General features: G+C 43.9%; 44 protein-coding genes, 6 tRNA genes and 1 other RNA gene. 5 read left to right on the top strand and 46 right to left on the bottom strand.

Annotation, left to right across the window (positions count from 1 at the left end; all coding sequences use genetic code 11):
- Positions 1 to 183, top strand: a 183-nt coding sequence (locus tag H9647_RS25905) for a hypothetical protein (RefSeq protein WP_225229548.1), incomplete at its 5' end; no start/stop codon positions are given.
- 253 nt (positions 184 to 436) lie between these two features.
- On the opposite strand, the gene ssrA is transcribed toward H9647_RS25905, so the two are convergent.
- The 8 genes from ssrA to H9647_RS24210 all read right to left on the bottom strand — a co-directional run bounded on the left by ssrA (position 437) and on the right by H9647_RS24210 (position 8,269).
- Positions 437 to 800, bottom strand: a transfer-messenger RNA (tmRNA) gene (gene ssrA / locus H9647_RS24245).
- 257 nt (positions 801 to 1,057) lie between these two features.
- A complete protein-coding gene (gene smpB / locus H9647_RS24240) occupies positions 1,058 to 1,537 on the bottom strand; it encodes an SsrA-binding protein SmpB (protein WP_191804844.1) in 480 nt (159 codons plus the stop codon).
- A 287-nt stretch (positions 1,538 to 1,824) separates the two neighbouring features.
- Complete coding sequence (locus tag H9647_RS24235; protein ID WP_191804843.1) at positions 1,825 to 2,853, bottom strand: Gfo/Idh/MocA family protein; 1,029 nt, start codon at positions 2,851 to 2,853, stop codon at positions 1,825 to 1,827.
- Positions 2,854 to 2,929: 76 nt separating this feature from the next.
- A complete protein-coding gene (locus H9647_RS24230; protein ID WP_191804842.1) occupies positions 2,930 to 3,982 on the bottom strand; it encodes a Gfo/Idh/MocA family protein in 1,053 nt (350 codons plus the stop codon).
- Positions 3,983 to 4,039: 57 nt separating this feature from the next.
- Entirely contained in the window at positions 4,040 to 4,951 is a 912-nt protein-coding gene (locus tag H9647_RS24225) for a sugar phosphate isomerase/epimerase family protein (RefSeq protein WP_225229547.1), read from the bottom strand.
- 85 nt (positions 4,952 to 5,036) lie between these two features.
- The gene (locus tag H9647_RS24220; RefSeq protein WP_191804841.1) at positions 5,037 to 5,861 is read right to left on the bottom strand and encodes a carbohydrate ABC transporter permease; all 825 of its coding nucleotides are present in this window, start codon (positions 5,859 to 5,861) and stop codon (positions 5,037 to 5,039) included.
- A 44-nt stretch (positions 5,862 to 5,905) separates the two neighbouring features.
- Complete coding sequence (locus H9647_RS24215) at positions 5,906 to 6,868, bottom strand: carbohydrate ABC transporter permease (RefSeq protein ID WP_191804840.1); 963 nt, start codon at positions 6,866 to 6,868, stop codon at positions 5,906 to 5,908.
- 24 nt (positions 6,869 to 6,892) lie between these two features.
- Positions 6,893 to 8,269: an ABC transporter substrate-binding protein gene (locus H9647_RS24210; protein WP_191804839.1), complete on the bottom strand. Its 1,377-nt coding sequence runs from the start codon at positions 8,267 to 8,269 to the stop codon at positions 6,893 to 6,895.
- Between the two features lie 63 nt (positions 8,270 to 8,332).
- Between H9647_RS24210 and H9647_RS26255 the strand changes: the two genes are divergently transcribed.
- Positions 8,333 to 10,207, top strand: a complete 1,875-nt coding sequence (locus tag H9647_RS26255) for a histidine kinase (RefSeq protein WP_191804838.1) — start codon at positions 8,333 to 8,335, stop codon at positions 10,205 to 10,207.
- An 80-nt stretch (positions 10,208 to 10,287) separates the two neighbouring features.
- Complete coding sequence (locus H9647_RS24200; protein ID WP_191804837.1) at positions 10,288 to 11,355, top strand: response regulator transcription factor; 1,068 nt, start codon at positions 10,288 to 10,290, stop codon at positions 11,353 to 11,355.
- Positions 11,356 to 11,501: 146 nt separating this feature from the next.
- Here H9647_RS24200 and rnr read toward each other — a convergent pair whose 3' ends face one another.
- The 9 genes from rnr to H9647_RS24155 form a co-directional block, all read right to left on the bottom strand.
- Entirely contained in the window at positions 11,502 to 14,189 is a 2,688-nt protein-coding gene (gene rnr / locus H9647_RS24195) for a ribonuclease R (RefSeq protein ID WP_191804836.1), read from the bottom strand.
- A 282-nt stretch (positions 14,190 to 14,471) separates the two neighbouring features.
- Positions 14,472 to 14,702, bottom strand: a complete 231-nt coding sequence (secG, locus tag H9647_RS24190; RefSeq protein WP_191804835.1) for a preprotein translocase subunit SecG — start codon at positions 14,700 to 14,702, stop codon at positions 14,472 to 14,474.
- A 92-nt stretch (positions 14,703 to 14,794) separates the two neighbouring features.
- Complete coding sequence (locus H9647_RS24185; RefSeq protein ID WP_191804834.1) at positions 14,795 to 14,980, bottom strand: YjfB family protein; 186 nt, start codon at positions 14,978 to 14,980, stop codon at positions 14,795 to 14,797.
- Positions 14,981 to 15,085: 105 nt separating this feature from the next.
- Positions 15,086 to 16,372 carry a phosphopyruvate hydratase gene (gene eno, locus H9647_RS24180; protein WP_160036728.1) on the bottom strand — a complete coding sequence of 429 codons (1,287 nt, stop codon included), beginning with the start codon at positions 16,370 to 16,372 and terminating at the stop codon, positions 15,086 to 15,088.
- A gap of 108 nt (positions 16,373 to 16,480) precedes the next feature.
- Positions 16,481 to 18,025, bottom strand: a complete 1,545-nt coding sequence (gpmI, locus tag H9647_RS24175) for a 2,3-bisphosphoglycerate-independent phosphoglycerate mutase (protein WP_191804833.1) — start codon at positions 18,023 to 18,025, stop codon at positions 16,481 to 16,483.
- Position 18,026: 1 nt separating this feature from the next.
- Positions 18,027 to 18,782 (bottom strand): triose-phosphate isomerase, encoded by a 756-nt coding sequence (gene tpiA / locus H9647_RS24170; RefSeq protein ID WP_191804832.1) that lies wholly within the window; start codon positions 18,780 to 18,782, stop codon positions 18,027 to 18,029.
- 34 nt (positions 18,783 to 18,816) lie between these two features.
- Positions 18,817 to 19,998, bottom strand: a complete 1,182-nt coding sequence (locus H9647_RS24165) for a phosphoglycerate kinase (protein WP_191804831.1) — start codon at positions 19,996 to 19,998, stop codon at positions 18,817 to 18,819.
- A gap of 247 nt (positions 19,999 to 20,245) precedes the next feature.
- Positions 20,246 to 21,250 (bottom strand): type I glyceraldehyde-3-phosphate dehydrogenase, encoded by a 1,005-nt coding sequence (gene gap, locus H9647_RS24160; protein ID WP_191804830.1) that lies wholly within the window; start codon positions 21,248 to 21,250, stop codon positions 20,246 to 20,248.
- Positions 21,251 to 21,348: 98 nt separating this feature from the next.
- Positions 21,349 to 22,371, bottom strand: coding sequence for a sugar-binding transcriptional regulator (locus H9647_RS24155; RefSeq protein WP_191804851.1), 1,023 nt, complete (start codon positions 22,369 to 22,371; stop codon positions 21,349 to 21,351).
- A gap of 301 nt (positions 22,372 to 22,672) precedes the next feature.
- Here H9647_RS24155 and H9647_RS24150 point away from each other — a divergent pair.
- Together H9647_RS24150 and clpP are read left to right on the top strand one after the other, a co-directional pair.
- A tRNA-Arg gene (locus H9647_RS24150) sits at positions 22,673 to 22,747 on the top strand.
- 194 nt (positions 22,748 to 22,941) lie between these two features.
- Positions 22,942 to 23,538 (top strand): ATP-dependent Clp endopeptidase proteolytic subunit ClpP, encoded by a 597-nt coding sequence (gene clpP, locus H9647_RS24145; RefSeq protein ID WP_191804829.1) that lies wholly within the window; start codon positions 22,942 to 22,944, stop codon positions 23,536 to 23,538.
- A gap of 85 nt (positions 23,539 to 23,623) precedes the next feature.
- Here clpP and H9647_RS24140 read toward each other — a convergent pair whose 3' ends face one another.
- The 29 genes from H9647_RS24140 to H9647_RS24000 all read right to left on the bottom strand — a co-directional run bounded on the left by H9647_RS24140 (position 23,624) and on the right by H9647_RS24000 (position 48,116).
- Positions 23,624 to 24,394 (bottom strand): SIMPL domain-containing protein, encoded by a 771-nt coding sequence (locus tag H9647_RS24140; protein WP_191804828.1) that lies wholly within the window; start codon positions 24,392 to 24,394, stop codon positions 23,624 to 23,626.
- Between the two features lie 170 nt (positions 24,395 to 24,564).
- Positions 24,565 to 24,834 carry an HPr family phosphocarrier protein gene (locus tag H9647_RS24135; protein WP_160036722.1) on the bottom strand — a complete coding sequence of 90 codons (270 nt, stop codon included), beginning with the start codon at positions 24,832 to 24,834 and terminating at the stop codon, positions 24,565 to 24,567.
- A 118-nt stretch (positions 24,835 to 24,952) separates the two neighbouring features.
- A complete protein-coding gene (gene whiA, locus H9647_RS24130; RefSeq protein ID WP_191804827.1) occupies positions 24,953 to 25,897 on the bottom strand; it encodes a DNA-binding protein WhiA in 945 nt (314 codons plus the stop codon).
- 6 nt (positions 25,898 to 25,903) lie between these two features.
- On the bottom strand, positions 25,904 to 26,869 hold the full coding sequence (locus tag H9647_RS24125; RefSeq protein WP_191804848.1) for a gluconeogenesis factor YvcK family protein: 966 nt from the start codon (positions 26,867 to 26,869) through the stop codon (positions 25,904 to 25,906).
- Between the two features lie 201 nt (positions 26,870 to 27,070).
- Complete coding sequence (rapZ, locus tag H9647_RS24120; RefSeq protein ID WP_191804826.1) at positions 27,071 to 27,976, bottom strand: RNase adapter RapZ; 906 nt, start codon at positions 27,974 to 27,976, stop codon at positions 27,071 to 27,073.
- Between the two features lie 73 nt (positions 27,977 to 28,049).
- Positions 28,050 to 29,000, bottom strand: a complete 951-nt coding sequence (locus tag H9647_RS24115; protein WP_191804824.1) for an ROK family glucokinase — start codon at positions 28,998 to 29,000, stop codon at positions 28,050 to 28,052.
- A 172-nt stretch (positions 29,001 to 29,172) separates the two neighbouring features.
- A complete protein-coding gene (trxB, locus tag H9647_RS24110; RefSeq protein WP_191804822.1) occupies positions 29,173 to 30,138 on the bottom strand; it encodes a thioredoxin-disulfide reductase in 966 nt (321 codons plus the stop codon).
- A gap of 37 nt (positions 30,139 to 30,175) precedes the next feature.
- Positions 30,176 to 31,966, bottom strand: a complete 1,791-nt coding sequence (locus H9647_RS24105; RefSeq protein WP_191804847.1) for a tetratricopeptide repeat protein — start codon at positions 31,964 to 31,966, stop codon at positions 30,176 to 30,178.
- Positions 31,967 to 32,242: 276 nt separating this feature from the next.
- A complete protein-coding gene (locus H9647_RS24100) occupies positions 32,243 to 33,190 on the bottom strand; it encodes a ribose-phosphate diphosphokinase (protein ID WP_191804820.1) in 948 nt (315 codons plus the stop codon).
- A 128-nt stretch (positions 33,191 to 33,318) separates the two neighbouring features.
- Positions 33,319 to 34,137, bottom strand: coding sequence for a histidinol-phosphatase HisJ (gene hisJ / locus H9647_RS24095; protein ID WP_191804818.1), 819 nt, complete (start codon positions 34,135 to 34,137; stop codon positions 33,319 to 33,321).
- A gap of 18 nt (positions 34,138 to 34,155) precedes the next feature.
- Positions 34,156 to 34,854 (bottom strand): bifunctional phosphoribosyl-AMP cyclohydrolase/phosphoribosyl-ATP diphosphatase HisIE, encoded by a 699-nt coding sequence (hisIE, locus tag H9647_RS24090; protein ID WP_191804816.1) that lies wholly within the window; start codon positions 34,852 to 34,854, stop codon positions 34,156 to 34,158.
- On the bottom strand, positions 34,851 to 35,609 hold the full coding sequence (gene hisF / locus H9647_RS24085) for an imidazole glycerol phosphate synthase subunit HisF (protein WP_191804845.1): 759 nt from the start codon (positions 35,607 to 35,609) through the stop codon (positions 34,851 to 34,853). The genes hisIE and hisF overlap by 4 nt, the downstream gene beginning before the upstream one ends.
- 68 nt (positions 35,610 to 35,677) lie before the next feature.
- A complete protein-coding gene (hisA, locus tag H9647_RS24080; protein ID WP_191804814.1) occupies positions 35,678 to 36,433 on the bottom strand; it encodes a 1-(5-phosphoribosyl)-5-[(5-phosphoribosylamino)methylideneamino]imidazole-4-carboxamide isomerase in 756 nt (251 codons plus the stop codon).
- Positions 36,434 to 36,462: 29 nt separating this feature from the next.
- Positions 36,463 to 37,086, bottom strand: a complete 624-nt coding sequence (hisH, locus tag H9647_RS24075; RefSeq protein WP_191804812.1) for an imidazole glycerol phosphate synthase subunit HisH — start codon at positions 37,084 to 37,086, stop codon at positions 36,463 to 36,465.
- Positions 37,087 to 37,089: 3 nt separating this feature from the next.
- A complete protein-coding gene (gene hisB / locus H9647_RS24070; protein ID WP_191804810.1) occupies positions 37,090 to 37,707 on the bottom strand; it encodes an imidazoleglycerol-phosphate dehydratase HisB in 618 nt (205 codons plus the stop codon).
- Positions 37,708 to 37,833: 126 nt separating this feature from the next.
- On the bottom strand, positions 37,834 to 39,123 hold the full coding sequence (hisD, locus tag H9647_RS24065; protein WP_191804808.1) for a histidinol dehydrogenase: 1,290 nt from the start codon (positions 39,121 to 39,123) through the stop codon (positions 37,834 to 37,836).
- 200 nt (positions 39,124 to 39,323) lie between these two features.
- Positions 39,324 to 39,959 (bottom strand): ATP phosphoribosyltransferase, encoded by a 636-nt coding sequence (gene hisG / locus H9647_RS24060; RefSeq protein WP_160036709.1) that lies wholly within the window; start codon positions 39,957 to 39,959, stop codon positions 39,324 to 39,326.
- A gap of 35 nt (positions 39,960 to 39,994) precedes the next feature.
- Complete coding sequence (locus tag H9647_RS24055; protein ID WP_191804806.1) at positions 39,995 to 41,215, bottom strand: ATP phosphoribosyltransferase regulatory subunit; 1,221 nt, start codon at positions 41,213 to 41,215, stop codon at positions 39,995 to 39,997.
- A gap of 271 nt (positions 41,216 to 41,486) precedes the next feature.
- On the bottom strand, positions 41,487 to 41,996 hold the full coding sequence (locus H9647_RS24050) for an acyltransferase (RefSeq protein WP_191804804.1): 510 nt from the start codon (positions 41,994 to 41,996) through the stop codon (positions 41,487 to 41,489).
- 8 nt (positions 41,997 to 42,004) lie between these two features.
- On the bottom strand, positions 42,005 to 42,646 hold the full coding sequence (gene ppaX / locus H9647_RS24045; protein WP_191804803.1) for a pyrophosphatase PpaX: 642 nt from the start codon (positions 42,644 to 42,646) through the stop codon (positions 42,005 to 42,007).
- Positions 42,647 to 42,664: 18 nt separating this feature from the next.
- Positions 42,665 to 43,687, bottom strand: a complete 1,023-nt coding sequence (lgt, locus tag H9647_RS24040; RefSeq protein WP_191804801.1) for a prolipoprotein diacylglyceryl transferase — start codon at positions 43,685 to 43,687, stop codon at positions 42,665 to 42,667.
- A gap of 103 nt (positions 43,688 to 43,790) precedes the next feature.
- Positions 43,791 to 44,729 (bottom strand): HPr(Ser) kinase/phosphatase, encoded by a 939-nt coding sequence (gene hprK / locus H9647_RS24035; RefSeq protein ID WP_191804799.1) that lies wholly within the window; start codon positions 44,727 to 44,729, stop codon positions 43,791 to 43,793.
- A 241-nt stretch (positions 44,730 to 44,970) separates the two neighbouring features.
- The gene (locus tag H9647_RS24030) at positions 44,971 to 46,095 is read right to left on the bottom strand and encodes an ABC transporter ATP-binding protein (RefSeq protein WP_191804797.1); all 1,125 of its coding nucleotides are present in this window, start codon (positions 46,093 to 46,095) and stop codon (positions 44,971 to 44,973) included.
- A gap of 144 nt (positions 46,096 to 46,239) precedes the next feature.
- Positions 46,240 to 47,358, bottom strand: coding sequence for a PucR family transcriptional regulator (locus tag H9647_RS26250; protein WP_191804795.1), 1,119 nt, complete (start codon positions 47,356 to 47,358; stop codon positions 46,240 to 46,242).
- 259 nt (positions 47,359 to 47,617) lie between these two features.
- Positions 47,618 to 47,690, bottom strand: a tRNA-Lys gene (locus tag H9647_RS24020).
- Between the two features lie 7 nt (positions 47,691 to 47,697).
- Positions 47,698 to 47,783, bottom strand: a tRNA-Tyr gene (locus H9647_RS24015).
- An 11-nt stretch (positions 47,784 to 47,794) separates the two neighbouring features.
- Positions 47,795 to 47,867, bottom strand: a tRNA-Phe gene (locus H9647_RS24010).
- An 87-nt stretch (positions 47,868 to 47,954) separates the two neighbouring features.
- A tRNA-Asp gene (locus H9647_RS24005) sits at positions 47,955 to 48,031 on the bottom strand.
- An 11-nt stretch (positions 48,032 to 48,042) separates the two neighbouring features.
- Positions 48,043 to 48,116 (bottom strand) — tRNA-Met (locus H9647_RS24000).
- Between the last annotated feature and the right edge of the window lie 81 nt (positions 48,117 to 48,197).

The following is a 48,197-nucleotide window of genomic DNA, read 5'->3' as shown; positions in this document are numbered from 1 at the left end:
TCAACTTCATTTACGAAGCTTGTTATTCAGTGTGTTGCTTACTGGCTAACTTCTTGGCCGGAATTAGAATATACCATATTTAATAAAAAATATGCAAGTACTTTTTTTAAAAAAATCAAAACGACTTCTACTCTAGTAATCCAATATGGGTCAGCAGACAATGACACTCCATTCTTGAGATAGATCGACTTTTTCCCAGTTCGTTATTCCCATACTATTAGTATGACGTCAATATTGGGATTTGGGCTGGGATTCTCTCCTCTTAACACATTTGTTAATTAGAATGCCGAAAATCAAACCTTTCGAAATTCAATAGAGAGAGATCTTTGCAAATTGGGATGCAGAGGTAAGAGGTAACTATGCGTTTCGGAGTGAGCCTCTGATCAATAATCAATAATTAATTAAAAAACCCAGCCCTCATTAGGGCTGGGTTTATGTATGGAGGCGAGGGGAGTCGAACCCCTGTCCGAAGATAACGCCACATAGGCTTCTACGGGTGTAGTAACAGATTTAATGTCACCCTAGAGACTCCCCGTTACCGGATTCTCTTCAGGTCAGCCTGGTTGTCTTCTTCAGCTAGCCGCAGGCGGAGACTAGACAGCGTATCCCACTAAAGTTGAGCCCTTATCTCGGTACATGGGCGATACAGAGTAAGAGCACGCTCACAGGTTATTAAGCTGCGAAAGCGTAGTTGTTTTGTTGTTTGCCGTTTAATAGGCTTTAGCGTTGATGAAGCGGACGCGTCCCCACTACCCGCTACCCATGCTCGAACTATCCCCGTCGAATCCATAAACGCCCCCTTAATAAAAAGGGCTTCCTTGGATAGATCGGATCATGATCCTGAGCAAAAGTAGATCTATTCCGCATCCTTTTCCTCCATGGTAAAAGGATGATCAGAAGCAGTAAAAACTTGTCTTCACGAGATCGTATGTTCCTCTCTCGTACGAAACTTAGTATATCACAAAAATATATATAATGCGACAGATGGCAGCCTACATCTTGCAGGTAAACAAGGAGACAGTTACCATATGAAGCTTCATACCATAAACCTTAAATCTTAACGGGCAATCTTCTGCTTCTCGCGCAGTGCACGTTGAATGTCACGCTGTGCATCCCGCTTCGCAGCAGTATCCCGCTTATCATATTGCTTCTTACCTTTACCAAGTCCAAGAAGCAGCTTCGCGTACCCATTCTTGATATAAATCTTGAGTGGTACGATCGAGTATCCATCCTGCTTGGATAATCCAAGGAGTTTATGGATCTGCGCTTTATGCATAAGCAGCTTACGCGTTCTTGTCGGGTCATCCGGATTATTACGGTTCCCTTGCTCAAATGGACTAATGTGCATGTTGTGAATATGAATCTCACCATTACGAATCGTCGCAAAGGCATCTCCTATATTCGCACGACCATTCCGCAGAGATTTAATCTCCGTACCGGTCAACACCATCCCTGCTTCATACGTATCCTCGATAAAGTAGTCATGGGAAGCTTTTTTATTCTGCGCAAGCACTTTACTGTCCGTATTCTTCGCCATGTTCTCACCTCTTCTCAGGATCATTTATTCACTGGACGGTATTGCTAGCTAACTCTATTCCGGTCTTCATTGTAACAAATATACAGACCCAAAATCAAGGTAACAAACCTCTATATGCATTGTACCCCAAACAAGCTTTTTTGAAGCATCGAAATCCTATTATGCAACCTCTACATTCGTCTTCATTCCTCCTCCCTGCTAATTCCTCGTAAAAATAAACCAAGGACCGCAGAGAATTCATTCTGCCGGCCCATCTTTTCTCTTAAAGTCGCTCCTGCTTGTCACACCTATCTCACAGCGAAATACTCTTTCAGCCGAATTTCTTCCTGCTGACGTGAAGAAGCATACGTTCCAAGAATAATCTCCAGCGAATGTCTTCCTTCTTCTCCGGTAATAATCGGCTCTCTCTGCTCACGCACCGCATAACAGAGATCACGGATCTGCTCCCGGTGTCCGTCAGGAATTACTTGAAATAGAGGGAATACAGGAAGCTGAACCTGCTGCCCTTCGATCTCCAGCTGTACAATATCTTCTTCTTCGATGATCAGCGAACCTTTCTCACCGTAGATTTCAATTCGCATTCCTTTGCCTTTGAAGGCAGTTGTAGTAATCTCTAGCACACCCATAGCTCCACTCTCATACTCAAGCATTGTAATAGCCGTATCCTCTACCTCGATGTTCCTAAGTACATTCCGAGCTTTCCCCTGCAATGAGACGACACTCCCAGCAAGCCACTGCAACATATCGACCGTATGAATCCCCTGATTCATCATGGCTCCCCCGCCATCCATTTCCCAGGTTCCCCGCCAGCCGGCGCTGTCGTAATAATCTTGACTGCGATAAATTTTAACGTAAGCAGAACATAAGCTAAGCCTGCCCAGAGCACCCTGTTCAATGAGCTGCTTCGCATATTGTGCTTGGGGAGACATTCTTCTTGGGAAAATAGTGGCCAGCTTCACACCCGCCTCACGGCAAGTCTGAATCATCCGGTCCATTCCTTTTATTTCAATGGCCATCGGCTTCTCACAAAGTACATGCTTCCCTGCCTTCGCGGCACGAATCACTTGCTCGACATGCAGTCCGCTAGGGGTACAGATACATACCGCTTCAATATCCTTCCTTGCAAGCAACTGATCGAGATCGCTGTACGCTGCCGCTCCATATTGTGCTGAGAACCTAGCTGCATGATCGGGCTTGCTATCACATACGGCGATTAGCTCCGCTTCTGGTATTTTGACCATCTCGGCTGCGTGAACTTCTGCAATAATCCCGCAGCCAACAATTCCATACCTTAGTGGTTCCACCTTAGATACCATCTTTATTTTCCCCCTGTCCCATTCATTGTGATCTCACCTTTAGCTAGATCGGGTTTTAAGATTATGATTGCGAGATTCATCTTGAGAACTTCACTCGTTTGGCCTGCTCATCAGCAAGCAAAGTTGCTTTCGTTGCTTTGAGCAAATCTTGATGGGTGAAATCATGCGATTCTCCTCGGACACGTCTCAAAAAATCCTCCGTCAACGTCGCTACGGGTGCTCTTAGTGGAACTTCCACAAGCGCTTGTTCATGGGTCATCATAAGCAGCAATTCTTCCTCAGCCGAAACGACAGGGTCCCCGGCAAGCCGAATCTCTGCACTTCCTTTTGTTCCTGTTACAAAAATGCGGCCGTCGCCCCATGTCCAGCATTTCTCAGGTGCATGCCAGTCAGCATACAGCTGTGCTATCGTTCCTTGATCCATTTCTACTTGTACCGCTGCCGTATCGTAGAACTCGGGGTACTCCGGCAAGATCTGTTTCCCCATCCTACCGCTCACTTCACTTACTTCCTGTCCTGTCAGCCATCTTAGGAGATCAAAATCATGTATGAGCAGGTCAACCATAATCCCGCCGGACTGTTCCTTGCTAAAATGCCAATCGGGCCTGGTATCAGGCCGTAATCGATGTGGTTTTCGCATCGTAATACTGACCACTTGTCCTAGCTCATCCTTACGAATGAGATCATATAGCGTATATAATGCCGGCCGGTATCGCTCAGTTAACAGCATGCCGATCTGAATCTTCCCCCTGCGAGTGATCTGTTCCAGCTGATCTAGCCCTGCCTGGTCTACCACAGCAGGCTTATCCAGCATCAGATGTTTTCCATACCGCTCACAGGCAGCAGCAATTTGAATCTTCTCGTTATTGATAGCAGAACTACCGATATACTTTACGTCTTCATTCGCCAGCAGTTCTTCCACACTATCCGCAAAAGGAAGCTGATACTGCTCCGCTATCTTCCTTGCCAGCGTTTGATCACCTTCATCATATATCCCAGCACAGTGATGCCCGAGTGCCTGCATTTCCTCTATAAAGATAGAAATATGGGGATGCTGACATCCGGCTATAGCAAAGGAACCATGATCACCCTTTCCATCTGTTTCTGTTCTCTTGCTACCAAACGTCATGGGACAATTACCTCCTTCTACCTGCATCTGCATGGGTCCACCATGAGCTAATTTCAGCTATTCAAGTGAACTGCTTCTCTTGCCCTCTCTCAAAGCTTCAATCTGTCTTTCGATCTCAGTCAGATCATAAGCAAGCCGTTCTTTCGGCGGAAAAGGGGCTGCGCACTCCAGTGTGATCCAGCCGGCATACCCGCTCTCCAGAACAGCAGCCAGCATGGGCCGGTGATCTACGGAACCTTCCCCTAGCCTGCACTGCATAAAAGCCTCTATGCCATGCCGAGTCCGATTGCTAAAAGACCCTTCTGCACCTTCTATTGCAATCCGTTTCTCATCTTTTATATGAATATGGCTCAGATGACTTCCAAGCTTACGCACGGACGCTTCCCCATAGTCCACACCCGAAATATACATATTGCCTGCGTCATGGATAAAACCAAGCCCTGATCCACCTGTTAGCTCTAGCAGCCGGAGCGCACTATCTGCATCTTCCACTAAGGTTTGATTGTGAATCTCAATTAGCAGCCGAATTCCGGACTCTTCCGCTTCTGCGATACATTTCCGTAAATAATGAGCCGCTCTCTCATAATGCTGATCCTCTGCCAAGAACGCATTAGGTCCTCCCGGAAAAACCCGAATGCAAGGGACAGACAACACCTCGGCAATCCGAAGCAACTTTCGAAAGTCCTCCAGCGCAGCTTCACATTCTTCATCATTTAGAGTGGAGAAGTGGCCGGTGTATCCTGCCAGTGCCGGGATGCAAAGTCCAAGCCCCGCTGCATAATCTCTTAACTCACTTACCTCTTTCAGGGGTGTATCTAGTCCAAGGTGAGGAGAGCGGCAGGCAATTTCAATCCCATCGAATCCAAGCTCAGCCGTAATTTCCATCGCTTCTCGCAGAGGGTAATCTATCAACGATCCACTAAAAGCAGCCAGTGGTATCCTTCTTGTATATTTAAGCTCATTACTCATCAGCACGCTCACTCCTCTTCTTCCTTAGTGTGAAGCGACATATGATTTCAAGCCTTCTTTTTGGTCTGACGGGTATAACCCCTGCCTACTTAATCCCTGATGCCGAATGATTTTGCACAAAATATTTCTCAGCAAACAAGAAGACAAGCAGGATCGGAAGCAAACTCATCAGTGCCGCAGCAACCATCAACTGCTCATTCCCCACCCATTGTCCTTTCAGCCCCAAGATCCCGATCGGAAGGGTAAACTTCTCACTGGAACTCAGGTAAATGGAAGGAGCGAGAATCTCGTTCCACTTGCTCATAAATGTAAAAATCGCGAGGGTAGCAAGCGAAGGCAAGCTCATTGGCATGTAGATCCGCCAGTAAATCCGCAGCGGGTTGCACCCTTCCATTTTGGCCGATTCCTCATATTCCCCCGGGATCCCGAGAAACGCCTGCCGCATTAAGAAGATGCCAAAAGGCTGAGCAAGCCATTCAATGACCCAAAGTGGGGTTAGTGTATCTAGCATGTTCATGGAGTTAAAGATCATAAAGTGCGGGATAATGATGACCACAGGCGGAATCATCATCGTACCGAGTACAATTAGAAAGAGTATATTTTTCATTGGAAACCGAAGTCTCGCGAACGCATAACCGACTAATGAGCAGGATAACAGCGTCCCAATGACCGAGAGTATAGATACGATAAAGCTGTTCATCGTTTGAGTTCCGAAATCCCCCAGTTTCAGCACTTCAGCATAGTTTGACCACTGAAAGATGTCCGGGAACCAGGTAGGCGGTACGGCTGTATATTCCTTATAGGTCTTTAGAGAATTAAGTATAGCCTTGGCAAATGGGACAAGCATAACGAGCGAACTGATAATAATAGCCAGATATGCAACTGCTTTACGCAGGTTTTTACCGGGCATCCGTATCCACTTCCTTTCTTACAGAAAAACAGGGCCAGCCGCAGTCAATTGTAGTGCACCCACCGGTTCTGCATTTTCATCTGTATGAGTGTGAGGCTGAACAAAATCATAAACAGCACCCAAGCGATCGCCGAGGCATAACCCATATGCATGAAGGAGAATCCTTCTCTATACAAATACAGCATGAGTACAAGACTCGCATTTCGAGGTCCGCCTGCGGAAGAGATATCGCCGGCCCCTGTCATGACGTAGACTTGTTCGAATGCCTGAAACGTAGAGATCGTACTTAGGATAATGACAAGAAACGTGGTAGGTGATATAAGCGGTACCGTAATGGCACGGAATTTACGAAAAGCACCGGCTCCATCCATTTCTGCCGCTTGGTACAGCTCGCCGGGAACACTTTGGAGGCCTGCCAGAAATAGAATCATGATGTACCCGATTCCTTTCCATACGGCAATGATAACGAGCAGGGGAATAACCCATTTTTCGCTGTTCAGCCACTGCTGCGGATCAAAGCCCCATTTTATGAGAAGCGAGTTCGCAATCCCAAAACGGGGGTTAAAGATCGAATCAGCTACATAAAGAATAACCGTCCAGGAAGAGATCACCGGAATAAAGTGAGCCATCCGGAACAATTTTAGTCCCTTCAGCTTCTGATTCAGCATCACAGCAAGAATGAGCGCAAGTACCGTCTGGATCGGCACGAAAAGGATAGCAAAGTAAAGGGTGTTCCATAGGGATTTCCAGAATAAAGGTTCCTGAAATAACTGCTCATAATTCCCTAGTCCAATCCACTTCGGTGGAGTTAACATGTCATACTTTGTGAAGCTGAAATAGAGGGAGACAGCCAGCGGTCCTGCCACGAAGACGAGAAAATGAATCAGATAGGGGGACACCATGAGGAGTCCCCACCTGCCTTCTGATCGCAATAACCTGCTTCGTCCCGCCGCCTGAAACCTCCGCTTTTTCTTCTGTACTTCTGGAGGAGTTTCACTTGGGATCATGGGCGGCTCTCCTTTGTCTGTTTATTACTGATAGAAACCATCCAGCACTTTCTGTATATCTTCATTCGCTTTTTTCAGTGTCTCTTCCACAGGTGTATCACCAAGGAAGGCACGCTCTGCATTTTCGTTAAACTTCGATACCCACTCTTCCCAAACGGCATTCGTATCAAGAGTCCCGGCAAACTCAAAGCTATCAAGGAAAGCCTGACGATTCGCAGGGTTTGCTCCTGAGGTAAGGAATACGTCGGAGTTTGCTACCGACTTTTTCACTGGAACGGCTTCGCCAAGTGCTGCCCACTCTTTTTGCACTTCATCTTCCGTTGCCCAGAATTTCATCCACTCCCATGCCGCCTGTGCCTTAGCTTCATCTGCCTTCGCGCTGATCACCCATGAATTTGCAATAACGGGAGCAAAACGCTTGCCATCTGGACCTGTCGGAAGGAGCGCTACATCATAATTAAGTCCTGCTTCATTGGCTGCCTGAACACGTGCATAAATTCCGATCCGCATCGCAGCAGAGCCGCTTGGGAACACGGCCATCGAGCTTTGGAAACTTTTCAGATCAACCGGATCCGTAAAGATTCCTCTGTTCATACCATCTACGATCCAGTCCATTGCCTGCTTATTTTCTGGGGAATCTACGATGGATTTTGTATTTGTCTCATCCAGAATACCTCCGCCATACGATTTCAGTACGGAGAACCAACCTTCGGTAATACTGAAAAAGGTTAGACCAAACTGGCTTACACTGTTTGCATCAAAACTTGCATCGACAGCTGTCTTTCCACTTGCATCTACCGTCAGTTTTTCCGCGGCAAGCTTCAAATCTTCCCAGGTCCAGCTATCCTCCGGATAACTTACACCTGCTTTATCAAAAAGATCTTTGTTGTAATACAGCACACCAATCTGAATTCCTTGGGGAATTCCCCAGTAGTGACCTTCGGCATCTTTATTAAACTCTAAGCCATAATAATCATCTTTATTCAGATCCTTGTTGATCCACTCCGTCACATCTTTCAGCGTGCCGCGTTCCGCATACTTCATGACAAGTGCTCCGTCTGATAACCACACATCCGGGGCTTTACCCGCCGCAATCTGTGTATCGAGTTTTTGATAGAACTGACCATACGGTGCACTTTGTGTTTTTACAGTAATGTTAGGATGCTTATCCGTAAATGTAGTGATGAGTTCTTTCATCTTGGCGTCACTTTTTCCATCTGAATAATAACCGAGGGTAATCTCGGTTTGTTCCTGCGCTGGTGTATCTGTGCCTGGCTTAGGTTCTGTTGTTCCTCCCGGTGAATTTGCAGTACCACTTCCGCCTTTGCTGCAGCCTGCTGCGAATACTGTCAGCACAAGCAGCATACATACGAGTACAGACATTCCTTTACGCTTGACCATGAAACCGCCCCCCGTTATATTAGATCCATCCCACATCTTATATTGTAAATATTGTAAACTGAAGTGGAATGGTTTTTCGTATTCCAGTTGTCTTTTCCTGCACTGAAGTTTGGCAAGGGAGTGATCAAGCAGTCCATGCTGAAGAATCTAACCATCAACAAAAAACTCATTGCCATTAGCCTATTGTTCGTCTGTCTGCCCGTTTTTCTGCTCGGCACCTATTGGTACAATGCCTCCACGGAAACCATTGAAGAATCAACCATTGCTTCGAACCAGCGGATCGTGACCCAGACCACAGAGTACTTAAACTTGTACATTGCCGGTCTTGAAACCTCCACCTATCCTTCTCTATCGGGCGCAAGCATTCAAAATCTCATTAATAGCCGCAGCCTGTCTCCTTATGCCTATCTGAAATTATCTGAATCAATTGAAAAGGGGATCTTTGCCCAAATGCTATACGGTCGGGATGATGTAGTGGGCATGTCCCTTGTAGCGAAGAATGGTTTTGTTGTTAGTGACTATACCCGCGCTCCAGAACTTCTGAATATGGATCAAATTACGCACCGGAATCGGCTTTTACTAGGGAAAATGGATCAAATGGACGATTTTCATATTGAGGGGATTCGTTATGTAGGTTCTGAGCCCGTCCTTACTGTGACCCGAAAGATTTCGAGCAATCAGAGCTATCTGTTTGAAGGTTTGCTTATTGTCGATCTCCATCTCAGCCAGATTGCAGGCATATGCAAAAATGTCTCTCACCATGAACTTGAAATATGGATTACCGATGCACACAGTGGACAGGTCATTTACCATCCAGACCAGACAAGAATTGGCACTTCACTTACCCCCTCCCTTGTTCATGAACTTACATCCAGCAAGACAGGTTTATTACATGAATATGAAACGGATCTTCAAAATATTTTATTGTATGAGCACTCTTCTCAGACCGACTGGGTTGTTGCTCTAGAACAGCCTAAGGATGCCGTGATTGGTGAGCTACTGGACCTTCGTGCTACGGCAATATATTTTTTTGCATGTATTATGATTGTTACTGTCTTTATCCTAGGGGGATTTTCACTCCAAATTAGCCGTGCTTTGTCGCTGCTAGAGAGGTTAATGAAAAGGGTCCAGACGGGGGACTTTTCGCTGCCCATTACCACAATGACGGAGCGACGCGATGAGATTGGAAAGCTTTTTCGAAGTCACGCCCATATGGTCGGGGAGTTAAAACGACTTGTGAAAGAGGTACAGTCTGCCAAGCTGAAGGAGCGGGAACATGAACTGGCTCAGAAAGAATCTGCTCTGCAGGCCATGCAATCACAGATTAACCCCCATTTTCTATACAACACACTAGAGGTCATTAATAGTCATGCGATCATCGAGAACAATGAGGTCATCAGCAAAATGACCACTTCTCTTGCGGATCTTTTCCGCTACAATTTAAAAAATGCACATCAAATCGTTACTCTCCGAGAGGAGATTGGTCATCTTAGAGCGTATTTGGATATTCAGGCGGCCAGGTACCGCAAACTGAGGATCGATATAGACCTTAATTCATTGGATGAATCAATGCTCCATCACATCTTTCTGATACGTCTGACGCTGCAGCCGCTGGCCGAGAATGCTTTTATTCATGGATATCAGAATCATCGCCTTCCGCCTGCCTATATAGGACTTACCCTGAGCACAGAGGAAGATCGGTATGTTCTTCACATGAAAGACATGGGACATGGAATGAGTGAAGAAAAACGGAAGCAGTTAAACGCCTATTTTCAACAAGCACCCGCTTCTCAGGCTATTGCATCAAATGGTATTGGCCTCGCAAGTGTACACGAGCGAATTCGTCTGTCTTTTGGAGATGCTTACGGGCTGTATATTGCCTCATCTAACCATGAGGGTACGCATATCGAAGTTAGACTTCCACGTCGATTGAAATGATCAAAACTTTTTAGATTCTATTGAGATGAATGCCCAGACGGTCACTGCCTATCCCACCTTTACACTTAGGAGGAGTTTTCATGTATAAAGTAATCATTGCAGATGATGAATACATGATTCATCGCAGTTTGGCGAAGCTGGTAGAGTCCTCGGAATATCCTTTCCGTGTCGTAGGCGAAGCGGAAGATGGAGCGGAAGCACTTTTACTACTGAAAGAGAATCCAGATCTCATCATTACCGACATCTGTATGCCGGGTCTGGACGGTCTTGCTTTCATTGAAAAAGTAAGACAAGTAAGGCCCGATGTTCTCTTTCTTGTCATCTCTGGGTATGGAGAATTTGAGTATGCACAGCGTGCACTGCGATTAGGGGTAGAAGACTTCTTGCTGAAGCCCGTAAGCCCTGATAAGTTTCAGCAGACGCTTACAGCCATCTATCACCGATTAGAGAAACAAAAACGGAAAGTGATGGATTATAGACAGTGGTTCCTAAGTCACGAAGAGCTGCTACTAGAATTAGCTGATTCGATTTGGCGTTTGGATGAAAAAGCTGTAGACGAATTACTTCTTAAGCTCGTTCACCATTACGAAGAAGAGGTCGCGGATGAAATTCCTCTACCCACTTTAAATAACATATTGCATGAGAAAATAACGATGGAACTCACGAATCGCGGGCTCCCTTTTCAAGATTATCCAAACTATAGAGAGTTAACTGCTAATGCAGATGAGAACATCAAGGATACTTCTTCTGTTCTGACCCAGTGTAGAGCTTATACTCAAGTCTTGCTGCATGCGGTGAAGTCATCACGAAATTTCGGCTCTCGGACTCACATCTCCAAAGCGATTACGTATACAAAAGAAAACCTATCCGACAGCACTCTATCTGTTCAGGCCGCAGCTGATATTGCGGGTATGTCGGTCACCTATTTCAGTCGTTTATTTAAAGAAGAGACCGGAACTAGTTATGTGCAGTACCTTACTCGGCTACGTATGGAAAAAGCGAAGCTACTACTTGACGGGCAGCTCCACAGCGCCTCCGAAATATGTGAACGAGTAGGTTACGCCGACTACCCTCATTTCAGTAAAACATTTAAGAAAATCTATGGCATTGCCCCGGCTGATTATAGTAAGCTGCATCGAAGCATTTAGCTTGCTGTCCAACGTAGGGCCTTTTCACATAAAAAAAGCTGACACGAAGATCCTGTTTTAAGGACCTCTGTGCCAGCTTTTTTGATTAACCCATTCTTATAGAGACATCCGCTTATTGTAAGCTGCTCTGTTGTTAAGAAGAGGGGTTATTTTTTCTTCTTACGTACAAATGCGGCCATCCCGTTCTTGTTATCGCCTTTGTTTTTATTTCGTTTCCGCTTGCCAGCTGCGGATTCACCCTCTGCTACTGGTGGATTCACCGTTTGATCACTGGAATTCGGATTGCCGATGAAAATTCCGCTTTGGGTAGTTTTCTTTTTACGGCCTTTGCCTTGCTTATAGCCGCCACGGCTTTCAGAGAGAGATGAACTTGAACTAGAGGACGATCCAGCCGAGCTATATCCACCTTTGCCAGATCCAAATCCAAAGCTTGGACGATCCGATGAACGAGGGTTCGTTTTATTGTCACGTCCACTACGTCCACTACGTCCACTGTCTTTACCACGATTTGCATTACCGCCTGCATTTGCAGTGATATTTTTGGTACCGCGTTTCTCATCCTTGCTTCCTGTCTCTGTACCCCGTCCACGCTGACCTTCCCGGTTGCCGCTGCGGCCTCCACTGCGTCCATCATTACGCTGACCTCCACGGCCCCCGCGTGGACCGCCTTGGCTGCCACTTGGACGTCCTTGACGTGGTTTCATATCTAGCATCTCAAAGTCGATCGTATAATCATCCATATTTACGCGAGCCACACGGATCTCGAGCTCATCACCGATACGGAATACCTTCGACGTGCGCTCTCCAATGAGAGCCATATGCTGATCATCAAAATGATAATAATCATCCGTAAGCATGCTCAGTCTGATCAGACCTTCTACTGTATTCTCCAGTTCAATAAACATCCCGAAGCTGGTTACACTGCTGATCATACCTTCAAATACTTCGCCGACCTTATCAAGCATGAACTCCGCTTTCTTCATTTTCTCTGTGTCACGCTCTGCCTCTACCGCAACACGTTCCCGTTCGGAAGACTGCTGAGCAATATCCTGCATGCGGCTAGCCAAGTATTCCTGACGCTGTTCACTAAGCGCACCGTTGTTCTCAAGCACTTCACGCATTACACGGTGAATGACTAGATCCGGATAACGACGAATTGGCGATGTAAAGTGGCTATAGAAATCAGCCGCAAGGCCAAAGTGTCCAGACATCTCGGAATCGTACTTCGCTTGTTTCATAGACCGGAGCATCATTGTGCTGATCACCGTCTGCTCTTTGGTTCCTTGAATATCTTCAAGAAGCGATTGCAGTGCTCTCGGATGAATTGCATTGCCGCGTCCCTTCACTTGATATCCAAAATTCGAAGCAAAGGCAAGGAAATTTTGCAATTTCTCTTGATCTGGGTCTTCATGAACACGATAGATGAACGGCACTTTTAGCCAGTGGAAATGTTCTGCAACCGTCTCATTGGCAGCGAGCATGAATTCTTCGATGATCTGTTCAGCTACTGTCCGCTCTCTCTTCACGATATCTACCGGCTTACCTTCTTCGTCAACGATAATTTTGCTTTCTTCAAAATCAAAATCAACAGCACCGCGGCGCATCCGCATATTACGAAGCTTCATGGCGATTTCCTTCATCAGTTTGAAGTCGTCTACCAAGTCGCTATAACGTTCAATCAGTTCTGGATCTTCTTCCTCCAGAATTTTATATACATTTTTGTAAGTCATCCGCTCTTTGGTCTTGATAACACTTGTAAATATATCATGATTAACGACCTTCATCTGCTCGTTAAACTCCATAACACAAGACATGGTGAGACGATCCACCTGTGGGTTCAAACTACAGATGCCGTTCGACAAGCGTTTAGGAAGCATCGGAATAACTCGGTCTACTAAGTACACACTGCATCCGCGATTGTAAGCTTCCTGATCAAGCTTTGAATTTTCAGGTACATAATACCCTACGTCTGCAATATGAACGCCGAGCCGGTAATGTCCGTTCGGAAGACGCTCTACGTTTACTGCATCATCCAAGTCTTTTGCATCCTCACCATCAATGGTAACAATGTTCAGACCGCGCAGGTCACGGCGTCCCTGACGAGCAATTTCCTCTTCTGTAATGGACTCAGGCACTTGCTCTGCTTCTGCCATCACTTCTTCAGGGAATCCTTCTGGAAGTTGATGCTTACGGATAACAGATAAAATATCAATACCTGGATCGTCCTTGTGACCGAGGACTTCAATGACTTCGCCCTCTGCCGCTGCACGGCCTTCTGGATAACTTACAATCTTCACAACCACTTTCTGGCCATCTACTGCACCTAGAAAACTTCCGCGAGGAATAAAGATATCCCGATTGATCCGCTTGTCATCTGGGATAACAAAGCCGTATACCTCATGATTTTGGAATACACCCACTACTTGGGTAATGGCACGTTTCACAATGCGAACGACTTCTCCTTCAAGTCGGCCGCCCTCTGGCCCTTTTGAAGTTACACGAACAAGAACGGTATCTCCGTTCATGGAACTTTTTAAATCATTGGCATGGATATAAACATCCGGATGCTCGCGATCTTCAGGAATAAGGAATGCAAACCCTTTGGCATGCGCTTGCAGTCGTCCACGAACCATTTGCATCCGTCCAGGTACACCATAGCGGTTTGCACTGGTAAGTACAATCTTCCCTTCATCTTCTAGATGATTGAGCATTTTAAGAAATTCTTTGAACTCAGCAGCATCTTCAATGTGAAAATGCTGTTCCAGTTCCTGATAAGTCATTGGCTTGTAGGCCGTTTCATGCATGAAATCGAGTAATTGCTGTTCTGTTATCATTAGGTTCACCTCTAGGAAACATAAAAGTAGGTCTTTATGTATAAAATTTAATTCAAAATCGGAAATGACAAGTCAGGTCAAGATGGCTTCATATGTTCCATTTTCCAGGGTCACTGCCATCACTAAGCATTAGTAAAATCTTACCCTAGTATACACCAAATTAATCTAAACTTTCTCATTACCGTAAAACAAGCCCCCGTAAGGGCAATCACAACAAAATCTGTATATTAAAAAGCCTCCGTTCCTCACGGAACGAAGGCTGAGTTAGTTATCTAAGAAATCTTACTGGACTACAGCAACTAAAATGGCAAGAACCATAAATCCGATAGCAAAACCTACCGTAATCCGCTCAAGAACGAGTTCCATACCGCGTGCTTTGGACTTGCCAAATAGATGTTCCGCACCGCCGGAGATGGCACCAGAAAGACCTGCGCTTTTCCCTTGTTGAAGAAGGACAACGACAATAACACCGATGGCAAAAATAACGAGAAGCAATTTCAAAACGAGTTCCATAACTTCCACCTCCTAAAAAAATTGTGCGTATACATCACACGCTGATAAACAGTATTCCTATTGTATCATACAGGAGATGGAATTAGCAATCATTAAACCTTGATATCAATCATACTCCCTGATGTTGGATGGGGAGCCGGTGCAGCTGAATTCAACATTTGCACCATTTGCTGACCGTTCATTTCCGTTTGATTCTTTGCCATTCCCATCACTTGCAGCGAAGCAGCCTGCTGAACAGATGCTTGAGACATAGCCATTGATAATGCTGCAATATCCATTATAATCTTCCTCCTTTCCTTCTTTATCTATATATCGGTTACCGAAATAAAAAAAAAGAGCCGATCCATCAGGATCGGCTCTTTAAGAAATAAGCAGTATGCTTATTATTTTTTCAAGTTGTAGAAAGAGTTCAGGCCGTTGTATTGAGCAAGTTCACCCAGTTGGTCTTCGATACGAAGCAATTGGTTGTATTTTGCGATACGGTCTGTACGGGAAGGTGCACCCGTTTTGATTTGTCCTGCATTTGTTGCAACTGCGATGTCCGCAATTGTGCTGTCTTCGGACTCACCGGAACGGTGGGAGATAACAGCTGTGTAACCTGCACGTTTAGCCATTTCGATTGCATCGAAAGTTTCAGTAAGCGTACCGATTTGGTTAACTTTGATAAGGATGGAGTTACCGATTTTTTCATCGATACCTTTTTTCAGGCGCTCAGTGTTTGTAACGAACAAGTCGTCACCAACGAGTTGGATTTTGTCTCCCAATTTTTCAGTGAGGAGTTTCCAACCTTCCCAGTCATCCTCGGAGCAACCATCTTCAATTGTAACGATTGGATATTTTTCAACCCAAGAAGCAAGAAGGTCTACAAACTCAGCAGAAGTGAAGGATTTACCTTCGCCAGCAAGTGTGTATTTACCATCTTTGTAGAACTCAGTAGAAGCAACGTCCATACCAAGAAGAACGTCTTCACCTGGTTTGTATCCTGCTTTTTCGATAGCTTCCATGATTGCGCCAAGAGCGTCTTCGTTGGAAGTAAAGTTAGGAGCGAAACCACCTTCGTCACCTACAGCTGTGTTCAGTCCTTTAGCTTTCAGAACAGATTTCAAGCTGTGGAAGATTTCAGCACCTGTACGAAGAGCTTCTTTGAAAGAAGGAGCACCTACAGGCAGGATCATGAACTCTTGTACGTCAACGTTGTTGTCGGCATGTTCGCCACCGTTAACGATGTTCATCATAGGAACTGGAAGTTGTTTCGCGTTGAATCCACCAAGGTAAACATACAGTGGCAGGTCAAGAGCGTCAGCAGCAGCACGAGCTACAGCCATAGATACTGCAAGAATTGCGTTCGCACCGAATTTAGCTTTGTTTGGAGTACCATCCAAAGAAATCATCAGTTTGTCGATACCAAGCTGATCAAGAGCATCCATACCGATTACTTCTGGAGCGATTTTTTCGTTTACGTTTTTAACAGCGTTCAGAACGCCTTTACCAAGGTAACGATCTTTGTCGCCATCACGAAGTTCAACTGCTTCGTGAGCTCCAGTGGAAGCACCGGATGGAACGATTGCGCGGCCGATTGCGCCGGATTCAAGATAAACCTCAACTTCTACTGTTGGGTTACCACGGGAGTCAAGGACTTCGCGTGCATATACATCAGAAATAATAGTCATGTGTAATAATCTCCTTTTGTTTCGAATCTATTGTTTGGCTAGCTAGGCCTTATATCTCTTATTAAAACAAAGTCAGGCATACAATTGCAAATAAGTTCTTTTAACAGCCTATTTGCGTCTTGAAATGACGGATTTTCCGGTCATTTCCGCTGGTTGCGGTAGTTCCATCAAGTCAAGAATTGTAGGAGCAATGTCTGCAAGAATTCCACCATCACGAAGCTCTACATTTTCAGAAGTAACGATGAAAGGTACTGGGTTTGTTGTATGTGCCGTAAACGGATTTCCGTTTTCGTCAAATACCATATCTGCATTACCATGGTCAGCAGTGATCAGAACCACGCCGCCTTTTGCAAGTACAGCTTCAACAACACGTCCCATGCACTCATCCGTTGCTTCCACCGCACGAATGGTTGGTTCCAGCATACCGGAGTGTCCTACCATATCAGGGTTTGCAAAGTTCAAAATGATTGCATCGTGTTTGTCTGCTTCAATCTCTTTAACGCAAGCGTCAGCTACTTCATATGCACTCATTTCTGGTTTGAGGTCATAAGTTGCAACCTTAGGAGAGTTGATCAGGATACGAGTTTCACCTGGAAGTTCTACATCACGTCCGCCACTGAAGAAGAACGTTACATGCGGATACTTCTCGGTTTCAGCAATACGCAATTGTTTCTTGTTGTTCTGAACCAGTACTTCACCGAGAGTATTATCAAGGTTCTTCGGTGTGTATGCAACGTATCCATCTACTGTTTCACTGAACAGTGTCAAACATACGAAGTGCAGCCCTTGAGGCCATTTATCACCACGATCGAAACCGCGGAAGTCTTGGTTTGTGAATACTTGAGACAATTGAATAGCACGGTCAGGACGGAAGTTCAAGAAGACTACCGAGTCGCCGCTTTCTACAAGCCCGACTGGATTTCCATCATCTTTTACAATTACCGTTGGTTCTACGAACTCATCATAAACTGATTTTTCGTAAGATTCCTTAACCGCAAGCATCGGATCCGTGTATTTAGGTCCATCTCCGTACACGATTGCACGGTAAGATTTCTCAACACGTTCCCAGCGTTTGTCACGGTCCATTGCGTAATAACGACCTTGAACAGTCGCAATTTTACCAATACCCACTTCCTCGATTTTAGCGTTTAACTCCTCAAGGAATTTAATACCGCTATTCGGGGAAACATCACGACCATCGAGGAAAGCATGGATATAAACTTCGTCCATTTCTTCCTTCTTAGCCAGGTCCAGCATGGCAAACATATGCTTAATGTGACTGTGTACTCCACCGTCAGACAAAAGACCATACAAGTGAAGTTTTTTGCCTGTTTGCTTCGCAGCACGTACAGCATTTACAAGTGTTTCATTGTCAAAAAACTCACCATCACGAATGGATTTAGAAATCCGAGTAAGATCTTGATATACGATACGACCTGCACCGATATTCAAGTGTCCTACTTCTGAGTTCCCCATTTGTCCTTCAGGCAATCCAACCGCTTCTCCACTTGCAGTAAGTGTAGTATGCGGATATTTTGCCATATAGCGATCGTAGTTTGGTTTTTTGGCTTGAGCTACCGCGTTACCTACATCGGTGTTTCGAAGTCCGAAACCGTCCATAATGATCAGTGCTACTGGTTTTGGTGCAGTCATCTTACTTCGCCCCCTGAACGAGCGCGATGTAGGATTCAGGTTGAAGGCTTGCTCCGCCAACAAGTGCCCCATCGATATCGCTTTGACCGAGATATTCGGTTACGTTCTCAGGTTTTACACTGCCGCCGTATTGAATACGAACTGCACTTGCAACCTCTTCATTGTATAGATCTTTAATCACGCCGCGAATGTATGCAATAACTTCGTTTGCATCTTGGGAAGTGGAAGATTTACCTGTTCCAATTGCCCAGATTGGCTCATAAGCTACTACTACTTTTGCTGCTTGATCAGCAGCTAGTCCAGCAAATGCAGCTTCCGTTTGCACTTTACATACATCTTTCGTTTGGTCCGCTTCACGCTCTTCCAGTTTCTCACCCACACATACGATTGGAGTAAGACCATGACGGAATGCAGCATGAACTTTTTTGTTTACTGTTTCATCAGTTTCATTAAAGTACTGACGACGCTCAGAGTGCCCAATTACAACGTAATCTACACCCAGATCTTTCAGCATAACGCCGCTGATTTCACCAGTGAATGCACCATTATCTTCGAAATGAAGGTTTTGAGCACCAATTTTAATGTTTGTTCCTTTTACTGCTTCAACCAAAGCTGGAAGATTGGTGAATGGAGCGCAAATTACGCTTTCTACACCCTCTACTTCAGCTTGCCCTTTTACCGCTTCAATAAACGAAGTGGATTCAGGTACGGTTTTGAACATCTTCCAGTTACCTGCGATGATCGGAGTTCTACTCATATCGTACGCTCCTCCTCTTATATCCAATTATTTTTTATTTATCGTTCAATGCCACAACACCAGGAAGCTCTTTACCTTCCATAAATTCGAGGGAAGCACCGCCACCAGTTGAGATGTGGTTCATTTTTTCAGCAAGATGGAATTTCTCAGCTGCTGCTGCAGAATCTCCTCCACCAATGATTGTGTATCCTTCTGTTGATGCACAAGCTTCTGCTACTTCACGAGTACCGTGAGAGAATGGCTCGATTTCAAAAACACCCATTGGTCCGTTCCATACAACCAGTTTGGAATTTTTAATAACTTCAGCATATTTCGCACGAGTTTTTGGTCCAATATCAATACCTTCCCAATCCGCAGGAATTTGATCAATATCAACTGTTCTCGTTTCTGCATCCGCACTAAATTCCTTCGTGATTACGATATCTTCAGGAAGAAGGAAGTTCTTACCTAGTTTCTTCGCTTTTTCGATAAATCCAAGAGCTACATCCAGTTTGGAATCATCAAGCAAAGACTTACCGATTTCATGACCTTGTGCTTTGAAGAACGTATAAGTGAGACCTCCACCGATAAGTACATTGTCAGCAAGGTTAAGCAAGTTATCGATAACATCGATTTTGTCTTTAACTTTAGATCCGCCAATGATTGCAGTGAAAGGACGTTCTGGTGTAGTTAATGCTTTACCAAGAACATCAAGTTCTTTCTCCATCAAAAGACCCGAAACGGCTGGAAGATGATGAGCAATACCTTCTGTCGATGCATGTGCACGGTGAGCAGCACCAAATGCATCATTTACGAAAAGGTCAGCCAGATCAGCAAATTGTTTTGCTAGTTCTGGATCATTTTTCTCTTCTCCAGGGTAGAAACGGACGTTTTCAAGTACAAGAATATCGCCATTGTTCATTTTTTCGATCTCTGCTTTTACTGCGTCTCCAATAGCTTCGTCTGCTTTAGCAACCGGTTTGCCAAGCAGCTCAGATAGACGGTTAGCCGCAGGTGTCAAGCGAAGGGAATCAACAAATTCACCTTTAGGACGACCCATGTGACTTGCAAGAATTACTTTCGCACCTTTTTCTACCAAGTATTTAATAGTTGGAAGTGTTTCACGGATACGAGTATCGTCAGTAATCTTTCCATCTTCGAGCGGTACATTAAAATCGACACGAACAAACACACGTTTTCCTGTTACTTCTACATCACGTACACTTTTTTTGTTCATCTCCACGTTCCTCCTAAGTGCTATCTAAAAAAGATAGCTGATATCTTATGTGTAGTAACCATTAGGCGAAACCCAATAGTCCATTCATTCAAACAGCAATATAGTGCTTTATATCTCTCTATTTATATAGACCGGTTTCTCCGGTTCTCTGGCATTAAAGATAAAAACCATGATGAAGAGGAGAGACATAAATGTTCTCCTCTTCACCTGGATTCACATCAGGCTTATGAAAGCCCTTGTGTTATACTTACAGACCTTTTTTAGCGATGAAAGCAGCAAGGTCAACTACACGGTTGGAGTAACCCCACTCGTTGTCGTACCAAGATACAACTTTAACCATGTTATCGCCAACTACCATAGTGGACAGGCTGTCGATAGTGGAAGAAGCTGGATCGCTGTTGTAGTCGCTGGATACAAGCGGCTCTTCAGAGAAGTTCATGATTCCTTTAAGTGGACCGTTAGCTGCTTCTTTCAAAGCTGCATTTACTTCATCAACAGTTACGTTTTTACCAAGTTCAACAACCAGGTCTGTTACGGATACGTTCTTAGTAGGAACGCGCATAGCCATACCGTTCAGTTTACCTTTCAGTTGTGGCAATACAAGGCTAACTGCTTTTGCTGCACCAGTTGTAGAAGGAATGATGTTCTCAGCAGCTGCACGAGCACGACGAAGGTCTTTGTGCGGCAGGTCAAGTACTTGTTGGTCGTTAGTGTAAGAGTGAACAGTTGTCATCATACCTTTAACGATACCGAAGGACTCGTCAAGAACTTTAGCGAAAGGCGCCAAGCAGTTTGTAGTACAAGAAGCGTTAGAAATTACAGTGTGGTTAGCTGGGTCATATTGCTCTTCGTTAACACCCATAACGATTGTAATATCTTCGTTTGTAGCTGGAGCAGAGATGATAACTTTTTTAGCTCCGCCTTTAAGGTGAGCTTCTGCTTTTTCTTTCGCTGTGAAGATACCAGTGGATTCAACAACGATTTCAACGCCGTGTTGTCCCCAAGGCAAGTTTTCTGGGTTACGCTCAGCAAATACTTTTACTTCTTTGCCGTTAACGATAAGAGCGCCTTCTTTATGTTCAACAGTTGCATCCAGACGACCATGAGTTGTGTCGTATTTAAGCAAGTGAGCCAAAGTGCTTACGTCAGTCAAATCGTTGATTGCTACGATTTCCACTTCGCTGTTGTTTAGTGCTGCGCGGAATACGTTACGTCCAATACGTCCAAAACCGTTAATACCTACTTTAACCATGAGTAAGTTCCTCCCAAGTTTTGCTAAATTTTTATATATTCAAGACAAATCTAAAATAGATTCATCAAGACAACAAGTTTCAAATCTTTCTTACTTCATTATAAATCCTTAACAATTTCCGTAGCTGCCGCCTCATCAATGACAAGTATATCTTCCTGGCCAAAACGAAGCACGGCCTTTATAGAATCTGCCTTGTATTTACCGCCTGCAATGGCGATGACGACATCCGTCCGAGTAATATCCTCAAGACGCATCCCAAGCGTGAGCATGGTATGAACTACTTTTCCTTTATTATTGAAGTAATAACCAAAGGATTCAGCGACAGCACCTTCATCTCTAATCTCTTCGATCGTCTGAGGTGCAAGCTTCCGTCTTTTAGCCATCTCCATCGCTCCGCCGATTCCATGAATTACGATGCGAGCTTTCCGAATCATACCCAGAATTTCTTGAATGTTAGAGTCTTGAACTAGTGATTCATAGGCATGGTTACTTAACAGATCAGGCACATGAAGCAACCTGTATTCTGCCCCAAGCTTCTTAGCCATAGTCGACGCGATCGTATTCGCTTGAAATTCTACACTTTCACCAAGTCCGCCTCTTGCGGGTACAAACCATACTCCGCGCATAGCAGACGATGGAGTTAAGTATTCAGCGACCGAAGCCGTAGTCGATCCACCTGTAACTGCAACAACATCTCCATCATTCATGACACTCAGCAGGGCTCTAGCTCCTGCACGTCCAAGTGAACGTTTGGCATATTCAGAGTTTTCAGAATCACCGGGAACAACGATAACCTTTTGGAGTCCATACGTTTTCTCGATTAACTCTTCCATCTCCGACAGTCCAAATAATTCATTAGCCATAGGTTCTAACATTGCAAGCAACTGCTCGCCGGACTCGCTTATTCTCATGCCCATACTCTCGATCTCAATCAGTCCTTGTGATTTAAGCAAGTCTGTCTCCGATCTGAGTACACGCTCCGTCATATCCAGAGAGTGGGCAAGCGTTCTTCGTCCGATTACATCCGAAATCATGATTTGGCGCAGAATGGTATATCTCTTCTTCATTACGTCCATGAGATCAGGTAGAAGTTGCTTCTGCACTTCTAAAATCGTTCGCATACTTTCCACTTCCGCAAACTCCTTCATTCCGGCCTCTAATATGGACTAAAATTGTCCCGGGGTTAACTTTTTAAGTCCCACGTTTATTTTACCTAAATCTACCCTAGTATGCAAGTGGTCAAAAGTATATTTTGCAAAGGAGCGATCATTTATTCACTCCATTTACCTATAAATAAAATATTCCTTCTGAACGCACTATTAATGTAGTTTGCACATTCTTATGGAACATCAAACACCTCCACTAAACTTTCTTGCATTTTTAATGGCGATCAGATATAATCATTATTGCTGTCACACTTGTGCGCCCGTGGTCCAACGGATATGACGTAGGCCTCCGGAGCCTGAGATCGAGGTTCGATTCCTCGCGGGCGCGCCATAATTTTTAACAGCTTGTTATACACTTAACCGATGAAACCGAATAGGTTTCTTTTTTTATTGAAATAGTTTGACTTTCTTTGACTTTTTGTTTTGATTTGTTTATGATGTGGTTAATACGGAAACAGTAGATATAGATGCTGTTAAACGTCTAAATATAAACTCTAAACCTAAATTCCTAAGGAGGTTTTTCACGTGAGTTACATTCCTATGGTCGTAGAACAAACCAATCGCGGTGAACGCGCTTATGACATTTATTCCAGACTATTGAAAGATCGGATTATTTTTCTGGGAAGCGACGTAAACGATGTAGTAGCCAATTCTATCATCGCTCAAATGTTGTTCCTCACTGCGGAAGATCCGGAAAAAGATATTCACCTATACATTAACAGCCCAGGCGGTTCCATTACAGCGGGTATGGCGATATATGACACCATGCAATTCATCAAACCAGATGTATCGACAATTTGCATGGGTATGGCAGCTTCTATGGGTGCATTCTTGCTCAATGCCGGTGCAAAAGGGAAACGTTTTGCGCTTCCAAACAGCGAAATCATGATTCACCAACCTTTGGGTGGTGCACAAGGTCAAGCAACAGATATTGAAATTCGTGCTCGCCGCATTCTCAAAATGCGTGACAAGCTCAACAAAATCTTGGCTGAACGTACAGGTCAACCGATTGAGCGTATCGAGAAAGACACAGATCGCGATAACTTCATGACTGCAGAAGAAGCTCAAGCTTACGGACTTGTTGATAAAGTTATTTCTTCAACCCCACCGCAAGGAATTTAATATAGAAATTAATAAAGCCGCAGTCCTCTAAGGACTGCGGCTTTTTATTTATGCCCTGCTAAACTGCTTTTCCCTCAATTAAGATCTAGTTAAGTTGATAATGGACCGTAAGTTCTGTAGTCAATTTAATTTCTCCAGTTTCAACCGACGATGCTTTGTCAGCAGTACTGTTTGCTGTTTCTACTCTCATATCATACATCTGCTCGTAGTAACGAACTGGTTCCGCCACATTCCCTTGACTCACACTCAGAACAACTCCCAAACTGCGTCCTGCAACTTTAGCGATGGCTCCTGCTTTCAAATTCGCATTAGACATCGCTTTTTCAATTACGGCCGTTTCGAAAGCATCTCTATTCTCAATCGAAAACTGAATATTGTCGATCTGATTAACACCCACCTTAGCAGCTGAATCCAGCAGTTCTCCGATCTTATCGAGATTACGATAGCTAATTTTTAGTGAATGTGATGCTGTATATCCTTTTAGTTTCCGTCCTTCTTTTTCGCTATATGTGTAATCAGGCTGTACATAAAACTGATTCGTTTGTATGTCTTTGCTTTCCAGCTTCCACGTCTTTTTAAGTAAGTTGGTTAAGTTTTGCATCTTTTTAGCATTTGCCTTTTGAGCTTCAACTGCTGTTTTTCCTTCTGAATTAATACCAATATAAAGATAGGCGATGTCCGGTTTTACCGAAATTTCACCTTTCCCTACAACAGATACTACATTCTGAATCGCCGAGACTTCCTGTGCTTGCGCTATTCCCGCGAAAGAGATAGTTCCTCCGCCCCCACCAATGAGTAAAGTACCTGCGATGACTGCAGCTGCTACAGGCTTTAACCAAACTGATTTCTTTTTCATTTACGATCCTCCTTCTATATTCAAACATCTTCTAATTCAGACATTACACACTGTTAGACGAAATTGTTTTGCATAAAGTTCCATTTCTACTATTTAATTTATGTATTAATCACAACGAAAAAAAGCCCCAATTGGGGCTTTCCGGTATACACATATGAAAACAATGAAATTTATTGGTTTTCCAATTCTTCCTTGCTTACAAGACTAATCAATGCATTTACTGCCTGTTCAGCGTCTGCGCCTTCAGCACTGATGTGAATTTCAGTACCCGTGCTAATTGCAAGGCTCATAATTCCCATGATACTTTTAGCATTCACTTTTTTGTCGTCTTTTTCCACAAAAATTTCGGATGAATACTTATTCGCTTCTTGAACGAATAGAGCAGCTGGTCTGGCATGAAGACCCGTCTTCAAACGGACTACTACCGGGTGTTTTGTCATGAAAACTTACCCCCTCTATAAAAATCTCTACATCAATACTACATAATTATTAACATTATACCATTATAGCATGAATGAAACTAGAAGAAAAAAAGACTTCTTTATGATAAATCTCACACTATATGAGTTGTCCTTTTTCCACTCTAATTTTCTCTGCCATTTCATCAATTTTGCGAAGTCTATGGTTCACGCCTGATTTGCTGACGGTTCCTTTTAGTAATTCCCCAACTTCCTTCAAATTAATATCTGGATTCGCAAGTCTTACTTCTGCTACTTCACGCAGTTTTTCAGGAAGGGTTTCGAGCCCTACTTCCTTATCGAGGAGCTTAATGTTCTCAATCTGACGCACAGCCGCACCGATCGTTTTGTTCAAGTTCGCCGTCTCACAGTTAACAATTCGGTTCACCGAATTTCGCATATCACGCATAATTCGCACATCTTCGAATTTGAATAAAGCTTGGTGAGCACCGATAATGCTAAGCATCTCAATGATTTTTTCGCCCTCTTTGATGTAGAAAATAAAACCTTTTTTCCGCTCAATACAGCGTGCATTCAGATTAAATTCATTGGCAAGATCGACGAGAGCCTGACAATGCTCTTCATACATAGAGGCGATTTCTAAGTGATAAGAAGACCCTTCCGGGTTATTAACAGAGCCCCCCGCCATAAACGCACCTCGCAAATAGGCCCGTTTGCAGCAGTTTTTATGAATGGCATTTGGATTTATTCCTGGCGTAAAGATAAACCCTTCTGATACAATTTCTAATTCATTCAAAATTTCTTGCACACGAACCGGAATTCTTACGATGTATACATTATTCTTTTTAAGCCGCATTTTCTTACGAACCAACAACTCGGTATGCACCTGAAAGTGTTTTTTGAGCAAAGAATAGATTCGCCTTGCAATCGCGGCATTCTCCGTAGAGACGTCTAAAATAACCTTCTTGTTCGACAGCTGGACCGAGCCTAGCATACGAATGAGTGCAGACAACTCTGCCTTCTCACAGCAAGGCTCGCTTTCGATCAGGGTTAATTCTTTTTTGGTCTGTGCCGCAAAGGACAAAGGATCTCACCTCTTTCGAATCATCCAGTTTTGCACTAGCGTGTAAATATGGTGACTTAATTTATTTGCGTCATGCCGTAAGTAAGTCCGGTACATGACAAGTCGATCTGCAATGCATTCATTTGAGTACTTTAGAATCTCTTCAAGATCAAGCTGTACTGGTTTTGCACCTTTTTCTGCATACATTTCCTGAACTGGTTCAGGAATATCGCCATTGTTCACAATGACGTAATCAAATATTTTATGTCCAATATGGGCATCAATGGCTTTCAAATGGTCACCAACAGAATACCCATCGGTTTCTCCAGGCTGTGTCATCACATTACCAATAAAAATCTTGACTGCCTTAGATGATACGACAGCTTCTGCCAATTTAGGCACAAGAAGGTTTGGTAAAATACTGGTATACAAGCTGCCGGGACCAATAATAATCGCGTCTGCCTGTTCAATTGCCTGAATAGCCTCTGGCAACGGCTCCACGTGATCCGGTTCAAGATAAACTCTCTTAATCCGCCCGCCATGTTCTGGGATCTGGGACTCGCCGGTAACGATCGTACCATCTTCCATCTCGGCGCGGAGCACAACGGCTTCCGCCGCAGCTGGCAACACTTGCCCGCGTACAGCAAAAACACGGCTAATCTCTCTCACCGCTGTTACAAAATCACCTGTTATATCTGTCATTCCAGCCAAAATCAAGTTTCCAAGGCTATGACCGGATAATCCACCATTTCCACTAAAACGATAATTAAGCAATTCTGACATCAACGGCTCTACATCAGCAAGCGCTGTGAGCACATTACGGATGTCACCTGGAGGAGGCATCTGCAGTTCATCCCGCAGCATGCCTGAGCTTCCTCCATCGTCAGCAACCGTAACTATTGCCGTGATATCAAGCGGCTTATTTTTTAACCCCCGCAACATGACAGATAGCCCTGTTCCGCCACCCATAACGACAAGATGCGGACGTTTCATTTGTTCTACAGCCACTTCTACCACTTCACCTTCTATAAGAGGTTGCTCAAGGTACGCAATCCGTTATTCCTTTGAAAATGATGATTTAACGAATGCCGTATGAGCGATCCATACATTGTATGTTGTATCCTACGCAGGTGTCATCCCTAAATAAATAAATCCATTTGATTCATGGCCAAACTCTTTATCCATCTACTTCGTTTAGTGATTTCCGCGATCACGATCTGCATCTCTATGGCTCACTACAACGGATTCAGTCTCACTTGTCCCGAGCATTTTACCTAAATACTCAGCAATTGCAACTGACCGGTGTTTACCGCCTGTACATCCAATGCCAATAATGACCTGGCTTTTGCCTTCTTTCCGATACTGAGGAATAAGGAAATGAAGCATATCAAGCAGTTTTGTTAAAAATGCCTGTGTTTCCGGCCACTTCATTACATATTCATATACATCATTATTCTGCCCTGTATTGGGCCGTAGATGCTCAATATAATGTGGATTTGGCAGAAAACGAACATCAAACACCAAATCAGCATCAATGGGAATACCATATTTGAAACCAAATGAAGTAACATTTACGGACAACATATGGCTCTCTAAATGAGAGAACCTTGAAATAATTTTTTCTTTAAGTTGCGCAGGCTTCATGTTACTAGTATCGAGCACCTGTGTAGCAGAGTTCTTTAGTTCTTCTAACATTTTGCGTTCCAGTCTTATACCATCAAGCGGCATTCCCTCTGGTGCAAGCGGATGTCTCCGCCGACTTTCTTTATATCGCTGCACAAGAACACTGTCTTGAGCATCAAGAAACATAATTTCACAATGAATTGTAAATTGATCCTTAATATAATTCAAAGATTCAGACAGGGCAGTGAAAAACTCTCGCCCTCGCAAATCAATGACAAGCGCTACCTTACCAATCTTACCATTAGATTGGACAATAAGTTCTGCAAACTTAGGAATAAGAACGGGAGGCAAATTATCAACACAGAAAAATCCCAGATCTTCCAAACTTTGAACCGCAATGGTCTTACCTGCACCTGACATCCCTGTAATGATAATAAGGGTTGCTACACCTGCTGGTGATTTTTCACCTTCAAACATGATTTTCCCCCCTATCAATTTCAGTTCGTCTATCTATTGACTACTTTTATTATTATATAAGTTACTTGCTATCTTAGGAACGAATCAATAATCCAGCTGCTCCTACAATACCAGCGTCATTTCCCAAGGTCGCCGGTACAATGGTTACCCCTTTTTGAAGAGGCTCAGGCGTAAGACTTGCAAACACACTGCGCACTTCATCAAACAAAATATCACCAGCTTTGGAAACGCCTCCGCCAATGATAAACATCTCGGGATTTAATACAGCAGCAACTGATGCCAAAGATTTTCCAAGATAATAAGCTGCACGATGAACAATTCGAAGAGCTACCTCATCGCCTGCTTTCGCGGCATCAAACACATCTTTTGCCATAATGGTATCTACGGATTGCAGTGAAGTATGATCTCCACGTTCTACTGCATCATTCGCCATACGTATAATTCCTGTAGCCGAGGAAACCGTTTCAAGGCAACCCATTTTCCCGCATCCACATTGAATCGCTTCTAGATCCGGTACTACATTCGTGTGACCTATCTCGCCAGCCATTCCTGAAAAACCTTGATAAATCTTACCACCAATGATAATTCCGCCGCCGACACCTGTTCCTAGAGTATAGCAGACACAGTTTTCAACTCCATTACCAGAACCAGCCCAAGCTTCTCCAAGAGCCGCAACATTTGCATCATTATCTATCTTAACGAGCTTTCCTAGCCTATCTTCGAGTATCGAACGGATCGGTACATCTTTAAAACCTACGTTAGGCGCGAGTACGATTATTCCCTCTCGCACATTAGTGAATCCGGCTACGCCTGCTCCAACTCCTGCAAGTTGCTCCCAACTGTATGGTGATTCTTCCACAATATGACGAATATATTTCTCGATGTTTGAAATGACAGTATCAACGCCCTTACTCACTTCTGTCGGGCCTTCATATGTATGCAGAAGTGTTCCTTGCTCATTGCAGATCCCAACTTTGATTGCCGTACCGCCTAAATCCACCCCAACGTAGACATTTTCAGACATTGCTAGCAAGCCACCTTTACCATCTGTAATATTTATTCATACGTTATCACTATAATTGAAGGAAGGGGGTCGGTCAAGACGAATACCCTTCCATTTCTCTCAAGTCTCTTTCAATCGAAGTAAGCAAAAAAGCCGTCCGGGACACCTTTTTGTGCCCAGCCAGCTTTTCCTTTTATTGTTCGTTGTTCAATGTTTCGCTCCAGTCATGAGCCATGCTGCCCTCTAGGTACTTCTCGCAGTCCATAGCAGCCATACAACCCGATCCTGCTGCGGTGATAGCTTGGCGATATTTTGTATCCTGCACATCACCACAAGCAAAGACACCAGGGATATTTGTTTCTGTAGTACCTGGATTACAAGCAATGTATCCACCTGCATCCAGCGTGATTTGATTTTGCAAGAAAGCAGTATTCGGTGTATGCCCGATCGCTACAAATACGCCGTCTGCTTCCACTAGTTCATCCTGACCTGTTTCATTATTATGAACTTTCAGACCCTTTACTCCCTGATCGTCAGCAACGACTTCAAGAGGAGAACGATTCAAAGCCCATTTTATTTTTTCGTTTTCTCTCGCACGGTTCTGCATAATTTTAGAAGCCCGTAATTCCTCGCGGCGATGTACGATGGTTACGCTAGAAGCAAATCGCGTCAAGAAGTTCGCCTCTTCCATAGCGGAGTCGCCGCCTCCAACAACAACAATCTTTTTGTTACGGAAAAAGAAACCGTCACAAGTTGCGCAGGTGCTCACACCGCGTCCCACATTTTCTTTTTCGCCTGGGATTCCTAAATATTTAGCAGAAGCCCCCGTTGAAATAATAACGGAATCTGCGGTGAGTTCCTCTTGGCCTTCTACTTTTATGCGGAAAGGACGCTCAGCCAGATCAATGCTTTCTACCCAGCCATTCTTGAACTGAGCTCCAAACCGCTCTGCTTGTTTGCGCATATTGTCCATCAGTTCTGGTCCAAGAATTCCTTCAGGAAATCCAGGGAAATTCTCAACCTCTGTTGTTGTTGTAAGCTGGCCTCCCGGCTCCATGCCTTCAATAACGAGTGGGTTCATGTTAGCCCGTGCCAGATAAATAGCAGAAGTAAGTCCCGCAGGACCTGTACCGATAATAACGGATTTATAGTGAGTCATACATCGTTACCTCCCTTTTACAAAATACAGTTTGATACTACAGCTTTTCCGATAAAGACCCGAACACGGGTTGCAACAAATGTGTAGAATTACATACTAGATCAATTTGCTTAGCGTACCTGCTCACCGTCGAAGCCGAAATGCCATAATGGCCAGCCACTTCCTTATAGGTGACTTCCTTGCCTGCTGATTTAACAGTGAGATATTCGAGTGCAGCAGACCATCCTTCAATGAGGGAGATCGATGGCAATTCAGGAGAGACTTGCTTCAAATAGTCTGCCCATAAATACTGAACTCCCTTGCGTAAAATATCAGGATGCTGATCCATCTTCTCCAAAACTTTGTTTAGGACCGCTTGTTGTTTATCATCCAGCTGCTCGTAGCGGGATGATTCCGCATCTTCACCATTTTGCTTATTCAGTATGGGTAACTCTTTGCCTACCGAACTGGAATCAGCAGAATGCAGAGTGCTATTCTGACTCTTTTCCTTCAAAAGTATCTCCGGTTCCCCAATCTCACGCAGTACGGAAAGAGCGAGTTCTTTGAGCTCTGTAGTCTCGCCCGGTTGTTCCAGAAAATCAGTAAGTGCCTGATATACTTCATAGTCACCAATATGACGCAGAGCACTAATCACTTGGGCTTTACTCGTATCATCACCATGATGAAGCGCCCAGAAGAAAGAAGAACGGATAAGTGGATCGTTCTTAATATCTTCCGGGATACTCGCTCCATATTTTTCCCATAGACGGAATTGTTCCTCAAACGGGAGATGATAGTGGTAACTTACCGTTCCAAAATCTTGATCTTCCTTCCGTGCTGAAAGCCTAGAAATATAAAACTTAGGAACCTCTGATTCAGGATCGAGTGCCTGCACCATTTCCCATAGTCGCTCGGCTTCTTTATATCTCTTCGTATTACATGCTGCCACTGCAGCATAATGAACCAGCGAAGGATCGCTTGCTGTTTCTTTATTTTTAAGTAATCTGCGGAAGTGAGCATATGCTGTCTCATGTTCTCCCAGAATCCCCATAGTCGTTCCCAGTTTAAAGACATGCTCTTGCTCGAAAGGAACTAGAGTCTGTAACTGTTTAATAAGTGCCTCTACCTGTTCTTTATTCCCTTCATTCTGATAGAAAATAGCAAGATTGCATAACCCGTGCAGATTTCCCGGCTCCATTTCTAACAAATCAAAGATGGTATCCTTCGCTCTTGAGAACCTTCCCATATAGTAATAGGCTAAGGCCAGATTATTGCGTGCGGCTGTGAAATCAGGCTGATCTTTTGTAATGCTCTCCAGCATTTCTGCTGCCTGAGCGAATTTCCCTTCTTCCAGCAAGCTGCGAGCATAATCATGCTCAGCGATACCTTCTCTAGCTTTAATTCGCTTCACAGGAGTCTTCCGGCCCAGTTCAAAGAACAAAAGATCTAACATCTCTTCCGCCTCATCTAGAAACTGTCCTTGCTCATCCTCTTCCAAATAAGTAACGATAGCTTCTTCTGCGGCTTCAAACTGCTCCATGTTCGCGTAGTTATTCGCCATATAGAAATAACACTCCATCATGGAGGGATCGACTTCAGTGAGCACATGATTCAAAATTTCATTAGAGCGGGCATAATCCCCCATCTCAGATAGGATGCCTGCCACATTACAATGATTGACCGGATTTTCCGGTTCATATTCAGCTGCTTTACTAAAATATTTTAATGCCTTGTCATAATGATTGCGATCCAGCGAGCGGACAGCTCTTTCAAAGAAAAAAGAAGCGTCCAGTTGAATCGGTACAACATTGACAAGAGAGCGATCAGTCCGCTGCGGTTTGCCCTTCATACGTGCCAAGGCACCTCCTTATATCATACGATTTCATACTCTCCAGTATAACATAATCTGAAGGACTCTTCTCGTGTTGCAGAACTATACAACAGATGAAAAATTTACTTCACCACTCTATAAAAGAGATGTACACATTATATGAGGAACTCACGTGATACTTGGTGTCTCCTACTTATTCATTACCCTTTACGAATCAGCCTACTAACCCTGCCAAGCCAAACGCAAACAAGGCTCTTCGCTGAAGAACCTTGCTGAGTGATCTATTCGTCCTCCTTAAATACCTGCATCCTTGAATAACGTAGCAATAGAACCGCCATCGAGAATAATCCGGATTGCCCTTGCCAGCATAGGAGCAACTGACAAGACGGTGAAACAAGGTGGTCCTGAAGGCGGAAGCTCAATAGAATCCGTGACAATCACTTCCTCAATATGAGGATGAGAAAGTTTTTCCAACGCCGATCCCGAAAAAAGCCCATGTGTCGCACAGACGATCGCTGGATATGCATTTCTTTCTTTAAGCCCTTCAACTACGTTAACAATTGTCGTACCTGTATCAATTAAATCTTCAATAATAATAGGGGTTCTGCCATCAACATCCCCGATTACGTGAGTAATAATAGACTCATTATGGGTTGGACGCTTCTTAATCATGATAGCAAACGGAGAATCCAGCCTGCTTGCCAGTTTCTCTGCCATCGATGCTCTTCCCGCATCAGGCGATACAATGACAGGTTTATCGATGTTTTTGCTTTTAAGATAATCGCTAATTAAGTCCAACGCAGTAAGATGGTCAACTGGGATATTAAAAAATCCCTGAATCGCTGCTGCATGAAGATCAATCGTTACAATCCGGTTTGCCCCTGCGGTGGTGAGTACATCAGCCAGCAACTTTGCTGAAATCGGCTCCCTTGGAGCCGACTTTCTCTCCTGCCTCGCATAACCGTAATAAGGCAGAATGATATTGACCGTTCGGGCAGAGGCACGTTTAGCTGCATCAATCATGACAAGCAGTTCAACTAGTAACTCATTGATCGGTCTTGATAGAGATTGCACAAGAAAAACATCACAATTACGAATCGTTTCCTCATAATGCACGTAAATCTCCCCGCTCTTGAAGCGGGATATCTTGATTTTACCCTGCTCTACCCCTAACTTCTGGCATATATTTTGTACCAGCTGAGGATTGGATGATCCCGAAAAAATACGGAGAGAGTGCTGCATACATGCCTCCTGAAGACCTTATTTTTAATCACTAGTATTTCTTAAAATATTCGGCTCACAACGATCATAGAGTAAACTTTATAGCGAATCGTATATTTTTTCCTTTATTATACTACGCTTATTATAGATTACAACGAAACCATGAAGCGCTTTCTCTCTTTAAAGGTAGCAAGTTCGGTATAACCAATCTCTTTTAAAAGCGTTCTAGCTATATCCACATTCTCTCCTACTTTCACCGGATCATGGGCATCCGAACCGACCGTTACCGGAATCCCCAGCTGATAGGCTTGCTTCAAAATGCGCTCACTAGGGAACATTTCAGCACACGGCTTAGATAAGCCGGAGGCATTCAGCTCAATTGGAATCCCGCAGTCAGCAATCACCTCTAGGGTTTCGAGTTCTAGCGCATACCAAGCATCCCGCTCTTCCCGCTTAGGCTCATATGTAAATCGTTTGATTGCATCAATGTGTCCAAGAAAATCATAAAACCCGCTCTTTGCGGCTTTTTGAACAGCATCGTAATACGTCCGATATACTTCAAGCACATCTTTGCCTTCCCAGTGGTAGACTTGTCTGTAATCAGTAATATCCCATTCTTTCAGGAAATGAACGGATCCAATCACATAGTCAAAAGGATAGGCCGAAATGATCTGTTCGATCTCTTTTTCATAACCTTCAATGTAGTCTCCTTCGAGTCCAACACGCACCTCAATATCATCCTTATACTTGTCTTTCAGATAAAGACATTCCTCGATGTATCTTGGGAGCTCTTCCATAGGCATCGCCATCTCTGAGTAATACTCAGCTGGATTAACGTGGAGCAGAGGCATATGATCTGACAAGCCAATCTGAGTGTATCCGAGCTTGACGGCCTGTTTAACATAAGACTCCAGGTCTCCTACCGCATGTCCGCATCTGGCATGATGGGTATGATAATCGATTAACATGAGTATTCCTCCCTTACACTAATCGCGACGTGGACGCTCGTGACGCAGACTGAGTTCTTTTAATACTTGGTCCAGGGGAAGTTTACGCTCTTGCAACAAAACTAACAAATGATACATTAAGTCACTAACCTCAAGCTTCAGTTCCTCGTTATCTTTGTTCTTTGCTGCAATAATCGTTTCGGATGCTTCTTCACCTATTTTTTTCAGAATCTTGTCGACCCCTTTGTTGAACAGGTACGTGGTATATGCTCCTTCAGGGCGATCTCGTTCACGTTCTGCAATCACCGACTCAAGCTCTGCGAGCACATCAAAGCGATGACTTGTGTATACCGAAGACTCACTCTCTGCTTCCTCTGTATGAACACCATGGATTTCCCGATAGAAACAAGTTGTTTCTCCTGTATGGCATGCCGGACCCTTCGGTTTAACCAAAAATAATAGGGTATCTCCATCACAGTCGTATTTTACAGAGACAATGGATTGTACGTTCCCAGAGGTAGCTCCCTTATGCCACAATTCACTTCTCGAACGTGACCAGAACCAAGTTTCTCCCGTAGTTAATGATTTTTTCAGGGATTCCTGACTCATATAGGCCAGCATCAGAACTGCTCTTGAATCAGCATCTTGGATTACGGCAGGGACGAGACCCTGATCATTCCACCTAATATATTCGGTCACCTGTCCCAGTGATAGCTGATCTTTTAATTGATTGCTCATCGAATCTCCACCCCTTTGGCTTTCAAATGTTGTTTTAGATGAGGAATCGCAATTTCCTTATAGTGAAAAATCGTTGCAGCAAGCCCTGCATCCGCTTTTCCTGCTGTAAACACTTCCTCAAAATCTTCTTCTTTCCCTGCTCCTCCCGAAGCGATCACGGGAATACCTACTGCATCACTAACAGCAGACGTAAGACGAATATCAAAACCATTCTTTGTTCCATCGGCATCCATACTTGTAAGCAGCAGTTCACCTGCTCCGAGCTTCTCTGCCTGCTTCACCCACTCCAGTGCTCTAATTCCGGTAGGCTTACGTCCGCCGTGTGTGTACACTTCCCATTCACCAAATTCATCATTCCATTTGGCATCTACAGCAAGCACGATGCATTGCGAGCCAAACTTGAGCGCACCTTCCTCAATTAAAGATGGATTCAGAACTGCCGCTGTATTGATTCCGATTTTATCAGCACCTGCACGAAGGATTGTCTTCATATCATCAACATGTTTGATGCCCCCGCCTACCGTAAAAGGAATTGCAATCTCACCAGCCGTCTGACGCACAACTTCTACCATTGTCTGTCGTCCTTCTACAGATGCTGATATATCAAGGAATACAATCTCGTCTGCACCTTCACGATCATACAAGGCAGCCAGCTCTACGGGATCTCCCGCATCACGCAGATTTACGAAATTCACACCTTTAACAACTCTGCCGTCCTTTACATCCAGGCAAGGAATAATTCGTTTAGCTAGCATCATCCGACCTCTTCTCAGCTTATTTTCTTTACTTTCTAGCAAAGACTTTATTTAGCCGCGACTTGAATTTATTTCAAATCGGTAACGCCACTATTCTCTACCGTTTCAACCGCCTGTCTTAGGTCAATCGCTCCTGTGTATAATGCCTTACCGATAATTGCTCCGCTTACACCGTCTTCTCGGTGTCTGTGCAGTTTCACAAGATCCTCCATCGTGCTTACACCACCAGAAGCAATGACCTTTTGGCCGCTAGCTGCCGCTAGTGCAACGATAGCCTCCACATTAGGACCTTGCATCATGCCGTCTCTCGAGATATCCGTAAAAATAAAAGTCTGTGCTCCATAAAGGGAAAGTTCTTTTGCAAGGATCTCTGCTTTCACTTCTGATGTTTCGAGCCAGCCACGAGTTGCCACATAACCATCTCTCGCATCGATACCAATGGCCACTTTATCACCATATGTACCAAGCACTTGCTCCGTAAACTGCCGATCCTCAATAGCTGCTGTGCCTAGAATGAGTCTTGCAACGCCCAGATCGAGCAGTTTCTTAACATCCTCTATTCTGCGAATTCCCCCGCCTACCTGAACAGGCACCTGAACCTTTGCTGCGATCTGACCAATGACTTCGATGTTAACCGGCGACCCTGCTTTGGCTCCGTCGAGATCCACTAAATGGATGAAAGATCCGCCTTGATCTTCCCAAGCTTTTGCTGCCTCTACAGGACTGTCATGATACACCGTTTCCTGGTTGTAATCCCCCTGAACAAGACGTACACATTTCCCGCCTCTAATATCAATTGCCGGATAAATCATGAATGCTGTCATTGCATAGGCCCCCTTATAAATGTTCCAGATTAACTACTAGACTCTGCTAGTTTCAAAAAGTTCTTCAACAGCTGCATACCGAGCTCTCCGCTCTTCTCTGGATGAAATTGCATTCCATAAACTGAACCTCTGCCGGCAATCGCTGTAACAGGAAAGCCATAATCCGTTACCGCAAGCAGGTCCTCATCATTCTCAGGTTCGACATGATATGAATGCACAAAATAGACGTGACCTTCCGTCAAATCTTGAAACAGTGGATTATCTCGCTGTATAAACTTAAGCTCATTCCAACCCATATGTGGCACTTTGTATGAGGAACGGTCTTCAAACCTTACTACCCGTCCAGGTAAAATATTTAGTCCTTCATGCTGGCCATGCTCCTCACTGCTGCTAAAAAGAAGCTGCATTCCAAGACAAATGCCAAGAAGCGGAATTTCTTTCTCCTGAACCTCTCTCATCACTTTATCAAGCCCGGCTTCCCTAAGGTGCTGCATAGCATCACCATAAGCTCCTACCCCCGGCAACACCACACCCGATGCTCCCATAATTTCTTCTTTCTTACTCGTTACTTGTGCTTCATAGCCAAGCCGTTCGATCGCCTTGCTTACACTATGAAGATTCCCCATCCCATAGTCGACAATGGCAATGGTCATAGACTACAGCACTCCCTTCGTAGATGGAACTCCCGTAACACGCGGGTCAACGAGTGTTGCTTCATCAAGTGCTCTGCCAAGCGCCTTAAAAATAGCCTCGATCATATGGTGTGTGTTTTGTCCGTAGTGAACAATTACGTGCAGCGTAACACGCGCTTCCAGCGCGAATTTCCACAAGAACTCATGAACAAGCTCAGTCGAGAAGCTTCCTACCTGCTGGGACGGATAATCAGCCCGATATTCAAAGTGAGGCCGGTTACTGATATCAATGACTACTTGTGCCAACGCTTCATCCATAGGAACAAATACACTGGCATAACGTTTGATCCCTTTTTTGTCGCCCAAAGCTTCACGAAGTGTCTGACCAAGACAGATTCCGATATCCTCAACCGTATGATGATCATCAATTTCTATGTCACCTTTCGCCTTTACCTGAAGATCGAATTGTCCATGTTTTGTAAACAAATCAAGCATGTGATTTAGAAAAGGAACGTCCGTCTCGATCTCAGAACGACCACTTCCGTCTACCCCAAAACAAAGCTGAATATCGGTTTCATTGGTTCTCCGGCTGACTTCTGCCCCGCGTCCGTCACCAAGAAATTGCTGTTCACCATTTCCCATCTGGTTCTCCACCCTTCAATCACTCTTCTATATTGAATTGCTATATTAATTCGCCTTAATTTTTGCCTTACCATTTGCCTTACTGAGCGCTAGTCACTCTATTAGAAGTCACATTTTTAGATGCTCTCATCCTTGTTTTTCAAGCATTAACCGGACTTCAATTGCACGAGCATGCCCTTCTAGTCCCTCATGACGAGCAAGCCCAATAATTGCTTCTCCATTGGCTAAAAATGCTTCCTTGCTATAGTAAATCAAGCTCGATTTCTTAGTGAAATCATCAACATCCACGGGCGATGCGTATCTCGCAGTTCCGTTCGTCGGGATAATATGGTTAGGACCTGCAAAATAATCTCCCACAGGCTCCGAGCTGTATGGCCCAAGGAAAATAGCCCCGGCATGCCGGATATAAGATACATAAGTCATCGGCTCTTGGACCATTACTTCAAGATGTTCCGGTGCAAGCTTGTTGACCACTTCAATTCCTTCAAGCACGGAATCAACAACGATAATACTGCCGTGACTATCGATCGAAGCACGAGCTATCTTTTCCCTTGGCAGCTGCTTTAGCTGCTTTTCTACCTCTGCTTGAACTTGTTCCGCCAGCAGTTTGGAAGTAGTGACAAGAATAGCAGAAGCCATCTCATCATGTTCTGCTTGAGACAATAAGTCGGCTGCTACATATTCGGCTCTCGCCGTGTCATCAGCCAGCACGACGATCTCGCTTGGTCCTGCGATACTATCGATATCGACGGCACCGAACACCTCTCGCTTCGCGAGCGCCACATAGATATTGCCCGGTCCACATATCTTGTCGACCTTGCGAATACTTTCTGTGCCGTAAGCCAGCGCCGCTATAGCTTGAGCGCCGCCTACCCGGTACATCTCGCTTACGCCTGCTTCCGCAGCAGCCACGAGAATGTACGGGTTAATCCCTTCACCGCCGCTTGTTGCCGGCGGTGTAACCATAACAATCTCTTCCACACCCGCTACCTGTGCTGGAATAACATTCATGAGTACAGAGGATGGATAAGCTGCTTTCCCACCAGGTACATAGACCCCGACCCGATCAAGCGGTCTAATGATTTGTCCGAGCAAGCTTCCATCGGGTTCAAAATCCATCCATGAATTCCGTTTTTGTTTTTCGTGAAATCTACGGATATTGTTAGCAGCTTCGCGGATATGAGATACAAAAGCGCGATCTACCTTGTCGTAGGCTGCCATCATTTCTTCCTTCGTCACTCTGAGCTTTTCTGGAGTAAGGAGCACGTGGTCATGTTCCGCGGTATACCTGAGAACTGCGGAATCCCCTTCTTTACGAACAGTAGAAACGATTTGACGGACCGATTCATTCTGTTCGTTTGTTCCATAATCCACATTCCGATCCAGACGAAAATCCTGAGCTGCTACAATTTTCATCTCACTCCACTCCCTATCTTTGAGTAATATCTTCTACGAGCAGAAATGCACCTTCATAGATGCTAAAAACCCCATTACATTCCGTTATCATGGTCTTTTATCTAAACTACTTTGACTCTAATAATTTTGTTTGTTTATCATCTTCATTATTAGGCTTAGCCTCTATGGACCTGCATTCCTGCCCTCAGGCAATTACGCCATTACCTTGCCGCTGCATTAATGACTTGTTGTAACGAATCACAAATTCCTTGAATTTGATCATTTTTCATACGATAACTAACTCGGTTGGCAATCAAACGACTTGTAATATCAAACATGCTATCAAGTTCAATAAGACCGTTCTCTTTTAACGTCTGCCCAGTCTCTACCATATCCACAATTCGATCGGCTAGGCCAATTAGCGGCGCAAGTTCAATCGATCCATTTAGTTTAATAACTTCTACTTGTTGCCCCTGCTCACGAAAATATTGCGAAGCCACATTCGGATATTTCGTCGCTACTCTCTGCCTGATGCCCGGCTCCCAATCAGGTAACCCGATGACAGACATACGACATCTGGCGATACCAAGATCGAGCAGTTCGTATACGTCCCGATTTTCTTCCAGAAGCACATCTTTACCCACAATCCCGATATCAGCCGCTCCGTATTCTACGTACGTAGGAACATCAACGGGCTTCGCCATAATGAACTCTAAGGACGCTTCTGGAATAGGAATAACGAGCTTTCTTGTATCATCAATATCCTCGGGAATGTATATGCCTGCTGCGCGGAATAATTGAGACGCTTTTTTATAGATTCGCCCTTTAGGCATCGCTACTTTTAAAATCTCACTCATATGCCTTGCTCCTTTCTTATTTGATGTTACACAACCTATATTGGACTGCTGTATGTGTACACTTTTTCATACTTTCCTTGGAGGGTAGACACTGCACAGTTATTTCCCTGCTCATTTGTATCCACGCCTTGGTGATAACGATCCTCTACTCTTTGCATGAGTCTGGTTACTACGGTCCGGCCTTCCGTTCGAAGCTGCAATGCTTGAGACAAAGCCTCTACTCGGTGTTCCTTCGTATATTCAATAAGTACAGGAAGCGGCTGCTCTGCTCGAATTCCTTGCACTCCATCAATAATGCGGTTTGTCTTTATTGCAAAACCCGTCGCGGGGATGTCTTTACCAAACTGTTTCAGCAACTTGTCATACCTGCCTCCGCTGCATACCGGGAATCCAAGTTCTGATGCATAACCCTCAAACGTCATTCCTGTGTAGTATGAAAAATCGCCAAGCATCGTTAAATCGATCAGTACATGTTCGGATACTCCATAAGCTTCGAGCACTTCCCACACCGCGCAAAGATGTTGCACTGAATTTCGCGCTTCTTCACTTGAGATCAATGATTCAGCACGCTCACCTATTTCTTTTCCGCCCCGCAGACGTAAAATAGACTCAAGTCGTTCTTTTTGCTCTGACGACAAGGACAAACCTTCTATTTTCTCTCGGTAACCTACATAGTCACGCTTAAGTAGTACGGCTTTTAGTTCTTCTTGCAAATCTACTTCCCCTGGAATAATCTCACCGAGTAAACCATTCAAGAAACCGACATGACCCATAGCTATTTTAAAAGAAGCAACTCCAGCTGCCTGAAGCGAACTGATAGCTAGAGCTACAACCTCAGCGTCTGCTTCCGGAGAATCATCACCGACCAGTTCTACACCTGTTTGAAAGAACTCTGCTTCACGTCCTGCTTCTTCTTCAATTGCACGAAATACATTCGCATGGTATGAAAGACGTAAAGGCAACTTCTCGTCCTTTAGCATAGAAGAGACTACTCTCGCAATTGGCGCTGTCATATCCGAACGGAGTACAAGTGTCGTTCCCCGGTTGTTTAACAACTTAAACAGTTTCTGATCAGACGTTGAGCTAGCTACACCAACGGTATCGTAATATTCCATTGAAGGGGTAATAATTTGACGATATCCCCAGCTACTCATACATTCCAGCACTTTATGTTCAATCCGTCTCAGCTTATCTACGACATGAGGAAGGTAATCACGTACACCGGCTGGCTTTTCAAAACCTTTTGGTTTGGTCATTTCTGTTCACCTCTGCATCTATAGTTCCTAACTTTCACACCGGATTTAGCATCCACAATCTTTATTGCATTAAAGTGCTACCAATCTAACAAATTAAAGTATTATTCGGTATCTTACCATGCTTTCCCTTTTATCGTCAATTCTTTGTCTTCTTCTAAACTCCTGTATTTATGCCCATTGATTTGAATAAAAGGGTTATATAACAAAAAAAAGACCGCTCTATTAGCGGTCTTCCATGATTTCTATTCTTTTTGGATGTAAAGAAGAACTCTTAGTGTAATGTATTGCTTCCACTTTCTCGTTGAGAACCGAGTTCTCTCAAAGGATTACCCCCGACAAAAGCCCCTGCAGCCACATTTTTATGAACAACAGAACCTGCGGCTACAACTGCTCCGTCCCCAATGGTTATTCCAGGCAAAATCGTCGTGTTCGCACCAATTAGGACGTTATCGCCAATCCATACATCACCCAGTCGATACTCATGAATGAGATACTCATGTGCCAGAATCGTTGTATTATACCCTATTACCGAATTCGTTCCAACATGGATTCGTTCTGGGAAAAACACATCAACCATCACCATCAGTGCAAATGCCGTATGATCTCCTACTTCCATGCGAAGACGGCTTTTGTAAATCCAGTTTTTCAAAGGTAAGATGGGACAATATCTTGCTAGCTGCACCCAAACGAAGTTACGAACCCCTTTAAAGGGACTGACCGTTCGATATATATGCCATAGTGCATTCTGCTCTTCAACGGGATAACGTTCCAGCTTCCTCACAGTATTTACTACTCCTTCTTGGTCAGAGTAAGAATGTCATGCATATCATGCAAAATATAATCAGGGCCATACTCTCTAAGCTTTGCTTCCCCTTTTAGGGACCAAGCTACACCTGCTGCCTTAACGCCGGCTGCTTTGGCGGACTGAATGTCCACTGGACTATCTCCTACCATTAGCGTCTCCGATGGATTCACCTGAAGCTGCTCTACCGCAGTAAGAACCGGTTCTGGATGCGGCTTTGGATGAGTTACATCTGATACAGTTACGATGGTCTCCATATATTTCAGAAGGTCGAACTGTTCCAATACTCGAAGTGTGCTTGGTCTTATTTTTGTCGTAACTACACCCATACGAATCCCTTGCTCGTGAAGTTTCTTCACTACATCCATCACACCCGGAAAAGGCTTTACCATATCATCATGATGAACGGAGTTGTAGGCACGGTATCCTGTAACATATTCTGCTACATCAGGTTTGCCGGTAAATGCCTGCATTTGTTGCTCAAGTGTGCCTCCCATATGAGGAATAATTTCTTCTCTAGAGAGTGCGCCCGGACCGAGCTCATTTAAAACATGGATAAAAGAACTGATAATCAGCTCATTCGTGTCGATAATCGTGCCATCTAGATCAAATAAAACCGTTTTAATCATTTAACTATTGCTCCTTTATTACTCCTTTTTCTGATCAGTACCAGAACCGATAGAAGATGACTCATCTCTGCGATCTTTTTTTCGTTCTAGTTCTGAAACGTTGTCACTACCACCATCTGTAGGAGTCTTACTGGATACAATCGGGTCCATATAACGTTCTTTTGAAGCGCCTGTTATGCGCCTTACTACAATGAGGATGATAGCGACTATAATAATTAAGATTGATAAAACTTGTGATATACGGAGATTTCCATAAGCAGGGTCTAAATACCCCAGTTCAAAGCCCATAGCTGTCATAGGAGACCATAAAGCATTTACGATGGAAGCAAGCCACTCTGGCCCTTGGAATCCGAGACTATCTGTACGCAGTGCTTCGATAAAAAAGCGACCGATGGAATACCATATGAAATAGGACAGGAATAACTCCCCTGCACGCATAAATTTTTGACGACGTAAAACGAGAAGTAAAATAAGTCCTACGATATTCCAGAGAGATTCATATAAAAATGTTGGGTGATGAAATGTACCCTGAACATTCATTTGGTTCACAATAAAGTCAGGAAGATGCAGTGTATTTCTAAGGAAAGACTCTTCTACAGGTCCGCCGTATGCTTCCTGATTGACGAAGTTCCCCCAGCGACCAATTGCCTGTCCAATAATAAGAGAGGGCGCACAAATATCCACAATACGCCAGAAATTATAACCTTTATGCCTAAAATAGAAAAAAGCACAGATAATAGCACCAATTAGTGCTCCGTAAATGGCAATACCGCCATTCCAGATTTTAAATACATCCCAGAAGTTATCCTTATAGTCATCCCACGTGAATGCTACATAGTAAATTCGTGCTCCGATAATAGCAGAAGGAACACCGAGAAGCAATAAATCCATGAAAAAATCAGAGGGGATTCCAAAACGTTTCCCCTCCTGTATTGCGAGCAGCAGACCGACAATGGCTGCAGACCCCAAGATTAGTCCATACCAATGGACACTGAGCGAACCGATAGAAAATGCAATCGGATCAAGTAATAAGGTACCCATCTACCCACTCCCTGTTTCGTTGATAATATAACCAAAGCTAGTTTGTTACATCCTCTATTAAAAGATTAGACTCTGTTTACGTTCCTCAGTTTAACTTAAAGCTTTAGTCCATATCATCGTTATCTTCAGCAATAGTAGCCGTCAGCTTATTCGTAAATTGCAGCGCAGCATTTACACCCATCCGTTTCAGACGGAAATTCATCGCTGCCACTTCAATGATAACCCCAAGGTTACGACCTGGGCGTACCGGAATGGTAACGAGTGGAACATCTGTATCAATAATTCGAGTCGTCTCTTCATCAAGACCAAGACGGTCATATTGCTTATCCTGCTGCCAAGCTTCTAGGCGGACAACGAGTGTAATTCTTTTATGATTACGGATGGCACCTACTCCAAATAGGGTCATAACATTAATAATTCCGACACCCCGAATTTCGAGCAGATGACGAATGAGTTCTGGTGCTGTCCCGTGTAATTGATTGTCTGATGTTTGACTAATCTCTACCGCATCATCGGCAACAAGACGGTGGCCACGTTTAACAAGCTCCAAAGCAGCCTCACTTTTACCAATTCCACTGCTTCCCGTAATTAATAGACCGATACCATATACGTCGCAAAGAACGCCATGAATCGTAGTTGTTGGAGCCAATTTCCCTTCGAGGAACCCAGTAATACGGCTTGATAGAATTGTCGTAGCCATCGTACTACGCAGTACAGGGAGATCTCTCTCGTTACTGATATCAATTAATTCTTGAGGAACATCAAGTCCACGAGTGACAACAATACAAGGTGTTTCTTCGTGACACAAACCTTCCATGCGTTCCCGACGTTCTTTCTCGGGCAACATCTTAACAAAAGCGAGTTCAGTTCTTCCTAGCAACTGTACCCGTTCTGATGGGTAATATTCAAAATATCCTGCCATCTCCAGGCCAGGTCTGTTCAAATCATCTACAGTGATCGGTCTTTTCAAACCATTTTCACCAGAGACAACTTCCATTTGAAATTCATTAACAAGTTGGGATACTTTTACTTTTTTAGCCATATTGTATCTTCCTTTCGGTACGGCAAATATAACGCGGATTCTAAGAGAAAGTGTTGCCACTATTATGTACAGTTCTCTATCTATATTAACCTGATTGTCATTGTACTCATCGTATCGGAAAATGAAGCCGATTGCAATGTTCGGTAAGGTCTACTTACAGGTAGTACCTATGAAGTTGAAAAGGGGCTGCCTGGCTTTAGAAAAGCCTGACAACCCCTTTTATTGGTGCATTATACTCGTATTAATCTAGAACAAGTACGTTTGCTTCTGTTTCTTTATCAAAGATATGGACTTTGTTCATATCGATTGCCATTTTAACGGTGTTACCATCGCGAGTATTCGAACGTCCATCAACACGTGCGATCGTTACATCATTACCTACACCGCTCAGGTACAAGAGCAATTCGTGACCAAGGTTCTCACTAACATCTACTTTAGCTGTGAAAGCAGTGTGTGGAGAAGCTTCCAAGAATACTGGCTCTTCATGAATATCTTCTGGACGAACACCCAGAATCACTTCTTTGCCAGCATAACCTTTGTTTTTAAGAATTTGTGCTTTACCTTGTGGAATTTCTACATCTAGACCAGCTGCCGCAAAGCGAAGGCTTTCACCTTGTTGCGTCAATTTACCAGTGATAAAGTTCATTGTAGGTGATCCAATGAAACCAGCTACAAACAAGTTTGTAGGATGATTGTACAGTTCTTCCGGTGAAGCTGCTTGTTGAATATATCCGTCTTTCATTACTACGATACGGTCACCCATCGTCATAGCTTCGATTTGGTCATGCGTTACATAGATAACAGTCGTTTCAAGACGTTTAGCGAGCTTAGTAATTTCCGCACGCATTTGTCCACGAAGTTTCGCATCCAAGTTAGAGAGCGGCTCATCCATCAAGAAAACTTGTGGGTTACGAACGATAGCACGTCCCAAAGCTACACGCTGACGTTGACCACCGGAAAGAGCTTTTGGTTTACGATCCAGCAAATGTTCGATATCAAGAATTCTAGCTGCTTCACGAACACTCTTATCGATTTCTTCTTTTTTCACTTTACGAAGTTTCAAACCAAACGCCATATTTTGATAAACGTTCATATGTGGATAAAGAGCGTAAGATTGGAATACCATCGCGATATCACGATCTTTAGGAGCTACGTCATTTACAACGCGATCTCCAATATATAGTTTGCCATCGGAGATTTCCTCAAGGCCAGCGATCATCCGAAGTGTTGTAGATTTACCACAACCGGACGGACCTACCAGAACGAGAAATTCTTTATCTTTAATATCTAAGTTAATATCAACAACTGTCGCTTTATCTGCACCCGGATATTGTTTGTAAATATGTTCTAAGCGTACACCAGCCATGATTATTGCCTCCTCAGCATCATTTCGATTTAATAATGAAAGCGAATACAAACATATAATAATACAATGTAATCGAATTCATTTCCTTCTCTTATAATAACCTGGAAAGCCTAGTGGTGACTATGCACAATTCACACAAAAAAATTAAGAGGTTTTCGTCACTTTGTACATGAAGAGAGTCAACTTAACCAAAACTGCATCTTTAAAGGTCCGCACATCAAGACCTGTTTCTTGCTTTATCTTATCTAAGCGATAAATTAGAGTATTACGGTGAATGTAAAGACGTTTTGCCGTTTCACTAACATTACAGTCCATTTGAAAGAAGGTCTCTAAGGTAGATATCGTCTCATCCTCAAATAGGATCGAAGAGTTACTCATTCCTTTTAGGTAATTCGCTCTCTCTTCCTCAGGTATACTATAGATCAAACGTTCGAAATGGAATTGCCATGGAAAATAAACATGCTCGCCAACTTTAAATTTTTTACCGAGTTCGGTTATTTCTCTAAGAAACGAGATCGTAGGAGGTAAGGAGACAATATTGAACAGAGGTTTAGCTACGGATAGATGAAAGACTCCAACCCACTCATTTGCAATCACCTCATGAAGACCATCCGTAAAGGCAGCAAGCTCTTCTTCAATGGAAAGCTGCATTTTTTGCTGCAGAACCACTTGGTCCATATCCTCATCGGTATTATCCAACACTAAACCTAATTCAGCTAATATAGACCATCTATCTTCTTCTAATGGTACTAAGAGCACCTTTCCATCAAAATAGGATTGGAGTAGTTTATTTAAAGCTTTAAGAGATATTCCAGATTCATGAGCTCCCTCATACGTCAGGTAAAAAGGAATCATTCCTTTGGTAAACTGTTTCTCATACACACTAAGATCTTCAGGGAAAGGAATGGATTTATCCTTATCGAAACTCTCCTGAATCCAGCTTCCCAGCTGTTCTATTGAGTTTACCTCTTTATTTTTTGCAATTTCAGTAGTACCTGAATTTTGATGCAGTGATGAAATAATCCATTCAATGAGTGCTCTTTCAGATGCTTCGACATGCTGGGACGGTGCAGATAATAGCATCTGAATTCCATCTTCTTTGCCTGCTTCTAGGTGAAAATATAATGAATCCCCTTCTTCAAAAGAATGACAGGGTTCATCATTTCTTATAAATGTATGTTTATTAATGGGAACCTCAATTATTCGAAATGGTACGTTAAGAATATCCTGTAGTTTTTGCAACAGTACTTCATAATTCGCCACGATGACCACCACTTTACGACTTTATTGTCTACTCTAATGCCTTCTATTTCTTACACTCATACCAACCCAACAAAAATAGTATAATACAGGAAGTATACCTCTACCAAATTCTTTATGTATCTACTGATAAAATTCATCTACTTTAACGGCTATTTAATGAAGTAAGGAATCCATTCATAAGTTTGTCCTCTTGTTCTTATAGAGGATTCAAAAAATATACAACAAAAAAAGCCACCAGTATGAACTGGTGACTTTCGTATGAGCCATGAAGGGCTCGAACCTTCGACACCCTGATTAAAAGTCAGGTGCTCTACCAACTGAGCTAATGGCTCGTAAAACTGGTGGAGGATGATGGATTCGAACCACCGAACCCGTAAGGGAGCAGATTTACAGTCTGATGCGTTTGGCCGCTTCGCTAATCCTCCGAAATAAAAGGTGGCTCGGGACGGAATCGAACCGCCGACACGAGGATTTTCAGTCCTCTGCTCTACCGACTGAGCTACCGAGCCATACATTGAGTTACATAATAATAAAGTGAAAACAAATCTGATTCTCACTTCTTATAAAATCACTCATCTTCATATTAAATAGTTAAATGGCGGAACTGACGGGATTCGAACCCGCGATCTCCTGCGTGACAGGCAGGCATGTTAGGCCTCTACACCACAGTTCCAGGTATTGCAATTGCGGGGGCAGGATTTGAACCTGCGACCTTCGGGTTATGAGCCCGACGAGCTACCGAGCTGCTCCACCCCGCGATATTTTATATGGTGGAGATTGAGGGGATCGAACCCCCGACCCTCTGCTTGTAAGGCAGATGCTCTCCCAGCTGAGCTAAA

The sequence above is a fragment of the Paenibacillus gallinarum genome (assembly GCF_014836635.1).
GTDB classification, from domain to species: Bacteria; Bacillota; Bacilli; order Paenibacillales; family Paenibacillaceae; genus Paenibacillus; species Paenibacillus gallinarum.
This window is presented reverse-complemented; position numbering and strand designations above follow the sequence as displayed.

What these genes read in the sequence shown, in the direction of transcription:
- smpB (WP_191804844.1), bottom strand. Translation starts at nt 1,537, where the DNA reads ATGGCGAAGAATACGGACAGTAAAGTGCTTGCGCAGAATAAAAAAGCT.
- H9647_RS24235 (WP_191804843.1), bottom strand. Translation starts at nt 2,853, where the DNA reads ATGGTATCTAAGGTGGAACCACTAAGGTATGGAATTGTTGGCTGCGGG.
- H9647_RS24230 (WP_191804842.1), bottom strand. Translation starts at nt 3,982, where the DNA reads ATGACGTTTGGTAGCAAGAGAACAGAAACAGATGGAAAGGGTGATCAT.
- H9647_RS24225 (WP_225229547.1), bottom strand. Translation starts at nt 4,951, where the DNA reads ATGAGTAATGAGCTTAAATATACAAGAAGGATACCACTGGCTGCTTTT.
- H9647_RS24220 (WP_191804841.1), bottom strand. Translation starts at nt 5,861, where the DNA reads ATGCCCGGTAAAAACCTGCGTAAAGCAGTTGCATATCTGGCTATTATT.
- H9647_RS24215 (WP_191804840.1), bottom strand. Translation starts at nt 6,868, where the DNA reads ATGATCCCAAGTGAAACTCCTCCAGAAGTACAGAAGAAAAAGCGGAGG.
- H9647_RS24210 (WP_191804839.1), bottom strand. Translation starts at nt 8,269, where the DNA reads ATGGTCAAGCGTAAAGGAATGTCTGTACTCGTATGTATGCTGCTTGTG.
- H9647_RS24200 (WP_191804837.1), top strand. Translation starts at nt 10,288, where the DNA reads ATGTATAAAGTAATCATTGCAGATGATGAATACATGATTCATCGCAGT.
- rnr (WP_191804836.1), bottom strand. Translation starts at nt 14,189, where the DNA reads ATGATAACAGAACAGCAATTACTCGATTTCATGCATGAAACGGCCTAC.
- secG (WP_191804835.1), bottom strand. Translation starts at nt 14,702, where the DNA reads ATGGAACTCGTTTTGAAATTGCTTCTCGTTATTTTTGCCATCGGTGTT.
- H9647_RS24185 (WP_191804834.1), bottom strand. Translation starts at nt 14,980, where the DNA reads ATGGATATTGCAGCATTATCAATGGCTATGTCTCAAGCATCTGTTCAG.
- eno (WP_160036728.1), bottom strand. Translation starts at nt 16,372, where the DNA reads ATGACTATTATTTCTGATGTATATGCACGCGAAGTCCTTGACTCCCGT.
- gpmI (WP_191804833.1), bottom strand. Translation starts at nt 18,025, where the DNA reads ATGACTGCACCAAAACCAGTAGCACTGATCATTATGGACGGTTTCGGA.
- tpiA (WP_191804832.1), bottom strand. Translation starts at nt 18,782, where the DNA reads ATGAGTAGAACTCCGATCATCGCAGGTAACTGGAAGATGTTCAAAACC.
- H9647_RS24165 (WP_191804831.1), bottom strand. Translation starts at nt 19,998, where the DNA reads ATGAACAAAAAAAGTGTACGTGATGTAGAAGTAACAGGAAAACGTGTG.
- gap (WP_191804830.1), bottom strand. Translation starts at nt 21,250, where the DNA reads ATGGTTAAAGTAGGTATTAACGGTTTTGGACGTATTGGACGTAACGTA.
- H9647_RS24155 (WP_191804851.1), bottom strand. Translation starts at nt 22,371, where the DNA reads ATGCGAACGATTTTAGAAGTGCAGAAGCAACTTCTACCTGATCTCATG.
- H9647_RS24140 (WP_191804828.1), bottom strand. Translation starts at nt 24,394, where the DNA reads ATGAAAAAGAAATCAGTTTGGTTAAAGCCTGTAGCAGCTGCAGTCATC.
- H9647_RS24135 (WP_160036722.1), bottom strand. Translation starts at nt 24,834, where the DNA reads ATGACAAAACACCCGGTAGTAGTCCGTTTGAAGACGGGTCTTCATGCC.
- H9647_RS24125 (WP_191804848.1), bottom strand. Translation starts at nt 26,869, where the DNA reads ATGAAACGTCCGCATCTTGTCGTTATGGGTGGCGGAACAGGGCTATCT.
- rapZ (WP_191804826.1), bottom strand. Translation starts at nt 27,976, where the DNA reads ATGTTTGAAGGTGAAAAATCACCAGCAGGTGTAGCAACCCTTATTATC.
- H9647_RS24115 (WP_191804824.1), bottom strand. Translation starts at nt 29,000, where the DNA reads ATGTCTGAAAATGTCTACGTTGGGGTGGATTTAGGCGGTACGGCAATC.
- trxB (WP_191804822.1), bottom strand. Translation starts at nt 30,138, where the DNA reads ATGACTCACTATAAATCCGTTATTATCGGTACAGGTCCTGCGGGACTT.
- H9647_RS24105 (WP_191804847.1), bottom strand. Translation starts at nt 31,966, where the DNA reads ATGAAGGGCAAACCGCAGCGGACTGATCGCTCTCTTGTCAATGTTGTA.
- H9647_RS24100 (WP_191804820.1), bottom strand. Translation starts at nt 33,190, where the DNA reads ATGCAGCACTCTCTCCGTATTTTTTCGGGATCATCCAATCCTCAGCTG.
- hisJ (WP_191804818.1), bottom strand. Translation starts at nt 34,137, where the DNA reads ATGTTAATCGATTATCATACCCATCATGCCAGATGCGGACATGCGGTA.
- hisIE (WP_191804816.1), bottom strand. Translation starts at nt 34,854, where the DNA reads ATGAGCAATCAATTAAAAGATCAGCTATCACTGGGACAGGTGACCGAA.
- hisF (WP_191804845.1), bottom strand. Translation starts at nt 35,609, where the DNA reads ATGCTAGCTAAACGAATTATTCCTTGCCTGGATGTAAAGGACGGCAGA.
- hisA (WP_191804814.1), bottom strand. Translation starts at nt 36,433, where the DNA reads ATGACAGCATTCATGATTTATCCGGCAATTGATATTAGAGGCGGGAAA.
- hisH (WP_191804812.1), bottom strand. Translation starts at nt 37,086, where the DNA reads ATGACCATTGCCATTGTCGACTATGGGATGGGGAATCTTCATAGTGTA.
- hisB (WP_191804810.1), bottom strand. Translation starts at nt 37,707, where the DNA reads ATGGGAAATGGTGAACAGCAATTTCTTGGTGACGGACGCGGGGCAGAA.
- hisD (WP_191804808.1), bottom strand. Translation starts at nt 39,123, where the DNA reads ATGAAAATTGTAGCAGCTCAGGATTTTCGTCTGGATCGGAATGTGGAT.
- hisG (WP_160036709.1), bottom strand. Translation starts at nt 39,959, where the DNA reads ATGAGTGAGATTTTAAAAGTAGCGATGCCTAAAGGGCGAATCTATAAA.
- H9647_RS24055 (WP_191804806.1), bottom strand. Translation starts at nt 41,215, where the DNA reads ATGACCAAACCAAAAGGTTTTGAAAAGCCAGCCGGTGTACGTGATTAC.
- ppaX (WP_191804803.1), bottom strand. Translation starts at nt 42,646, where the DNA reads ATGATTAAAACGGTTTTATTTGATCTAGATGGCACGATTATCGACACG.
- lgt (WP_191804801.1), bottom strand. Translation starts at nt 43,687, where the DNA reads ATGGGTACCTTATTACTTGATCCGATTGCATTTTCTATCGGTTCGCTC.
- hprK (WP_191804799.1), bottom strand. Translation starts at nt 44,729, where the DNA reads ATGGCTAAAAAAGTAAAAGTATCCCAACTTGTTAATGAATTTCAAATG.
- H9647_RS24030 (WP_191804797.1), bottom strand. Translation starts at nt 46,095, where the DNA reads ATGGCTGGTGTACGCTTAGAACATATTTACAAACAATATCCGGGTGCA.